This is a genomic window from Ruegeria sp. H9, from assembly GCF_056532915.1.
In genome coordinates, this window is sequence record NZ_JBQFNX010000001.1 from 1,528,937 (window position 1) to 1,583,699 (window position 54,763).

General features: G+C 58.3%; 59 protein-coding genes and 3 tRNA genes (2 of these 62 cut by a window edge). 38 read left to right on the plus strand and 24 right to left on the minus strand.

Annotated elements, in window-relative coordinates; all coding sequences use genetic code 11:
* Together ACR0CZ_RS07340 and ACR0CZ_RS07345 are read left to right on the plus strand one after the other, a co-directional pair.
* Positions 1 to 226, plus strand: the 3' end of a protein-coding gene (locus tag ACR0CZ_RS07340) for an endonuclease/exonuclease/phosphatase family protein (protein ID WP_170392131.1). The gene continues 767 nt to the left of window position 1, outside the view; 226 of the gene's 993 nt are visible here — the last part of the coding sequence; its start codon lies beyond the left edge, outside the window; its stop codon occupies positions 224 to 226.
* A gap of 37 nt (positions 227 to 263) precedes the next feature.
* Positions 264 to 635, plus strand: coding sequence for a hypothetical protein (locus ACR0CZ_RS07345; RefSeq protein ID WP_170392129.1), 372 nt, complete (start codon positions 264 to 266; stop codon positions 633 to 635).
* Here ACR0CZ_RS07345 and ACR0CZ_RS07350 read toward each other — a convergent pair whose 3' ends face one another.
* From ACR0CZ_RS07350 to ACR0CZ_RS07370, 5 genes are all read right to left on the minus strand, one after another.
* On the minus strand, positions 636 to 2,180 hold the full coding sequence (locus ACR0CZ_RS07350; RefSeq protein WP_170392127.1) for a Ppx/GppA family phosphatase: 1,545 nt from the start codon (positions 2,178 to 2,180) through the stop codon (positions 636 to 638). It abuts the gene before it with no gap.
* A 50-nt stretch (positions 2,181 to 2,230) separates the two neighbouring features.
* Positions 2,231 to 2,920: an HdaA/DnaA family protein gene (locus tag ACR0CZ_RS07355; RefSeq protein ID WP_170392125.1), complete on the minus strand. Its 690-nt coding sequence runs from the start codon at positions 2,918 to 2,920 to the stop codon at positions 2,231 to 2,233.
* Positions 2,921 to 3,994 carry an AI-2E family transporter gene (locus tag ACR0CZ_RS07360; RefSeq protein ID WP_170392915.1) on the minus strand — a complete coding sequence of 358 codons (1,074 nt, stop codon included), beginning with the start codon at positions 3,992 to 3,994 and terminating at the stop codon, positions 2,921 to 2,923.
* A gap of 90 nt (positions 3,995 to 4,084) precedes the next feature.
* Positions 4,085 to 5,059: an isopenicillin N synthase family dioxygenase gene (locus ACR0CZ_RS07365; protein ID WP_480537013.1), complete on the minus strand. Its 975-nt coding sequence runs from the start codon at positions 5,057 to 5,059 to the stop codon at positions 4,085 to 4,087.
* On the minus strand, positions 5,059 to 6,456 hold the full coding sequence (locus tag ACR0CZ_RS07370) for an FAD-dependent oxidoreductase (protein WP_170392914.1): 1,398 nt from the start codon (positions 6,454 to 6,456) through the stop codon (positions 5,059 to 5,061). Before ACR0CZ_RS07370 ends, ACR0CZ_RS07365 begins: the two co-directional genes overlap by 1 nt.
* Before the next feature lie 132 nt (positions 6,457 to 6,588).
* Here ACR0CZ_RS07370 and proS point away from each other — a divergent pair, with 132 nt between their 5' ends.
* A complete protein-coding gene (proS, locus tag ACR0CZ_RS07375; protein WP_170392121.1) occupies positions 6,589 to 7,929 on the plus strand; it encodes a proline--tRNA ligase in 1,341 nt (446 codons plus the stop codon).
* 30 nt (positions 7,930 to 7,959) lie between these two features.
* On the opposite strand, the gene ACR0CZ_RS07380 is transcribed toward proS, so the two are convergent.
* On the minus strand, positions 7,960 to 8,316 hold the full coding sequence (locus ACR0CZ_RS07380; protein ID WP_170392119.1) for a hypothetical protein: 357 nt from the start codon (positions 8,314 to 8,316) through the stop codon (positions 7,960 to 7,962).
* Between the two features lie 392 nt (positions 8,317 to 8,708).
* Between ACR0CZ_RS07380 and ACR0CZ_RS07385 the strand changes: the two genes are divergently transcribed.
* On the plus strand, positions 8,709 to 9,995 hold the full coding sequence (locus tag ACR0CZ_RS07385) for a lipoprotein-releasing ABC transporter permease subunit (protein ID WP_170392118.1): 1,287 nt from the start codon (positions 8,709 to 8,711) through the stop codon (positions 9,993 to 9,995).
* On the plus strand, positions 9,988 to 10,674 hold the full coding sequence (locus ACR0CZ_RS07390; protein ID WP_170392116.1) for an ABC transporter ATP-binding protein: 687 nt from the start codon (positions 9,988 to 9,990) through the stop codon (positions 10,672 to 10,674). Before ACR0CZ_RS07385 ends, ACR0CZ_RS07390 begins: the two co-directional genes overlap by 8 nt.
* Here ACR0CZ_RS07390 and ACR0CZ_RS07395 read toward each other — a convergent pair.
* Positions 10,658 to 11,095, minus strand: coding sequence for a DMT family transporter (locus ACR0CZ_RS07395; protein WP_170392114.1), 438 nt, complete (start codon positions 11,093 to 11,095; stop codon positions 10,658 to 10,660). The genes ACR0CZ_RS07390 and ACR0CZ_RS07395 overlap by 17 nt on opposite strands.
* A 97-nt stretch (positions 11,096 to 11,192) precedes the next feature.
* Between ACR0CZ_RS07395 and ACR0CZ_RS07400 the strand changes: the two genes are divergently transcribed.
* Positions 11,193 to 11,600, plus strand: coding sequence for a c-type cytochrome (locus tag ACR0CZ_RS07400; protein WP_170392112.1), 408 nt, complete (start codon positions 11,193 to 11,195; stop codon positions 11,598 to 11,600).
* A gap of 5 nt (positions 11,601 to 11,605) precedes the next feature.
* On the opposite strand, the gene ACR0CZ_RS07405 is transcribed toward ACR0CZ_RS07400, so the two are convergent.
* Together ACR0CZ_RS07405 and ACR0CZ_RS07410 are read right to left on the minus strand one after the other, a co-directional pair.
* Complete coding sequence (locus ACR0CZ_RS07405; RefSeq protein WP_170392110.1) at positions 11,606 to 12,292, minus strand: hypothetical protein; 687 nt, start codon at positions 12,290 to 12,292, stop codon at positions 11,606 to 11,608.
* A gap of 42 nt (positions 12,293 to 12,334) precedes the next feature.
* Positions 12,335 to 12,997: a DNA-3-methyladenine glycosylase I gene (locus tag ACR0CZ_RS07410; RefSeq protein ID WP_170392108.1), complete on the minus strand. Its 663-nt coding sequence runs from the start codon at positions 12,995 to 12,997 to the stop codon at positions 12,335 to 12,337.
* Positions 12,998 to 13,331: 334 nt separating this feature from the next.
* On the opposite strand from ACR0CZ_RS07410, the gene ACR0CZ_RS07415 reads away from it, so the two are divergent.
* From ACR0CZ_RS07415 to ACR0CZ_RS07440, 6 genes are all read left to right on the plus strand, one after another.
* A complete protein-coding gene (locus ACR0CZ_RS07415) occupies positions 13,332 to 14,282 on the plus strand; it encodes an ABC transporter substrate-binding protein (protein ID WP_170392106.1) in 951 nt (316 codons plus the stop codon).
* A gap of 10 nt (positions 14,283 to 14,292) precedes the next feature.
* Complete coding sequence (locus tag ACR0CZ_RS07420; RefSeq protein ID WP_170392104.1) at positions 14,293 to 15,342, plus strand: betaine/proline/choline family ABC transporter ATP-binding protein; 1,050 nt, start codon at positions 14,293 to 14,295, stop codon at positions 15,340 to 15,342.
* Positions 15,339 to 17,402 (plus strand): ABC transporter permease subunit, encoded by a 2,064-nt coding sequence (locus ACR0CZ_RS07425; protein ID WP_170392102.1) that lies wholly within the window; start codon positions 15,339 to 15,341, stop codon positions 17,400 to 17,402. Before ACR0CZ_RS07420 ends, ACR0CZ_RS07425 begins: the two co-directional genes overlap by 4 nt.
* Positions 17,403 to 17,507: 105 nt before the next feature.
* Positions 17,508 to 18,173, plus strand: coding sequence for an NnrU family protein (locus ACR0CZ_RS07430; protein WP_170392099.1), 666 nt, complete (start codon positions 17,508 to 17,510; stop codon positions 18,171 to 18,173).
* 73 nt (positions 18,174 to 18,246) lie between these two features.
* Positions 18,247 to 18,783 (plus strand): DUF2478 domain-containing protein, encoded by a 537-nt coding sequence (locus ACR0CZ_RS07435; protein ID WP_170392097.1) that lies wholly within the window; start codon positions 18,247 to 18,249, stop codon positions 18,781 to 18,783.
* A gap of 160 nt (positions 18,784 to 18,943) precedes the next feature.
* A complete protein-coding gene (locus ACR0CZ_RS07440; protein ID WP_170465084.1) occupies positions 18,944 to 20,416 on the plus strand; it encodes a glycosyltransferase family 39 protein in 1,473 nt (490 codons plus the stop codon).
* An 86-nt stretch (positions 20,417 to 20,502) separates the two neighbouring features.
* Here the strand turns inward: ACR0CZ_RS07440 and ACR0CZ_RS07445 are convergent.
* Positions 20,503 to 20,586, minus strand: a tRNA-Tyr gene (locus ACR0CZ_RS07445).
* A 116-nt stretch (positions 20,587 to 20,702) separates the two neighbouring features.
* Between ACR0CZ_RS07445 and rlmB the strand changes: the two genes are divergently transcribed.
* The 5 genes from rlmB (at position 20,703) to ACR0CZ_RS07470 (ending at position 23,610) form a co-directional block, all read left to right on the plus strand.
* Complete coding sequence (gene rlmB, locus ACR0CZ_RS07450) at positions 20,703 to 21,476, plus strand: 23S rRNA (guanosine(2251)-2'-O)-methyltransferase RlmB (protein ID WP_170392093.1); 774 nt, start codon at positions 20,703 to 20,705, stop codon at positions 21,474 to 21,476.
* Positions 21,477 to 21,488: 12 nt separating this feature from the next.
* Positions 21,489 to 21,764: a hypothetical protein gene (locus tag ACR0CZ_RS07455; RefSeq protein ID WP_255612144.1), complete on the plus strand. Its 276-nt coding sequence runs from the start codon at positions 21,489 to 21,491 to the stop codon at positions 21,762 to 21,764.
* Positions 21,765 to 21,939: 175 nt separating this feature from the next.
* Positions 21,940 to 22,311 carry a YHS domain-containing (seleno)protein gene (locus ACR0CZ_RS07460; RefSeq protein WP_255611718.1) on the plus strand — a complete coding sequence of 124 codons (372 nt, stop codon included), beginning with the start codon at positions 21,940 to 21,942 and terminating at the stop codon, positions 22,309 to 22,311.
* A 291-nt stretch (positions 22,312 to 22,602) separates the two neighbouring features.
* Positions 22,603 to 23,073, plus strand: a complete 471-nt coding sequence (locus tag ACR0CZ_RS07465; protein ID WP_170392089.1) for a CoA-binding protein — start codon at positions 22,603 to 22,605, stop codon at positions 23,071 to 23,073.
* A gap of 120 nt (positions 23,074 to 23,193) precedes the next feature.
* Positions 23,194 to 23,610, plus strand: coding sequence for a VOC family protein (locus ACR0CZ_RS07470; RefSeq protein ID WP_170392087.1), 417 nt, complete (start codon positions 23,194 to 23,196; stop codon positions 23,608 to 23,610).
* 53 nt (positions 23,611 to 23,663) lie between these two features.
* Here ACR0CZ_RS07470 and ACR0CZ_RS07475 read toward each other — a convergent pair whose 3' ends face one another.
* The 3 genes from ACR0CZ_RS07475 to hisF form a co-directional block, all read right to left on the minus strand.
* Positions 23,664 to 24,212: a hypothetical protein gene (locus tag ACR0CZ_RS07475; RefSeq protein WP_170392085.1), complete on the minus strand. Its 549-nt coding sequence runs from the start codon at positions 24,210 to 24,212 to the stop codon at positions 23,664 to 23,666.
* Between the two features lie 69 nt (positions 24,213 to 24,281).
* A complete protein-coding gene (locus tag ACR0CZ_RS07480; RefSeq protein ID WP_170392083.1) occupies positions 24,282 to 24,599 on the minus strand; it encodes a phosphoribosyl-ATP diphosphatase in 318 nt (105 codons plus the stop codon).
* The gene (gene hisF / locus ACR0CZ_RS07485) at positions 24,596 to 25,357 is read right to left on the minus strand and encodes an imidazole glycerol phosphate synthase subunit HisF (protein ID WP_170392081.1); all 762 of its coding nucleotides are present in this window, start codon (positions 25,355 to 25,357) and stop codon (positions 24,596 to 24,598) included. Before hisF ends, ACR0CZ_RS07480 begins: the two co-directional genes overlap by 4 nt.
* A 120-nt stretch (positions 25,358 to 25,477) precedes the next feature.
* Between hisF and ACR0CZ_RS07490 the strand changes: the two genes are divergently transcribed.
* Entirely contained in the window at positions 25,478 to 25,924 is a 447-nt protein-coding gene (locus tag ACR0CZ_RS07490; RefSeq protein WP_255611717.1) for a DUF302 domain-containing protein, read from the plus strand.
* A 1-nt stretch (position 25,925) separates the two neighbouring features.
* Here the strand turns inward: ACR0CZ_RS07490 and hisA are convergent, their stop codons facing one another.
* Positions 25,926 to 26,645 (minus strand): 1-(5-phosphoribosyl)-5-[(5-phosphoribosylamino)methylideneamino]imidazole-4-carboxamide isomerase, encoded by a 720-nt coding sequence (gene hisA, locus ACR0CZ_RS07495; protein ID WP_170392079.1) that lies wholly within the window; start codon positions 26,643 to 26,645, stop codon positions 25,926 to 25,928.
* Between the two features lie 134 nt (positions 26,646 to 26,779).
* On the opposite strand from hisA, the gene ACR0CZ_RS07500 reads away from it, so the two are divergent.
* Complete coding sequence (locus ACR0CZ_RS07500; protein ID WP_170392077.1) at positions 26,780 to 27,181, plus strand: DUF2147 domain-containing protein; 402 nt, start codon at positions 26,780 to 26,782, stop codon at positions 27,179 to 27,181.
* A 3-nt stretch (positions 27,182 to 27,184) separates the two neighbouring features.
* Here ACR0CZ_RS07500 and hisH read toward each other — a convergent pair whose 3' ends face one another.
* Positions 27,185 to 27,823, minus strand: coding sequence for an imidazole glycerol phosphate synthase subunit HisH (gene hisH / locus ACR0CZ_RS07505; protein WP_170392075.1), 639 nt, complete (start codon positions 27,821 to 27,823; stop codon positions 27,185 to 27,187).
* Entirely contained in the window at positions 27,824 to 28,411 is a 588-nt protein-coding gene (hisB, locus tag ACR0CZ_RS07510) for an imidazoleglycerol-phosphate dehydratase HisB (protein ID WP_480537012.1), read from the minus strand.
* 154 nt (positions 28,412 to 28,565) lie between these two features.
* Between hisB and ACR0CZ_RS07515 the strand changes: the two genes are divergently transcribed.
* A complete protein-coding gene (locus ACR0CZ_RS07515) occupies positions 28,566 to 28,805 on the plus strand; it encodes an Lrp/AsnC family transcriptional regulator (RefSeq protein ID WP_170325761.1) in 240 nt (79 codons plus the stop codon).
* Here ACR0CZ_RS07515 and ACR0CZ_RS07520 read toward each other — a convergent pair.
* From ACR0CZ_RS07520 to ACR0CZ_RS07530, 3 genes are all read right to left on the minus strand, one after another.
* Entirely contained in the window at positions 28,802 to 29,668 is an 867-nt protein-coding gene (locus tag ACR0CZ_RS07520) for a GNAT family N-acetyltransferase (RefSeq protein ID WP_170392073.1), read from the minus strand. The two genes, ACR0CZ_RS07515 and ACR0CZ_RS07520, sit on opposite strands and share 4 nt — an antisense overlap.
* Positions 29,669 to 29,753: 85 nt before the next feature.
* Positions 29,754 to 29,828 (minus strand) — tRNA-Gly (locus ACR0CZ_RS07525).
* Positions 29,829 to 29,861: 33 nt separating this feature from the next.
* A tRNA-Gly gene (locus ACR0CZ_RS07530) sits at positions 29,862 to 29,936 on the minus strand.
* A 119-nt stretch (positions 29,937 to 30,055) separates the two neighbouring features.
* On the opposite strand from ACR0CZ_RS07530, the gene ACR0CZ_RS07535 reads away from it, so the two are divergent.
* The gene (locus tag ACR0CZ_RS07535; RefSeq protein ID WP_170465082.1) at positions 30,056 to 30,238 is read left to right on the plus strand and encodes a hypothetical protein; all 183 of its coding nucleotides are present in this window, start codon (positions 30,056 to 30,058) and stop codon (positions 30,236 to 30,238) included.
* A gap of 6 nt (positions 30,239 to 30,244) precedes the next feature.
* On the opposite strand, the gene ACR0CZ_RS07540 is transcribed toward ACR0CZ_RS07535, so the two are convergent.
* Both ACR0CZ_RS07540 and ACR0CZ_RS07545 read right to left on the minus strand, forming a co-directional pair.
* Positions 30,245 to 30,628, minus strand: a complete 384-nt coding sequence (locus ACR0CZ_RS07540; RefSeq protein ID WP_170392069.1) for an MAPEG family protein — start codon at positions 30,626 to 30,628, stop codon at positions 30,245 to 30,247.
* A gap of 71 nt (positions 30,629 to 30,699) precedes the next feature.
* Complete coding sequence (locus tag ACR0CZ_RS07545; protein WP_170392067.1) at positions 30,700 to 34,137, minus strand: pyruvate carboxylase; 3,438 nt, start codon at positions 34,135 to 34,137, stop codon at positions 30,700 to 30,702.
* Between the two features lie 293 nt (positions 34,138 to 34,430).
* On the opposite strand from ACR0CZ_RS07545, the gene ACR0CZ_RS07550 reads away from it, so the two are divergent.
* Positions 34,431 to 36,827: a UvrD-helicase domain-containing protein gene (locus tag ACR0CZ_RS07550; RefSeq protein WP_170392065.1), complete on the plus strand. Its 2,397-nt coding sequence runs from the start codon at positions 34,431 to 34,433 to the stop codon at positions 36,825 to 36,827.
* A gap of 3 nt (positions 36,828 to 36,830) precedes the next feature.
* Here the strand turns inward: ACR0CZ_RS07550 and ACR0CZ_RS07555 are convergent, their stop codons facing one another.
* The gene (locus ACR0CZ_RS07555; RefSeq protein WP_170392063.1) at positions 36,831 to 37,121 is read right to left on the minus strand and encodes a DUF1330 domain-containing protein; all 291 of its coding nucleotides are present in this window, start codon (positions 37,119 to 37,121) and stop codon (positions 36,831 to 36,833) included.
* 374 nt (positions 37,122 to 37,495) lie between these two features.
* Positions 37,496 to 37,720: a DUF1127 domain-containing protein gene (locus ACR0CZ_RS07560; protein WP_170392061.1), complete on the minus strand. Its 225-nt coding sequence runs from the start codon at positions 37,718 to 37,720 to the stop codon at positions 37,496 to 37,498.
* A 936-nt stretch (positions 37,721 to 38,656) separates the two neighbouring features.
* Here ACR0CZ_RS07560 and mraZ point away from each other — a divergent pair.
* From mraZ to ACR0CZ_RS07610, 10 genes are all read left to right on the plus strand, one after another.
* Positions 38,657 to 39,124: a division/cell wall cluster transcriptional repressor MraZ gene (gene mraZ, locus ACR0CZ_RS07565; RefSeq protein ID WP_480537011.1), complete on the plus strand. Its 468-nt coding sequence runs from the start codon at positions 38,657 to 38,659 to the stop codon at positions 39,122 to 39,124.
* 4 nt (positions 39,125 to 39,128) lie between these two features.
* Complete coding sequence (gene rsmH / locus ACR0CZ_RS07570; protein ID WP_170392912.1) at positions 39,129 to 40,121, plus strand: 16S rRNA (cytosine(1402)-N(4))-methyltransferase RsmH; 993 nt, start codon at positions 39,129 to 39,131, stop codon at positions 40,119 to 40,121.
* Entirely contained in the window at positions 40,118 to 40,486 is a 369-nt protein-coding gene (gene ftsL, locus ACR0CZ_RS07575; protein WP_170392057.1) for a cell division protein FtsL, read from the plus strand. The genes rsmH and ftsL overlap by 4 nt, the downstream gene beginning before the upstream one ends.
* Positions 40,483 to 42,270, plus strand: a complete 1,788-nt coding sequence (locus ACR0CZ_RS07580; RefSeq protein WP_170392055.1) for a peptidoglycan D,D-transpeptidase FtsI family protein — start codon at positions 40,483 to 40,485, stop codon at positions 42,268 to 42,270. Before ftsL ends, ACR0CZ_RS07580 begins: the two co-directional genes overlap by 4 nt.
* A gap of 22 nt (positions 42,271 to 42,292) precedes the next feature.
* Positions 42,293 to 43,774: a UDP-N-acetylmuramoyl-L-alanyl-D-glutamate--2,6-diaminopimelate ligase gene (locus tag ACR0CZ_RS07585; protein WP_170392053.1), complete on the plus strand. Its 1,482-nt coding sequence runs from the start codon at positions 42,293 to 42,295 to the stop codon at positions 43,772 to 43,774.
* Positions 43,771 to 45,189 carry a UDP-N-acetylmuramoyl-tripeptide--D-alanyl-D-alanine ligase gene (locus tag ACR0CZ_RS07590; protein ID WP_170392051.1) on the plus strand — a complete coding sequence of 473 codons (1,419 nt, stop codon included), beginning with the start codon at positions 43,771 to 43,773 and terminating at the stop codon, positions 45,187 to 45,189. Before ACR0CZ_RS07585 ends, ACR0CZ_RS07590 begins: the two co-directional genes overlap by 4 nt.
* Positions 45,189 to 46,271 (plus strand): phospho-N-acetylmuramoyl-pentapeptide-transferase, encoded by a 1,083-nt coding sequence (mraY, locus tag ACR0CZ_RS07595; protein WP_170392049.1) that lies wholly within the window; start codon positions 45,189 to 45,191, stop codon positions 46,269 to 46,271. Before ACR0CZ_RS07590 ends, mraY begins: the two co-directional genes overlap by 1 nt.
* Entirely contained in the window at positions 46,268 to 46,798 is a 531-nt protein-coding gene (locus ACR0CZ_RS07600) for an AAA family ATPase (protein ID WP_170392047.1), read from the plus strand. Before mraY ends, ACR0CZ_RS07600 begins: the two co-directional genes overlap by 4 nt.
* A gap of 13 nt (positions 46,799 to 46,811) precedes the next feature.
* Positions 46,812 to 48,206, plus strand: coding sequence for a UDP-N-acetylmuramoyl-L-alanine--D-glutamate ligase (murD, locus tag ACR0CZ_RS07605; protein ID WP_170392911.1), 1,395 nt, complete (start codon positions 46,812 to 46,814; stop codon positions 48,204 to 48,206).
* Between the two features lie 106 nt (positions 48,207 to 48,312).
* The gene (locus tag ACR0CZ_RS07610; RefSeq protein WP_170392045.1) at positions 48,313 to 48,693 is read left to right on the plus strand and encodes a glycine zipper family protein; all 381 of its coding nucleotides are present in this window, start codon (positions 48,313 to 48,315) and stop codon (positions 48,691 to 48,693) included.
* Here the strand turns inward: ACR0CZ_RS07610 and ACR0CZ_RS07615 are convergent.
* The gene (locus ACR0CZ_RS07615; protein ID WP_170392043.1) at positions 48,690 to 49,868 is read right to left on the minus strand and encodes a BaiN/RdsA family NAD(P)/FAD-dependent oxidoreductase; all 1,179 of its coding nucleotides are present in this window, start codon (positions 49,866 to 49,868) and stop codon (positions 48,690 to 48,692) included. The two genes, ACR0CZ_RS07610 and ACR0CZ_RS07615, sit on opposite strands and share 4 nt — an antisense overlap.
* A 194-nt stretch (positions 49,869 to 50,062) precedes the next feature.
* On the opposite strand from ACR0CZ_RS07615, the gene ACR0CZ_RS07620 reads away from it, so the two are divergent.
* From ACR0CZ_RS07620 to ACR0CZ_RS07645, 6 genes are all read left to right on the plus strand, one after another.
* Complete coding sequence (locus ACR0CZ_RS07620) at positions 50,063 to 50,398, plus strand: cupin domain-containing protein (RefSeq protein ID WP_170392042.1); 336 nt, start codon at positions 50,063 to 50,065, stop codon at positions 50,396 to 50,398.
* Between the two features lie 252 nt (positions 50,399 to 50,650).
* Positions 50,651 to 51,814 (plus strand): putative lipid II flippase FtsW, encoded by a 1,164-nt coding sequence (ftsW, locus tag ACR0CZ_RS07625; RefSeq protein ID WP_170392040.1) that lies wholly within the window; start codon positions 50,651 to 50,653, stop codon positions 51,812 to 51,814.
* Positions 51,814 to 52,911 (plus strand): UDP-N-acetylglucosamine--N-acetylmuramyl-(pentapeptide) pyrophosphoryl-undecaprenol N-acetylglucosamine transferase, encoded by a 1,098-nt coding sequence (locus ACR0CZ_RS07630; protein WP_170392038.1) that lies wholly within the window; start codon positions 51,814 to 51,816, stop codon positions 52,909 to 52,911. The genes ftsW and ACR0CZ_RS07630 overlap by 1 nt, the downstream gene beginning before the upstream one ends.
* Positions 52,908 to 54,314: a UDP-N-acetylmuramate--L-alanine ligase gene (murC, locus tag ACR0CZ_RS07635; RefSeq protein ID WP_170392036.1), complete on the plus strand. Its 1,407-nt coding sequence runs from the start codon at positions 52,908 to 52,910 to the stop codon at positions 54,312 to 54,314. The genes ACR0CZ_RS07630 and murC overlap by 4 nt, the downstream gene beginning before the upstream one ends.
* 4 nt (positions 54,315 to 54,318) lie before the next feature.
* Positions 54,319 to 54,567: a DUF2484 family protein gene (locus ACR0CZ_RS07640; protein WP_170420832.1), complete on the plus strand. Its 249-nt coding sequence runs from the start codon at positions 54,319 to 54,321 to the stop codon at positions 54,565 to 54,567.
* Positions 54,564 to 54,763, plus strand: partial view of a DUF2484 family protein gene (locus ACR0CZ_RS07645; protein WP_170392032.1) — the 5' portion only. 67 nt of this gene lie beyond the right edge of the window; only the first 200 of its 267 coding nucleotides appear in the window; its start codon is at positions 54,564 to 54,566; its stop codon lies off the right edge, out of view. Before ACR0CZ_RS07640 ends, ACR0CZ_RS07645 begins: the two co-directional genes overlap by 4 nt.

Consider the following 54,763-nt stretch of genomic DNA (forward strand, 5'->3'; position numbering starts at 1 on the left):
CGGTTCCGTCCCAGCAACTGCACGATTTGCGCGGCCGAATGAGGGACGGTATCTTGAGGCGTTGTTGGACTACATCATGATTAGCGAGGATTTGCGCGCCCACCGCCCGAACTGGCGCATCTGGCATCCGTTTCGCGATGCCGCCTGCTGGGGCAACCCCGAGCTGAGGGATGCCTTGCTAACCGCATCCGACCACTTCCCGGTGACGTTGGATATCGACCTCTGACCTTTCAACACTCGGCACGCTCGCTTATATTCAAGCTATGCTACGTCTCATGCTGATCAGCGCTGTTTGTACCGCCTTGGCCCTGCCTGCCCAGGCACAGGACGCTTCAGGTAAGTCGCTGATGGAGCGGGGTGCCGAGTTGTTTCTGGAAGGCTTGCGGCAGGAGATGGAGCCAACGATCGAAGACCTGCGTGGATTTGCGGACCAATTTGGTCCGGCTTTACAGTCTTTCATGCGGGAAATGGGTCCAGCGCTGGCTGATTTGGCTGCTCAGGTGCAGGATTGGAGCGCGTATGAAGCGCCCGAGATGTTACCAAACGGCGACATTATCATCCGCAAGAAGCCCAAAGATCAGCCCGAAGAAGTTGTGCCGGAAGAAGAGACTTCTAACGGTTATACCGATATCTGATTATCCCCGAATGATCACTTTGGGTTCTGATTTCAGCGCGCCGGCCAACGAGTTAAAACGGGCCTCGGCGACTTCGTTGAACAATGCGCCTGCCGATTTGGGCAGACGCAGTTCGAGCTTTTGTTTTTTGGGATAGTAACGCATCTTGCCCATGGCTGCGTCGTGCTGCATCCAAAGCATCGCTCCGAACCGTAGTGCTTTGCCCAGGATTTCGGCTTGTTCCTGGCCGCGTTCGTCGAGCAGTTCGTAAAGCTCGGTAAAGCGGCTCCCTTCACGTTTGTTGCGATATCGGTGTTGCAAAGCGAGCCCGATAAAGATCCGCTCGGAATGTTTGATCCCGCTCATGTTGGCGCGGGTGACATTTTCGAAACAGGCCTCGGCCCGGTAATCTGGATGCGCACGCCAACTGACGTCGTGCAGCAGACAAGCTGCCTTGATCAGGCGCAGCATCGGTTCCGGCGCCGAACGGAACAAGGGCATGACAAAATCGAACAGGTGTTTGCCGAAACCGGGCAAGCGCGCGTCTTTCGCTTCGGCAAACCGGCAAGCTTCGATCAACGGATCCCGGTCGCGAAGGCGTTGTGGCATCTGTTCATACAGCAATCCTTCGCGGATGCCGTAGCTTGAAATCGCGATGTCCTTGGGTTTGAACGTGCGGATCAGGCGGGAAAGCACATCCATTGCATAGGGGATCAATGCCATACGCGAGCCCGACACACCGGCCAATGCGCGCAATTCATCAGGATCATTCTGTTCGATGAACTTGATGGTCTCGCGTACCTGACTTTGTGTCATGCGGTATTCGTGCAGTACGTTCAATGGATAGCCTCGGCGCAACATGTCCAGACGTGCGAAGGCGCGCCAGCTGCCGCCGACCAGAAACAGCCGATCACGTTGAGGGCCCATCCGGTCGCGCATCTCTTCCAGCGTCTTCTTGATATGCTCCTTACGCGCCCGGCGACCGCCTTTGATATCGCGCAGCTTGAGCGGCCCCAGGGGCGAAGTCATGCGACGTCCGACCTTGCCGCCTCCGATCTCAGCGAGTTCGACGGACGAGCCACCGATGTCGCAGATCAGCCCATAAGCTCCGGGCCAACCCAGCAGCACGCCCTGAGCTGAGAGCCGTGCTTCTTCCTCGCCATCGACAACGTTGATGATCAGGCCGGTTTCGGCTTTTGCCTGCGCGCAGAAATCCGGTCCATCGCTGGCCTCGCGCACCGCAGCGGTGGCGACCGCGTGCAGGGCGGGCAGGCCGAGGTCTCTGGCAAGATGCTGAAACCTGTGCAAGGCAGCCAGCGCCCGTTTGCGACCTTCAGGGTTCAGTCGGCCGGTCTCTGACAGGCCGGCGCCCAGTTCGCACATCACCTTTTCATTGTAGAAATAGGCCGGTGAGCGCGCCGCACCGTCAAAAATCACCATCCGGACCGAGTTCGATCCGATATCGACAACCCCGACCCGGGAAAGTGCACGGGCGCCCGGATCTTCGAACAGCGGCCTTCCGAACAGCCCGTGATCCGGGAAATCAGTCTCGGCAATCTTGGTCATGGTGTCCCCAGGTCTTTTGCGCGACAGGATGCGAGATCACCCTTGTCCGGTCAATTGCAGGCATCCGATTGTTCGGCTTCTGTGTTCAATAGACGCACCGCCAGCGCACGGGTGATGTCGCGTTTTTCGGTCAGCGCAATTTCGTCCAGCTGTTCGACGACGCGGGCGGCGGTTTCAAAGCTGCGATTCATGTGCTTGACCAGATAGGCTATGACATCAGGCCCCGGATTGAGCTGCCGGTCGGTGAATAGCTTCGCCAGCACTGCGCCCAGCAACGCATCGTCCGGCCCTTCAAGCGACACATGATGCGCACCTTCGGCCCGGCTTTGCAGATCGGCCAGCGGCAGATGCCACAGTTTCGGCGTCGTGCGCCCGGTCATCAGCAAGGCGTGGCCCTCGGCCAGAACCAGATTGTGCAAATGGAACAGAGTTTTCTGCTGCTCGACGTCCGCCGCGATTACTGGCACATCTTCGACCGCCACCGGACCGCGCGCCAGGTCCGGCACGTCGTCATATCGAAGCGCGGCGGCTTGTACGATTCGACCGCCGGTCTCGCCGGCCCAGACATGCGCCAGATGGGTCTTGCCCGATCCTGCAGGGCCGCTCAGCACCAGTTTGTTGCCAGGCCATGAGGTGGCAGAGATCATCGCAACAGCTAGCGCATTAGCAGGCGAGACGAAAAAGTCTTCGCGGCCCAAGGCAGTCTTGGACGGCAGATCAAAGCTGAGCTGCATGGCCATTTATTCGTCTTCCTGATTGAGCCCTTCAAGCCCGGTATATAGGCGGCTGTGCAGATACTGCTCGGTCGCAAACCGTGCCAGCACGCCCAAGGCAGCCGCTACAGGTACTGCGATCAGCATTCCAACAAAGCCGAACAGCGCGCCGAAGACCGACAAGGCCAGCAGCAGCCAGACCGGGTGCAGGCCCACCGAACTACCGACGAGTTTGGGCGTCAGGAAGTTGCCCTCGGTCACCTGTCCGATAGCAAAAATACCGGCGACCAAACCGATATGTGCCCAATCCCCCCAGAACTGAAACAGGGCCAGGCCTATGGCTAGGGTGCCTCCGATCAGGGCGCCCAAATAAGGGATGAAGGTTACCAGTCCTGCAATGAAGCCGACGATCAGGCCGAATTGCAGACCGACCAGCATCAATGCGACAGCATAGTAGGTGCCGAGGATCAGGCAGACGGTACCCATTCCACGCACGAATGAGGCAAGAACGGCGTCGATTTCACCAGCAAGTCGTTTGATCGTGGGGGCGTGATCACGCGGCAAGAGCTCTCCGATCCGGGTGATCATGCGATCCCAATCCATCAGCAGATAAACCGCGACAACCGGTACGATAACCAGCAGGACGACGACATTTATTGCTGAACCCAATGAGGCCAGAACGGTTTGCAGCACATCGCCGGTTTTTGATTTCAGCGTCTCGCCAAATGACACCAGCATCTGGTGGGTATTTGATTCGCGATCGAGCAAAGCCGGGAATTGTTTCTCAATAAAGGCGCGCAGTTCTTTAAAAAGGCTTGGCAAAACATCAATCAGATCCAGTAGCTGTGTGATCAACGCGGGCACAACCATAAGAATCATCAAAACAAAACCAAACACGCCGACAACGGTAATGATCCCGGTCGCAGCCATGCGCGAAAGGCCGAGTGTTTCCAGGCGGTCCGCAACGGGATCAAGGAAATATGCAATCGCACCACCGATCACAAAGGGCAGCAAGACATCGCCCAACAGGTACAAAAGCAGCACGAAAACAGCGGCGGCAATGCCCCAGTATCTAAGCTGATCCTTCACCGGCAAGGCCATGGCGCAATCCCTCGTTTGCACAGCATTGCCGTGTTCTTGGCCCATGACGCCCGGCGATGCAAGCGGTTCATGGCGCGCGATTTTTATACCCTAGTCTGTCAGAGTACCCAGTTCCGGTGTCTCACCTGTGGCCATTTCATCAGGCCAGTTGGTGCGCCAGATTTCCGCCGACCAGTGTCCGCAATGTACCTTCGGGCGATCAAAGCCGGGCAGGGCAGGCAGCAGTGGCGCAACCACCACATCGTGGCGCGGAACGGCGAAATAAGGGAAGGAATAGCGTTCACGCCCGGATCGATTAACCACGCGATGCGGGGTCGATTTCAACCGCCCGCCCGACCACAGTTCCAGCATGTCGCCGATATTGACCACGAAGCCGCCGGGCGGGCAGTCCGGTGTGATCCAGCCGCCGGTGCGGGTCTGCACCTCAAGTCCTCCGACCGGATCGGGAGCGATTATTGTCAGCGCGTCGGTGTCCTTATGCGGATGAATTCCATAGCCAAGCTCATCCGGGGATTGTGGCGGATAGTGTAGCAGGGTCATGTTGGTCATCGGGTCGCGGAAGGCGTCGCATAGTATGTTGGGCGGGATTTTTAACCCCACTTCCAATGCACCCAGCAAAAGATCTGTCACGCCATCAAGCTGTAGCCAGTAATCCAGTATTACCGCGCGGGCCTGGGGCACTTCTCGGGGCCAGATATTCGGGCCGTAAAGTGCGCATTCAACCCGGATCGGCGCATCTTCGGCTGCTTCGAAATGCAGCTTGTACCCTTCGTACTTATCCGCCGCGCCCGAGCCGTCATTGGGCGTGAAGAACCCCATCGGAATGTACCCACGATAGTTTTCGCGGGTGATGGCCTGATCCCATTTTCGGGCCTCGTCGATATCAAAGATCGCACTGACACACTCGCGCACCTGCTCGATGTGCTCAGGCGCGATGCCTGTTCCTGTGATCGACAGAAACCCGATACTGGTGCAGGCATCCATGATCTGCGCGACCGTTGCTTGATACAGCGGACTAGAAGGATCAGTCAGCGGGCTGATATCTATGGTCGGAATATGCTCCATTAGGTAATTCTCACGCCTTGCCGTTCCAGTTCCTTATGCACAGGAGCAAGGTTCATACTGTCGAGCTCCTGATTGCTTTTCAGCGATAAGGCCGCCGCGATCCCTGCGCCCTGACCCATCACCGCGCAGCAGGACATGTTGCGCGTCGCGGCGTGAGCGACCCGATCCGCGCCATGGGACCGGCCCGCAACCAACAGGCCCTTGATCCCTTTGGGAAGCATCGAGCGATACGGAATCTGCATATATCGCCCCGTGGTCGGCAAGATCAGAATGCCGTAGCCATCGATGAATTCAGGGTAGATACCGATGGAATCCTCGAACTGGCCCTGATGTCGGGCATCGGTTTCGGTCATGTTGTAGACGGCATCGATCTTGCGCGTATCCCGAATGCCGATGGTCATTCCGAAATTGCGTAGACGTGCGTTTTCGCACCCCGGCATGAAACGGCGGAGGGCATCAATGGCCAGCATCGCCTGTCGGCGGCCTTCGATTTCACCAAAGGTCAGGCTTTCGGGGTCGGTTCCATCGATCTGGTCCATATGAATCAGGTTCATATAGGTCAGTTCTCCGGTATCGTGCATCGCCCCCCAGGTCCCCGCGATCGTGTTCAAATGAGCCGGTATCAGGCCCTCATCAATCGCCTGCTGGAAGGGTTTCTTGACGAAGGGCGAGAACATGTCGTCCTCTTTGCCCGAGGTTTCGATATTCCATTCGCCTCCGCCACCCCAGTCTTTATAGGTCTGCGGGTCGGCTTTGACACCTTCAATAAAGGCCCGTTTGTCGACACCGGCCAGATGGAACATCACTGAGGCCGCCATCATGTCCTCGCGTGGCGTCTTGTGCGTCGGGGCGCCCGCGCGATGCGCTACATCTGCATCCCCTGTGGCGTCGATAACAACCTTGGCCAAGATCGCCTCACGCCCCGCTTTGGATTCGGTAATCACCCCAGTGATGCGATCCCCCTCCATGATCGGGGCGACGAATTGCCGGTGCAACATCGGATGGACGCCAGCCTCTTCAACCAGCTTGTCGGCCACCAGCTTGAAGCCCTCGCTGTCCAGTTCGTAGCTGAGCGATTGGCTTTCAGGCACTGCTGCACCCATCTCTTTGGCGCGGGTTTCGAACTCCATGCCGATGCCTCCGGCCTCGACAGTTTGTTCGTGGCGATACCAGGCAAAACCTTCGACGCCGACTGCCGTAATATTCCCACCCATGCAACCGAATCTATCCATCAAGGAAACTTCGGCCCCAGCGCGTGCGGCAGCCAGCGCTGCTGACAATCCAGCGGGGCCCGAGCCCACAACCAATACGTCTGTCTGATGAACAACGGGGATCTGGCGGGCGGGTTCGGTGATTGTTTGCATTGCTGCCTCGCGGTTGAACGTTTGCGCCAACATTGAAAACCCCGGCGGTGCGGTCAATCAAAAAACCGACTGCGCATGGGTCGCAAAACACCGATGTGCGATTGCCCCCGGCTAGGCTTTGGAATAATCACCTTGCAGCGAAATTCTCACCCGTAAGGTTACGTTATGCGCCTCAGCCGTTACTTTCTGCCCGTTCTCAAGGAAAACCCCTCGGAGGCTCAGATCGTCAGCCACCGGCTGATGCTGCGTGCCGGGATGATCAAACAGGCCGCCGCCGGGATTTATTCCTGGTTGCCATTGGGCTTCAAAGTTCTGCGCAAGCTGGAGAACATTGTGCATGAAGAGCAGGCGCGGGCTGGGCACATCGCGATCCAGATGCCGATTCTGCAATCAGCCGACCTTTGGCGCGAATCCGGTCGTTATGACGATTATGGCCAGGAAATGCTGCGCATGCAGGACCGCCACGGTCGCGATATGCTGTACACGCCGACCGCCGAGGAACTGGTGACCGACATCTTCCGCGGCCACGTGAGCAGCTACAAAGACCTGCCGCTGACGCTCTATCAGATTCAGTGGAAGTTCCGCGATGAAATCCGCCCACGTTTCGGCGTGATGCGGGGGCGCGAGTTCTACATGAAGGACGGATACAATTTCGATCTGACCAAAGAAGACGCGCTGCACGCCTATAACCGCCACTTGGTCAGCTATCTGCGCACTTATGAGCGGATGGGTCTGCAAGCCATCCCAATGCGCGCTGATTCTGGACCTATCGGCGGTGACTACACGCATGAGTTCCTGGTTCTGGCCGATACTGGTGAATCCGAGGTCTTTTATGACAGCGCGGTAACCGATCTGACCTTCGGCGATCGTGAGATCGACTATGATAGCCGCAAACAGTGTCAGGCGATCCTCGAAGAGTTCACTTCTAAATACGCCCGCACGGACGAAACCCACGACGAAGCCCTGTTCAACCAAATCCCCGAAAACCGCCGCCGCGTGGCGCGTGGTATCGAAGTGGGGCAGATCTTTTATTTTGGCACCCAGTATTCCGAAGCTCTTGGAGCGACTGTGCAAGGCCCGGATGGCAAGCCGGTTCCGGTGCATATGGGCAGCCACGGCATCGGCGTTAGCCGCCTGATCGGTGCGATCATCGAAGCCAGCCATGACGACAAGGGCATTATCTGGCCCGAAGGCGTGACTCCATTCCATTGCGGCATCGTGAACTTGAAGCAAGGCGATGAAGAGGCGGACGCGGCGTGCGATAAACTCTACAGCGCGTTGACCGCACTGGGGCTTGAGCCGCTTTATGATGATCGGAATGAACGGGCAGGGGGCAAGTTTGCCACCATGGACCTGATCGGTCTGCCGTGGCGCATCACTGTGGGTCCGCGTGGATTGAAGAATGGTGTTGTCGAACTCACCAGCCGCCGTACCGGCGAAAGTGAGGAGCTCAGCCCCGATGCGGCCGTCACCAAGATCGCAGAAATCTATGAGGGCATCGCCTGAACAAGGCGGTGCAACCTTCGGCGGTTTAGCTCAGGAAGCTGAGGTCGGACGTGCGGTCAGGAAATCGCCGTCCGCTTCGCTGCCGCGTGCGACCACGATCGGGCGACCAAAGCGGCGTACAAGTTCCGCCAGTTCGAAGCCCAGAAACCGCAATCCACAGACGCGTTCGTCAGTGGCGCGATCCGTGATGCACAGCCGCCCCTGCCGGAAAGCAAGGCGATAGCCTTTGTCCCGCAGTATGTCGGCCAAACCGGCCCAGCTTGCTGCGCTTGTGAAAACTGGCCTGATCGCTGCCCGCAACAATACGGCGCTTTCGCAATCCAGTTCTGTTGCTGCTGAACGGGCAGTAATCGGGCCCGTACCTTCCATATGTTCTTGAATACCCATGAGCGTGCCTCCGCCCTTAAACTCTTAAAATGTGTCCCCCACACAAATAGGGTGACAAAGTTTCTCACACTAATCAATTTGTGAAACAATATTTCGCACCTGAATGTTGCGATTGTGACTCAGTCGGGTGCTGATATCTCACATTGACTTCATAACTGAAACAATAAGCCCTTGTCTGTGAAGGGGTTCACAACCATTGGTATAATTTGCGGCCAGTGATTTCTCGCGCTGCCGCTGATGAGTTGGCGCTTGGGGCAAATGATTCGTTTCAAACTGTTCTTTTCGCCCCTTTATCGGGCGCAGTAACGCCGAACCGGTGTCCGCACGATAACTGGCTTGACCATCCGGCGAAATGTCGAAAGGGTCGCGAAAAATCTGAACCCGAGGCAGGAATGGCCAAATCTCCCCCGCCCTTTGCCCCTTTCGAATGGAAAATCGCCTGGCGATACCTCCGTGCCCGTAGGGCCGAAGGGGGCGTTAGCGTGATGACCTGGATCTCGCTGATCGGGATTACGCTCGCTGTGTTCGCTCTGATCGCGACGCTGGCTGTTCGGTCCGGATTCCGGTCAGAATTCGTGGGCACTATTCTTGGGGCCAACGCACATGTCACGGTGTATTCCGCCGGAGAAATCGATGCGCAGGGGCGGCTAGACCGCACCATCACGGATTTCGATGGAATGGCCGAGCGGATCGCGCAGGTGCCGGGGGTCGAACGGGCAGCACCGCTTGTCAAAGGGCAGGTGCTGATCACCAATGCGGACCGCAGTTCAGGCGTGCAGGTCTTTGGCATTCGTCCCGACGATCTGGCCGAGTTGCCCGGTATTGCAGAAAGCGAAGAGGCCTATGGTGACCTGTCCCGGTTCCCGGACGGCATCGCCATCGGCTCGGGCGTGGCGCGGGCCATCGGGGCGACGGTGGGAGATCGGGTCAAGCTGACCTCGCCCAACGGTGTCAAAACCGCATTTGGCACATCTCCCCGCGTGAACGCTTATGAGGTGGTCTATGTCTTTTCTGCCGGGCGCTATGACATCGACCGCACGCGCGTCTACATGCCGTTTGCCGAGGCGCAAAGCTTCTTCAACCGTGAAGGCGTGGCGGACGAGATCGAAGTGATGGTCGAGCGCCCCGAAGAGCTGACCCCGATCCTGATTCCGATCCTTGAGGCCGCAGGTGAGCGCAGCCAGATATGGACTTGGCAGGATGTCTCAGGAGGATTCCTGCGAGCGCTGGAGGTCGAAGACAATGTGATGTTCATCATCCTGTCGATCCTCGTGCTGATTGCAGCAATGAACATCGTCTCGGGGTTGATTATGCTGGTGAAGAACAAAGGGCGCGACATCGGTATCTTACGCACCATCGGGCTCAGCGAAGGATCAGTGCTGCGGGTGTTCTTCATTTGCGGGGCCTTTACGGGAATCATCGGAACAGCGATGGGCGTCGTACTGGGCTGCCTCTTCGCTATCTATATCGATCCGATTTTTTCCTTCGTGAACTACGTCATGGGTGGCGGCGTCTGGGACCCGTCCATTCGCGGCATCTACGCATTGCCCGCCGAATTGCACCTGTCTGACGTCATGAAAGCGATAGGGCTGTCACTTGGCCTGTCTTTCCTTGTCACCTATTTCCCGGCTCGTCGCGCAGCGCGGCTGAACCCGGTTGAGGCGCTGCGCTATGAGTGATGTGACTTTAAGGCTCAGCGGTCTGACCAAGACCTATCTGCAAGGCACCCCGGGAGAGGTGCAGGTTCTGCGCGGTGCCGATCTGGAGCTGCGCGCGGGTGAGGCTGTGGCATTGGTTGCGCCATCCGGGGCGGGCAAGTCGACCCTGCTGCATATCGCGGGCCTGCTGGATATCCCGGATACCGGCGAAGTCGAAGTCGCAGGGCAGGGCGCGACGGGCAAAGGGGATCGCACGCGCACAGCGATCCGTCGGCGCGATGTTGGCTTCGTCTATCAGTTCCACCATCTGTTGCCTGAGTTTACGGCGCTGGAGAACATCGTGTTGCCGCAACTGGCAAACGGTGCTTCCGAGAAAGCAGCGCAAGCCCGTGCGATGCAGTTACTTGATCGCGTTGGCGTCGCTCCGCGCGCAGATCACCGGCCAGCAGCCTTGTCGGGCGGAGAACAACAGCGCGTGGCCTTCTGCCGGGCACTGGCAAATCAGCCACGTGTGCTGCTGGCGGATGAGCCAACCGGCAATCTGGACCCCGATACCTCGGATCAGGTGTTTGCGGCCCTTATGGCGCTGGTCCGGGATGAGGGGCTTTCGGCGCTGATCGCGACGCATAACCTTGATCTGGCGGCGCGGATGGACCGGATGTTGCGGCTGGAGGGTGGCGTGCTCAGGCCAGCTGAGTGATTGCGACCCCGATTGCCATCACCGTAATGCCTCCTGCCCGCATGAATGTCAGCGGCGTAACCTGAGCGCCGAACAGACCGAAATGGTCAATCGCAGCTGTGCTGATCAACTGGCCGAGCAAGACGAAAAACACCGCATTGCCCACGCCAAAATGTGGGGCCACATGGGTGATTGATAGCACATAGAAGGCGATTAATACGCCGCCCAGCAGCAGATGTTTGGGGGCTTGGGTGAGTTTGGCAAAGGCATCGGATCCACCGAGTACCAACAGCGCCAGCGCTGAAGCGACAAACGCGATCGCGAACAGGATGACGGCGGCCGCATTGGGTGAGCCGATCAACTTGCCTAATGCGGCGTTCAGCGCGGCGAGGATGGGAACGCCGATCCCGGCGGCCAGCATGATGGCTGCGTATTGTGTCATTGCCTTTTGTCCCTGCGCCTATTTCGTTGATCTGGATCATTGCGTCAGCGCGACCTCCCGGCAAGTCTCGAATTGCAAGGCAGGAGGGAGAAAAGTGATGATCCGATCAATACTTGGCGCAGGCGCGCTGACTGTACTTACCATGATACCACAGGCCTCTTCAGCTCAGGACGTGGAGACCGGGGCCGAGCTGTATCAGCACTATTGCGCTACCTGTCATGGGCTGGATGCAACCGGGCATGGGCCAATGGCCGGGGTGCTGGTGATCCAGCCAACAAACCTGAGAACGCTGGCCGATGCAAATGGTGTATTTCCGACAGCGCGCGTCGTGGCGCGGATTGACGGGCGCGAACCGTTGGTCAGCCATGGCAGCCCGATGCCGGTTTATGGCCCCTATTTCGAAGGTAACGACACCGCGATCAAAACGCCGGAAGGGCAGCCAATCCTGACCAGCAAGCCAATCGTGGATCTAGTGGCTTACCTGAAGACCCTGCAAGTAAACTAACAAGCTCAGCGACAGATGCCATTAATCTCTGCGCCCGCCCAGGGTATCAGGACGGAGCTTTCACGCCTGTTACCGGGCAATTTCGAGACTTCGAATTGCGCGCTTAGCATATCGTGCAGGCGCTTGGTTCGAGGTGCGTCGGGGTCGAGCGCCCGGCAGCAAACATATTCCTCGACGATGGCGCCCTGCTGTTCGTAGCCATAGGCCAGAAAATCGGGCGAAGTATCAAGGTCGAACAGGTAAGGATCGTCCTTCCGGCCATGCTCTGCCGCAGCGCGGAACGGGTGATAACCAGTTGTCTTGCGATTTTGCCACTGCCAGACATGGGTTAATTCATGCGCAAGCAACATTGCCCCGATCAGGTTCACCTGATCGGGGTACTGGCTCATGTAGTCGTCCAGATACCAGTCCTTCGTGAAGTATACATGATTGAACAGCGCAACGCCCGCGGGTTTGCCGGTCACGGTTTCCTCTTTGACAGGTGGTAAGATCCGTTCACGGCAGGCAACCCGAGGGCGGGCTTTGCGGGTAAATGTAACCGCTGCGACGGGGGCACCCTCTACCAATCGCACACGATCCAGATTCAATGTGTCTCCGTGGATTTTACTGACAAACGCGCGCTCGTGATCGGTTAGAGGTCGACCACAGGCTACACATAGAAACAGCAATGAAATCAACAGGGGGCGGATCATGGCATTAAGCCTAATGCGGCAGCTCGGCGCTGCAAGTCGTTTTCAAAGGCTCATCGCTAGAACCCGGCTGATTTCCGTCAGCGATCGCCCGGATTGTTCCATCCATATATTGAACGCGGCCTGCACCGCGGCCATTGCTTTTTTGGAGGTTGCAGGTTTGTCGATAACGCCCTCAGCGATCAGACGAGCTGTTACATCTTGGGACAGAATAAAGCTGTCCCGACCGGCAAATCGCATAGCATACTGCGCCGAAGCACCGCCAAGCCGCGATCCGCGCTTGGCGAGCATCTGTAGCAAGCCGACATAATCCTGTGATGGCCACCCGCCCAGAATTTGCCCGACGCCACCTTCCGCGCGGAGTTCCAGCAGAAACGCGGCATTGTCGCGCACTGTGGCAATCTTAGTTCCGTTGCGGACAATGCGGGTGTCCTGCAGCAGTGCGTCGAATTTCTCGTCATCCATGAATGCGCAGCGTCCAATGTCGAAGCCGTCAAATGCCGTTTCGAATCCGTCCCACTTCGATTCGATCACTTTCCAGTTAAACCCTGCCTGGAACACGGTTTTCGTAATAATCGATAACCAGCGATCATCTGACATCGCCACCAATTCGGCGATTGGTTTAGGCTTGCTTAGCTTGCTTTCCAGTTCGGCGGGGCCGCCGTGGCGATCAGCCGATATCTGGTAGATCTTTTCAAAGTGACGCATCTCCCAGACCCTCCCTTATCCAGATGCTGCCTTATTAAGAAGATTTGACAAGGCAAATCAGATCTTGAGTTGAAGCGCGTGTTTTATATTGACTAGTCAATCAATATCTTTGACGGTTCCGAACTGACGGTGTTAAGTGTGTGTATTGCCGAGTGGAGCAGCAGGGATGGGTCGTGTTTTCACGCTTGATGAAGCGCGTCGGACCTGGAACAACTGTTCCCTTTCCTTTTTCGGCTAAACTTGTGCATGTTGCGAAATGTGCTGTGACCACAAATGATCCTGGGCGGGCTCGATATCGCCATGGGGCAAACGTAAAAAACAGGGAGTTGTTGTTATGAAAAAGCTAAGCGTAAGCTTTTTGGCTATCGCAGTGGCCGGGGCGGCCCATGCCGCAGATATGGGCGCGGTCGATGAACCGATCAAGCTGGCGATCAACGAATGGACCGGTCAACATGTGACCACCCATGTGGCAGGTGAGATGCTGAAGGCCGCCGGTTATAACGTAGAATACGTGACCGCCGGGATGATGAATCAGTTCCAGGCGTTGGCCGATGGGGACATTGACGCGACATTGGAAATCTGGTCGTCCAACGTGTCCGACGAATATGCCAAGAAGATCGACGAAGGCACCGTTGTTGAAATCGGCGATCTAGGGCTTGATGCCAAGGAAGGCATTGCCTACCCGGCACATGTAGCGGAGCTGTGCCCGGGCCTGCCTGCGTGGGAAGCGCTGAAAGAGTGTGCGCAAGTTTTTGCTACGGCTGAAACTCTGCCCGGTGGCCGTCTGGTCGATTACCCAGCGGATTGGGGTACGCCCGGCGCGGATCGTATGACCGGTCTTGAATTGCCGTTCAAAGCGGTCCCCGCGGGTTCCGAGGGCGCTTTGATCGCCGAATTGCGCGCCTCGACCGAGCGCAAGTCGCCGTTGCTGATCACCTTCTGGCAGCCACATTGGGCGATGTCGGCATATGACGTACAGTTTGTCGAACTGCCTGCAGGCGAAGAGGCGTGCTTTAACGATCCGTCTTGGGGCCCGAACCCCAACGCAGTGAATGATTGCGATTTCTCGCCGTCACGTATCTTCAAGGCCGGTTGGAGCGGCATGGCAGACAAGTGGCCCGCTGCCTATGAAATCCTGACTAACTATCAGCTTTCGGTCGAAGACCAGCAGCCAATGATGGGGGCGATCGACGTAGATGGTGGCGCGGTCGAAGAAGTCGTCGCGGCATGGATGGCCGAGAATGAAGACAAATGGCGCCCCGTCGTTGACGCGGCAACGCAGTGAGTCCGCTTAAGTGACTGAAGCGAATACGCCAGCCATCGCCTGCCAGAATCTCTGGCAGGTGTTTGGCCAAGGTGCCGACAAAGCTCTGACCGACGCGCTGTCTCGGTCAGGGAGTGACGCAGACAAAGCCGCCGCCGATTTGCGCGAACAGGGGTTTATCCCTGCTGTTCAGGATGCCAATTTCGAGGTCAAAGAAGGCGAGCTTTTTGTCATCATGGGCCTGTCCGGCTCGGGCAAATCGACGCTGATTCGTTGCATTTCGCAACTTCTGCCCGGTACGGGCGGCGAGATCCGTGTGGATGGCGAGAATGTCATCGGTGCATCGAAGAAGACCCTGACTGAACTAAGGCGCAAGAAGCTGGGCATGGTTTTCCAGCATTTTGGCCTGTTCCCTCATATGACCGTGGCCGAAAACGTGGCTTATCCGCTGCGTGTGCAAGGCGTCGGTAAAAAGGAACGTTTGGCGCGTGCGCAGGAAGTAATCTCGCTGGTCGGCTTGGAAGGCCGCGAAGATAGCTTTCCCCGGCAGCTTTCGGGTGGTCAACGCCAACGCGTAGGGATCGCGCGCAGCCTTGCGGTGAATCCCGATATCTGGTTTCTGGACGAGCCGTTCTCGGCCCTTGATCCTTTGATCCGCCGCCAGCTGCAGGATGAATTCCTACGCATCCAGGCGACGTTGAAGAAATCCATCGTCTTTATCACTCACGACATTCAAGAGGCGCTGAAACTGGCCGACCGCATCGCAATTATGCGCGATGGCAAAATCGTTCAGATCGGCACGCCGACGGATATCGTGCTGCGTCCGGTAGACGACTACGTGCGCGAATTTTCTAAGGACGTGGCCAAAGGCCAGCATGCCAAGGTTGCTTCGGTCATGCGTGATGATGCTGAGCGTGGGCCGGATGATCCGGGCTTGACCACATCCATGACGCTCGACGCGGCGCTCGCACATTGCATGGAGCTGTATGAACCCGTGCCCGTCCGCGATGCAGACGGCAATATTGTCGGTACGGTTCATCCGTCCGATCTCGCCGCAGCTTTGCAGGTGGATGAAGCATGACCGCTGTGACGGATATCCCCGCGCGGCAGGCCCGCCTGACGGCTGGGACGCAGGCCGCGCTGATTACCCTTGTCGTTGGCGCGGTTTGCCTTGCGCTGGAAGGCGTCGCCCCATGGCTGGTCACATGGCCCAAAGAATGGGAACTGCCTGCAACGCAATGGGTTGGTGCGTTTCTCGACTGGTTTCTGAATGGCATTAAACCGGCGATGCGGTTGTTTTCGGACCTGATGACTTATCCGATGAATGCTGCAAACTACGTGCTTGGCAGCACGCCCTGGCCGATCTTGATTGGGGTCGTCACTGCGCTGGGTTGGTATCTGGGCGGTCTGCCGATGGCGGCGCTGGGGTTCTTTGGCCTCAGCTTCGTTCTGGCTTCAGGCTATTGGGCCGAGAGCATGAATACGCTGGCGCTTGTCGCCGTGTCTGTCCCCGTGGCGCTGATTATGGGCGGGGCTATCGGTATTCTTGCCAATGAAGTGCCACGCGTGAAGGCCTTCGTTCAGGCCGTACTGGACGTCATGCAAACGGTGCCGACTTTTGCCTATCTGACGCCGCTGTTGCTTCTGTTTGGCTTTGGGCCGGTGGTCGGCCTGATCGCTTCGGCCATCTACGCCGCGCCACCTATGGCTCGCAACGTTATGCTGGGGCTGGAACGGGTAGAGCCCGAAATCAAAGAGGCTGCGATCATGTCCGGCGGGACGCGCTGGCAGCAGCTCTTTCAGGTCGAAATTCCTGCTGCCACGACGCAGATCATGGTTGGTGTGAACCAATGCCTGATGGCCGCCCTGTCGATGGTGATCATCGCGGCGGTCATCGGCGGCTTCAACGACATCGGCTGGGAAGTCCTTTTGACCATGCGCAAGGCGCAGTTCGGTGAATCCCTCATGGCCGGTCTGGTCATCGTTGTCTTCGCAGTGATCATCGACAGGATGAGCGGCACTTTGGCGACCGAGCGCAAGCGATATGACAGCCGCGTTGTCTGGGCGATGCTGGGCTTTGCAGTGCTATTTACCGCTGCCTTCTGGTCCCGGTTGCCGAACCCGTCTGGCCTTACAGTTCTGGACCCGATGGCCGAGGCGATTGACACCGGCCTGACCTCATTTACGCAGGCTAACGGGCCTTGGCTGGACGCACTCAAGAACAACTCTCTGTTCTATGTGTTGTTGCCCTTGCGGATCGGTCTGGACCAGGCTGTACTACCGTTCACCTGGGGGTTCCAGTGGACCCCGAGCATGAGCTGGGGTCTGTTCGCCGCCGGTGCGGCTATCGCTCTGCTGATGGCATGGCGCGGGCATCTGACCGGCGGTCTGATCGTTCTTATCCTGATCGGCATGCTGGAAACCGGCATATCAAACCTGCCTTGGCCGTTTGTCCTGACCGGCGCGGCTGCGCTGGGTTGGGTCGCGGGTGGCTGGCGTCTTGCGGCGCTGTCGGTTGGGCTGCTGTGTACCATCCTCGTTTCAGGCCTTTGGGAGCGGGCACTCCTGTCGCTCTACCTCAGCGGTGCCGCAGTGTTTTCCTGCGCAGTGGTCGGAGGGCTGATCGGTCTTGCCAGCGCCGTTTGGGGGCCGGTCTGGAAAGTGGTTCGCCCGATCTGTGATATGCTGCAGACGATCCCACTGTTTGTGTTTCTGATCCCAGTTCTGATGGTGTTTCAGATCGGTGAGTTCTCGGCCTTCCTGGCGATCTGCGCCTACGCCATCGTCCCGATGATCCGCTACACGCGACACGGGCTGGTCAACACACCCGAGGAAATGATGGAAGCCGCAATCTCCAGCGGCGCGACCGAGTGGCAGATCATGCGCGACGTCCGCGCGCCCTATGCCGCACCGACCATCCTACTGGGGCTGAACCAGACCATCCTCTATGCCTTCGCCATGCTGGTGATAGCGGCACTGATCGGGACAACCGGTCTGGGCCAGTCGATTTATCTGGCGCTGGGGCAGGCGGATGTCGGGCTTGGCATCTCGGCCGGGGCCGCCATGGCCATTCTTGCCCTGATCGCCGACCGTATGGTGCAGGGCTTTGCCGAGGAACGCCGCAAGGCGCTGGGCCTATAAAACAGGGCAGGGGCGGGCAACCGCCCCTTCACCCTCACTTGATTTCGGACAAAGACCAGCGCGCTGTTACGGCCTAAACCGGGCGCAACACGTTCGGAGACTACGATGACCGGTTGGGGCCTTTTCCTTGCTGCACTTGCCACATTCCTTCTTAGCCACATGATTCCAGCGCGGCCCGCAGTGCGCAGCTGGCTGATCGATACGATGGGACAACGCGCATACTTCGCCAGCTATTCGATGATTTCTCTGGCCGTTTTGGCTTGGTTGATCATCGCCGCCGCAAATGCACCTTATGTCGAAGTGATCCCGCCGCTTCCAATCTTTCGGTGGGTGCCTTTGCTGGTCATGCCAATTGTTTGCTGGTTGGCAATTGCGGGCCTATCGATCCGGAACCCGTTCTCGTTCGGAGGGCTGGGGCACCGCCCGTTCGATCCCGAAAACCCTGGAGTCCTGCGCACGACGCGTCATCCGATACTAGTGGCGTTGATGCTATGGGCTTTGGCACATCTGTTGGCCAATGGAAGCCTGTCGCATGTCATCTTGTTCGGCTTGTTTGCTGGCTTTGCGGTGATGGGCATGGCGCTCATTGATCACCGCAGCGCGCGGAATTTGGGGACGGAATGGGTACGCCTTTCCCGCAATACCGCGCGCCTGTCACTCAGCGCGCCCCGCCCTTGGCCCAGCCTTTGGGTCTGGTTGATTGCTTTGGCTTCTTACGCGGTTCTCCTCCACCTGCACGCATCGGTGATCGGGCTTTCACCGTTGCCTTAATGGATGAAGGTGGTCGGACAAGCCGACGCGTGCTATCTGAAACGTCATCGACTGAAATCTGAGGTCCAAAAAAATGCATCTGGCCTATGTAACGACAACCGATCGCGGTGCGACTGACCGCCTGCTTAGCGAATTTGCGGATGGTCTTGTGCTGGCCGGAACACCGATTGCCGGGGTTGTGCAGACCAACACCGAATGTGCCGACGGATATAAATGCGATATGGATCTGAAAGTCTTGCCGACCGGGGAAACCATTCGCATCTCACAATCCCTTGGCAAGAACGCTCGGGGTTGCCGTCTGGATCCGGCTGAATTGGAACGGGCCGTCGGCCTCGTGACGCGGTCGCTTGAGGATGGCCCTCAATTGCTGATCATCAACAAGTTCGGAAAGCACGAGGCGGACGGGCGGGGTTTTCGCCCAATTATCGCCGACGCACTAGAGCGTGAGATTCCCGTCTTGGTGGGCGTCAATAAATTGAACATTGAAAAGTTTCAGGAATTCGCCGGCGGCATAGCCGAGGCGCTTGGCCCCGATGTCAGCAGCCTGACTGAGTGGTTTGACAAAATATCCCAAACTGACGTTCAACCCGCCGCGGCATCTGGCGGCTGAAGCCCAGGCATCCATCTGCTGAGCTGCGCGCATTGTTTCTCGCGCGCCCAACTGCCGCAAAAATGGTGGACTTGAGCCCACACATCGGGTCTAGCTTCGGTCAAAGTTGCAATCCGGCGGCCAGATATCCTGGGCGAGTGCCGACGAAATGGGCTTATCCATGATCGAAGATCAGTGCGTCTCAGATGAGCGATCTCTGGAAGCCGCTTGCGGGGTCGATGACCCGGCAGCGAAGCAATCCCGTCTCGATGGGTTGATGTCGACAGATCGCTTCTGGTTAAGCATAGTCACGGCTTACTTTCTGCTTCATGTCGTATTGCGAGTTGCAACCGGCGGCGCGCTTGGTCTGGATGAGGCTGAGATACTTCTTGATGCGCGCCGCTTGGAATGGGGCTACGGCCCGCAACTGCCACTTTACGCCTGGCTGCAATGGGGCATCTTTCAGATAACCGGTCCCGGCATATTAGGGCTGTCACTGCTGAAGAACGGGATGCTGCTGGCGACGGTTGTCACGCTGTACCTGACCATACGAACCCGTCATGCGCCACTGTGGGCAGGGCTGTCGGTCCTGTCACTTCTGATGCTCTATCAGTTTAGTTGGGAGGCGCAACGCGCGCTGACGCATACCGTTCTGGCCAATCTCTGCTCGGTTCTGACCTTCGCGGTGATTTGGGGGCTAATTCGCAAACCGACGACTTGGGGATTCGTCTTGCTGGGCGTAGTCGTGGCAATGGGAAGTTTGTCAAAATACAACTATGCGATCGCGCTGCTGGCCATGTTGCTGGCGGCTTTCAGTGCATCTGAGACGCGCAAGCCTCTCTGGTCGCCTCGACTGCTGCTTTCGTTGGGTGTCGCCGCATTGCTTGTCACACCACCGGTGCTATGGGTTCTGAACAATCCCGAACACGCATTTGCAAGCGCGCGCAAGTTGGACATGAGCAGCGATGGCCCAACCACATTGATCGCGCTGCAAGGCTTGGTTGAGTTGGCCTTGGCGTCGGCTGGGTTTGTATCGCTCTTGCTGATCGTACTGGGCGTCCTTTGGTCGATCTATCTCAGGCAAGGGGTGGCCGCCAAAGGTGATGATCTGAGGCGATTGATGACGCGTACTCTGGTCTGGGCGTTGTTACTTATGGCGGCTGTAGTGCTTGTGAGCGGAAGCACCAACGTAAAGGATCGCTGGCTGCAACCGATATTGATTTATGCCGGTCCCGTACTGTGTTTGTGGCTACTACCCAGAACAGGTCGTAAAGGCGTAAGGCGATTTGCCCAGGTCAGCGCCGTTCTGGCGGTGTTTATTGGACTGGCGATGCTGCATCACAATCTGGCAGGGGATGCCAAACGCGCGGCCCCTTTCGCTACTTTGACCTCTGAGATAATCGCGCAAACAACGCCCGAAAGTGCAATTGTTGCTGACAATTGGATTTCCGGAAACATGGCCTATTTTGCGCCCGATCATCCTGTTTACAGCGATCGGGACCCGCGCGCGCCAAATGCTGCTCTTCGGGTTTGGGAATCGGCTCGAAATGTCCCGAAGGACGTCGACCCAGCACAGGTGAAAATCTTGGTTGCGCCATACCGCTTTGACAACAACGAAGAGATGACGCTGTCATTTGGACCTGTGTCGCAATAGCGCGGGGACCATGGAAGTTGACATCGAACGTTGCTATCACCCAGATATCGGCCTGAACGAATGGCTCAATTTTTTCGGTGAGTAAGTGGTGGGCGACCCTGGAATCGAACCAGGCGTGCGTCTCCGCGAGGGAGTTACAGTCCCCTGCCACACCTTGCGGCCTGTCGCCCACTGTCAGGCGTTGCACCTGACGTGGAGGCGTGATTACTAGCGCGTCTAAAGGGCGTCAACAGGAAAATACCGCTTTGACGCAGGAAACCGAATTCCCGGCCCGGAGGCCCGTATCATGAAGAAACCAAAGTGGGTCGTTGAGAAGGAACAGGCGCGCAAAGCGGCTGCGGCAGAAACCGTCTGGCTGTTCGGTTTACACGCCGTACGCGACGCGCTGATGAACCCGAAACGGCAGAAGCTGCGCCTGATTGTGACGCGCAATGCCCGCGACAAACTGCTGGAAGCTATTGAATTTGCGGAGATTGTACCCGAGATGGTTGATCCGCGAAAATTCACCGCACCGATTGATCCGGGATCGGTTCATCAGGGCGCGGCACTTGAGGTCAAGCCGCTGGAATGGGGTGGGCTTGCCGAGAATTGTATTGGGCAGGAAAACCCACGTGTGCTGCTGCTGGACCGGGTGACAGACCCACATAACGTCGGGGCGATTCTACGCTCGGCAGAAGTGCTGGGCGCCAGCGCCGTCATTGGCACCCGCCACCATTCAGCGCCCGAGACCGGCGCTTTGGCAAAAACTGCCAGCGGCGCGTTGGAACGACAACCCTATCTACGCGTGCGCAATTTGGCCGATACGATCATCGAGTTGCAGAACATGGGGTATTTAGTCCTGGGTCTGGATGGTGAGGCCGAACAGACGATAGAAGCCACGCTGGGCGACAAGCGTGATCGCCCGGTGGCGCTGGTGCTTGGGGCCGAGGGGCCTGGGTTGCGGCAGAAAACCAAAGAAACCGTCGATCAATTGGTAAAAATTGACGCGGCGGGGGGATTTGGTTCTCTAAACGTCTCAAATGCCGCGGCTATCGCACTATATGCATCCAAACCCAGATAACAGGAGGCCCCCATATCCACTCCACATAAAATTGCCACCTGCTGCTATTGCGGTACCCGTGCCGCATTGGTTCTTCGGGGAAAGCAACAGCACGAGCTGAGTTGCGCAAGCTGCGGCGCACCCCTGCATAATCTCAAGATGGTGCCAAAAGCCAAACTGGCAGATCGGCCGATCAAAAGTTACCAGCCGGCACAGAAGCACAAAAAATACAAAAAGAAGAAAAAGCGGGGTCTGTTCTCAAAGGTGTTGGACGAAGCCTGGGACGTGATCGAAGACGTTTTCGATTAACAACCGCACGCCCGTTCACATCGGCGTCATGGGGGTTTCAGATACGGTTTGAAATATGCATCTTGAAGCCCTCTAACCGCAATCCAGTGAATCACCTATGTTGTCTCGACGTTCCTTCTTGATCAGTCTCTCTTGTACCCCGTTTGCCTCTGTCGTCGGTGCGCAGGAAATGCCCATGTTCTACGTGGACGATGGGATGGCGGTCTCAGGCTATGATGCGGTTTCTTATTTCAAGGCTGGAGCACCAGAGTTGGGTCAGCCCGACATAGCGCTGATGTGGAAGGGTGCGATTTGGCGGTTTGCGTCAGAGGAAAATCGCGATCGATTTGAACGCAATCCGCGCGCCTATGCCCCGCAGTTTGGTGGTTACTGCGCCTATGCGATGGCGAAAGGTCTGCTAAGCAGTACCGATCCCATGGCATGGCAGATTGTGGATGGGCGGTTATATCTGACCCACTCGGAAGCGATCGAACGTATCTGGGAACGCGATGTCACCAATTACATCCGCGAGGCCGAGGGGCATTGGCCTGCGGTTCTTTACCAATAAAGCCTATTGCTCTTGGCTTAAGATCGGCGCGCGGCTTATGTAACGAGCCGTTCTGACCATGATCGCCGAAGGAAATGCGCACGGTTTCATTCGGCGGCATTCCGCCTTTTGTGATGTGTCATCACAAAAATGCGCGCGACCTCTTTTTTTTAGAAAACTCATGCTTAAATGTCACAGTGACCGCGGAATGGAACTGCCGCGGGTCATTTCACTGTCCCTCGTTCCAACAACTGGCGCTCAGGAGTTTCCTGGGCGCTTTTTTCTTTGCATGCGCTTGCTTATGGTGTGCTCATGAATGACTACTCCGACGATGTTCTGACCCAAATCCTTAGGCGCACCAAAGTGGTTGCGGTGGTTGGGGTTTCTATGAACCCGGTGCGGCCCAGCTACTACGTCGCGCGTTATCTGTCGCTCAAGGGATATCGGGTGATACCGGTCAATCCGGGCCATGCAGGCAAGATGCTGTTTGGCCAGACGGTGCAGGCTTCGCTGTCCGACATTCCCGAGCCCGTCGATATGGTTGACATCTTTCGCCGCTCCGAGGCCGTGCCACCCATTGTCGACGAGGCGCTGGATGCGTTTCCCGACTTGCGCACCATCTGGATGCAGATCGGAGTTGAACATGCCGAGGCCGCTGCCAAAGCGCAGGCCCGCGATATCGACGTAGTCATGAACCGCTGCCCCAAGATCGAATATCAGCGCCTGTTTGGCGAACTGCGTATGGGTGGGTTTGCGACTGGAGTGATTTCGTCCAAGCTGTGACGGCCCTGACGTTTGTGTCTACGCCCCGGCCTGAATTGAACAGAAATGGTGCATTTGTTGAGGGCGAGGTCCAATTGACCTATACCCATTCAGCAAACCAATAAGACAGGACCATGCGGAATGATTGCTTATGTGACCGTTGGTGTTGACGATATCACGCGCGCTGAGCGGTTTTATTCGGCGTTCCTGCCCGCCCTTGGTTATGCGTTGGAGCGGTATCACGGAGACTTGAGCTATGCGCTGCCAGTGCCGCCGGGGCAATCCCCGGTTCAGCCCGAGTTCTATGTAAAATCACCCTTTGATGGAGGCGCGGCTTCGGCTGGCAACGGGTCCATGGTGGCGTTTGAGGCGCGCACCCAACAGCAGGTTCGCGACCTTCACGCCGCTGCGCTTGCCGCAGGCGGCTCTGACGAAGGCCAGCCGGGCTTTCGCGCCTCGTATGGTCCGAATTTCTATGTCGGCTATCTGCGCGATCCTCAGGGCAACAAAATCGCGCTGTTTTCCAGCAATCCAAACGAGCCGGGGCGCGACGGGTAACGCTTTCGTCGGGTCGCTATGGCGCTTCGATCACTGCCCGCAGAAGCTCAGTCTCACGGGCTGGATGCTTGTTCCTGTCGCCGCTTTTCCAGAACCACTTCGCGTGGAACCCACTCGTAACGGGTGTCCTCAACCAGGGGCGACCAGAATAGAACTCCGCCATAGCGCCAGGGATCCAAGACAACGCCTTCGTACATGCTCTCTCCCTTGCGGCTGATAATGGCAGTGCTGTGGTCGATGCGGAACGGGTTATCCGCGTTGGCGATGGCGCGGTGCATATCCAGAGTGCGGAACTGCTCCTGATCCAGTCGCCGCTCAATATCTTCAGCCCAGTGCCAGCACAGACCACGCGGACGCAGACCCTTGTTGACCTTGGCGTTATGGATAAGCGGAGGGTCGGTGATCTCGTATTCCTGCGCCAGTTGCGCAGTATAGGCATAGGCGATGCGGGCGGCGCGGGTGGCCTCTTCCGGGTCGATATCGGGGCCGAGGCTTTGAATTTCAGCCGCCAGCCGTTGGACCTCATCTCCGGAAGACGGGGGAGGGGTGGCACAGGCGGCGAGGGTGGCAAGTACCGCTGCAAACACCAAAGCTCTGATCATCTGCGCGCCCTTTGCCTCAATGCACCCGAACCCGGAGTATAGCGAGCCGGGTATCCGCGCGAAACCCGCTTAGTCTTTTGGTCGGGATGCCTTTTCCGTGATGCCGCTGGTGCCCTGTCGACGGGCCAGTTCGCCCAGCACATCATCCAGCGCAACATCGCGCGCAGCCAGCATCACTAGCAGGTGATAAAGCACATCAGCCGCCTCGGAGGTCAGTTTTCCCCTGTCCCCTTTGGCGGCTTCGATGATTGCTTCAATGGCTTCTTCGCCGAATTTCTCGGCACATTTCTCGGGACCTTTGGCCAACAGCTTGGCGGTCCAGCTGCTGTCTGGGTCTGCCCCTTTACGGGCTTCAATCGTAGCCGCCAGATCGTGCAGAATGCTCATGTCAGCCTCATCGGAATGCCAGCGGCGGCCATATGCTCTTTGGCCTCGTGGATGGTGTATTCGCCGAAATGGAAGATCGAGGCGGCAAGCACCGCGCTGGCCCCACCTTTAGTCACACCTTCGACAAGATGGTCCAGATTGCCCACGCCCCCGCTGGCGATCACCGGCACTTCCACCGCGTCACTGATCGCGCGGGTCAGAGGCAGGTTGAACCCGGCCTTGGTACCATCGCGATCCATCGAGGTTAGCAGGATTTCCCCCGCGCCCTTGGCGACAACGGTTTTGGCAAATTCAACCGCGTCGATGCCTGTTGGCTTGCGCCCGCCATGGGTGAAAATCTCCCACTTGCCGGGGCTGACGGTCTTGGCGTCAATGGCGCAGACAATGCATTGGCTGCCGAACTGATCCGCTGCTTCGGCGATGACGTCCGGATTCGCGACGGCGGCCGAGTTAAAGCTGACCTTATCAGCCCCCGCCAGCAACAGGGCCCGCACGTCATCTTTGGTGCGCACGCCACCACCTACAGTCAGAGGCACAAAGCACTGCTCTGCCGTGCGTTGGACCACATCGAACATCGTGCCGCGGTTCTCATGCGTCGCATGAATGTCCAGAAAGCAGATCTCATCCGCTCCGGCGGCGTCGTATGCCTTGGCCGATTCCACGGGGTCACCGGCATCGCGCAGGCCAACGAAATTCACACCTTTGACCACACGGCCATCGGCGACATCCAAACAGGGAATGATGCGGGTTTTCAGCATGGGCTTTCCTTTGCTCGGGGCACCTGTACCGGCAAAGCCCCGCCGATGCCAGACTTGTGATTGTGATCTGTCGCGAAGCCATGGAAATTAGGGGTGAAATTTATGAAAAGGATTACCCAGATGCGACAACTTCTTTTGGCTTCAATTCTCACATTCGGAGGCGCCCTGTCCGCCATGGCTGACGACATCATCAAAGTGGAAACCAACAAATCCGTGGCCGAGGCGCTGGACGCGCTGGAAGCCGCCGTGGGTAATGCGGGCGCCACCGTGTTTGCCCGCGTGGATCACGCGGCGGGGGCGGAAAAGGTCGGAACGCCAATCCCGGCCAATCAGGTGCTGATTTTCGGCAACCCTGCTCTGGGCACTCCCGCCATGCAGATCGACCCGCGCGCGGGGCTGTTCTTGCCGCTGAAGGTGCAGGCCTACGAAGACGCAAACGGACAGGTCTGGCTGGCTTATGAAGATCCGAAAGAGACGATGGACGAGCTCGACGAAGTAGAGAAATCCCCCATCATCGAAAAGATGCGCGGCGCTTTGGCGAAACTGACCGCCGCCGCTGCTCAATAACTCAGTTCAGGGCGCGAATGGCCTCTTTTAGGTCAATCGCGCCATCATATAGCGCGCGGCCAGAGATCGCGCCGTTCAACTCGACGCCACAATCACGCAGGGCGATCAGGTCGTCCAGTGAGCTGACGCCGCCCGAGGCAATCACCGGAATCGAAACCGCCTGCGCGAGCGCCGCCGTGGCTTCGATATTCGGACCCTGCATCACACCGTCGCGGTTGATGTCTGTATATATGATCGCTGCCACGCCAGCGTCCTCGAAACTGTGCGCCAGATCGGTGACCTGTACGTCGGTCTCTTCGGCCCAGCCCTTGGTGGCAACCATGCCGTTTCGTGCATCTATACCGACGGCTACCTTGCCCGGGAAGGCTTTGGCAGCTTCGCGCACCAGATCTGGGTTTTCGACTGCAACGGTGCCCAGAATCACCCGCGCCAGACCTTTTTCGATCCAGGTCTCGATTGTGGCCATGTCCCGGATACCACCACCCAGCTGAGCGGGCACATCACAGGCTTTCAGAATTGCCTCAACGGGTGCCGCATTAACAGGCTCCCCGGCAAAAGCACCGTTCAGATCAACCAGATGCAGCCACTCGCAACCAGCCTCGACAAAGGCGCGGGCCTGCGCAGCAGGGTCTTCGTTAAAGACCGTCGCCTTATCCATTTCACCACGCAGCAGGCGCACGGCGTTGCCGTCTTTCAGATCGATGGCGGGGTAGAGGATCATGTCGGGCGGCCCTATATCACTGTTACACGCGCGGGATATCGCACAGGCAGGGCAGGGGCGCAACGCGACGCTAAGTCATTCTTGCCCGGTGCCGAACGGCAGGTCAGACTGACCGGAAAGACAGGGAGATAACCATGAAGACATATTCTCTTGCAGCGGTCTTCGCTGCGATGGCCACCACCGCCTTTGCTGCCGATCCGGTAGACGGGCTGTGGAAGACCGCTCCGGGCGATACGGGCGGCTATTTGCATGTGTCGATTTCGGAATGTGGCAGCGCCATCTGCGGAACTATCGACAGCGCATTTGATGCCCAAGGCAACCAACAGCTGGAGTACGAAAACCTTGGCAAGCAAATCATCTGGGACATGATCCCCGAGGGTGACGGCAGCTATGACGACGGCAAAATCTGGGCCCCGGATCGCGATAAAACCTATAGTTCGAAAATGACACTGGACAGCCAGAACAAACTGACCGTTAAGGGATGTGCCGTTGGGGGTCTGGTCTGCCGGGGTCAGGTCTGGACACGGGTTCAGTAAATCTCAGGGCTTCCAGGTCAGGAAATTGCCGATCATCCGCAGGCCAACGTCTTGGCTTTTCTCAGGGTGAAACTGCATCCCAACCATAGTGTCGCGGCCAATCACGGCCGTGACCTCTTGCCCGTAGCCCACATAGGCCAACCGTTGCGCCGGATCCGTCACCCGGAAGTGGTAGGAGTGCACAAAATAGGCATGATCGCCTGATTTTATCCCGTCAAAGACCGGATGGTCGCTTTCCAGAATCAGATCGTTCCAGCCCATATGTGGTACCTTGAGCGCGCTGTCCGAGGGTTCAATCTTCACAACATCACCGGCAACCCAGCCGAGACCATCGGTCGCGGAGTATTCATGACCCTTGGTCGCCATCAGCTGCATTCCGACGCAGATGCCCAGAAACGGGCGGCCTTTCTGCTCAACGGCTTCAACCATAGAGTCATAGATGCCTTTGTGGCCGCGCAACTCGGCGGCGCATGCCGGGAAAGCGCCATCACCGGGCAGAACCAATCGATCAGCCCGCGCGACAACATCTGCATCCGATGTCACGACGACCTCGCCCGCATCCAGTTCGCGGGCCATCCGTTGAAACGCCTTCTCCGCCGAGTGCAGGTTACCGCTCTCGTAGTCAATGATGGCTGTCAGCATCTACAGCGCGCCCTTAGTCGAGGGAATCGCATCCGCCTTGCGTGGGTCGGTTTCGACCGCATCGCGCAAAGCACGGGCAACGGCCTTGAAGGCGGCCTCGGCAATGTGGTGGCTGTTGAAGCCATGCAACTGATCAATATGCAGGGTGATCCCGCCATGGGTGCTGAGCGCCTGAAAGAACTCGCGCACCAGCTCGGTGTCGAACGTGCCGATCTTTTGCGTCGGCAGGTCCACATTCCAGATCAGGAACGGGCGGCCCGACAGATCCAGCGCACAGCGCACCTGTGCGTCATCCATGGGCAGATGGCATTCGCCATAGCGACGAATACCCTTCTTATCCCCTAGCGCCTGCGTCAGTGCCTGACCCAGCGCAATCCCGGTGTCTTCGACCGTGTGGTGGTCGTCGATGTGGTAATCACCCTTGGCACGGATCGTCATGTTGATCAGCGAATGCCGCGCCAATTGATCCAGCATGTGGTCAAAGAACCCGACGCCGGTCTGGTTGTCATACTGGCCGGTGCCGTCCAGATTGACCTCGACCGAAATCTCGGTTTCGGCGGTCTGACGGCTGATCTTAGCGCTGCGCATGGGCGAATTCCTTTTGCTACAGGCGCGCTTATAGACCCGGATGGGCGACCTATCCAGACCGCTTTAAGCCTTCGTCGCAAACTGTTGCAGGGGATTGCACCCGGACGCGGCCCGTGCCAGCCTGCGGGCAACACGAACCAACAAGGCCCGGCCCATGTCCACCTGCGTTTTCATTCAGATCCGTTGCAAACCCGGTACCACTTACAAAGTCGCCGAAGAGATCGCGCTGCGTGAAATCCATTCCGAACTTTATTCCACGAGCGGCGAATACGACCTGCTGCTGAAGCTCTACATCCCCGAAACCGAGGATGTGGGCCACTTCATCAACGAAAACCTGCTGGTGATTCCCAATATCGAACGCTCGCTGACCACGATGACGTTCAAGGCATTCTAGCCGAGTTCGAATGTCGTGATGCCATATATCCGGTCAAGGTCGATGTCCGGCGCGTGACTGGAATACATGCGCCCCGTTTCAAATACCTTGGTCAGCCCCAACTGTTTGGCCAATTCCATGGCTTGTGCGTTTGGATTAGGCTTGTCGATGAATACCTCGGCCTTTGCCTGATCGGCGGGTAGCGTCGTCAGAAGGGAAACCAAAAGCGCCTGCGCGATTTGTGGATTGTCGGCAAACAGAGGCCCGACCTTGTACCCGCTCAGGCAGCGCCGCAATGTTGCATAGCCTTTGATCCGCCCATTTTCCTCAAACACCCGCGATACGTGGCTGGGTGCCTCCAACCAGCCGCGCAAGAACGTGTCGCGCGCGGCGGGGAACAGGCCTCGGTCATACGACTTTAGATCATCGGTTAGTGTGTTGATTGGACGAACCCGAGTGTCCTCCACGCGACCCAGGGCATCCAGGATGCCGCCGACGGTGCCCGCGAATCGATAATTGTCATACGCCAGTTCAAAACCGAATTTCCGATAGTTGTCCTGCTGTTCGACCACACCATCCATGCCCATGTTACGATCCTGGCAATGTGCCTTGACCGCTTCGGCGACCTGCAATCCGTATCCCGAGCCGCGAAACTCGGGACGCACGATGTAGAAGCCAAGAAATGCGTAGGCATCATCGTAGTTCACGGCGGATGCGGACGCGATCATCTGGCCGTCCAGGAAACCGCCCTTGAACCCTTCGGGGTCCGAACTGCGAAAACAGACCGCGTCGTGCAGCCCGGGGTTCCAGCCTTCCTGTCCCGCCCAATCTACAGCGGTTTGAAGTTCGTCTGCTGTTAAGGCGCGAATGACGTAATCGGACATACCCGCATCTCCGTCGTAATTTCATGTGCAGCAAAGATGCCGCAGCAATCGCGAAAGAACCAGCATGTTCGGAGAGTTTGGTATCTGGAGCGGGCGAGGCGATTCGAACGCCCGACCCTAACCTTGGCAAGGTTATGCTCTACCCCTGAGCTACGCCCGCATCAGATACTTATATGGTCCGTAGACCTCTCAATGGAGCGGGCGAGGCGATTCGAACGCCCGACCCTAACCTTGGCAAGGTTATGCTCTACCCCTGAGCTACGCCCGCGCCGTTGAGTGAGGAGGGATGTATAAATTCCCACACGAGGCTGCAAGCGGAAAAACACAAAAAACAGCAAAAAATCTTTCGACGGAAATTCGGGGCTGCGGTGTTCAAGAGATATAGCAATGAACGAAATAAGGGATTGGGCAGAGGAAATGAAAGATATTGCAGACATTAAAATGGCGGCATTGGCGGCGCTGATTGTTCTTACCACCGTGATCTACAGTCAGATCGATGAAACACTGGCAGAGGCGCAGCCTAGCCTCCCGCATGCTCCTTTGATCGAGACGCAGGTTTTGACGGGCTAAACGTTCTCATACAGCCAGAACAAGATTCGCCATGGCCGCCAGCAATATGGCCGTAAAGGTCAGACCCATTCCGATCTGGCGCAGGATGATGATCTGTGGGGTCTTGCCAAAACCATAAGCGTGCAGAAGCCTGCCCGCCAAAAGTAACATCCCCAACAGGTTCACAAGCCAGCCGCCAGCATCTTGCAGTTCGACCATGGCGATAAGCAGCAAAGCAAAGGGAGCGTATTCGGCGCAGTTCGCATGCGTTCGCATTGCCTTGATCATGGCCTTGTCGCCATGATCCCCGACCGATATTTTGCCCGCCCGGCGTTGCCGGATGACATTCACGCTGAGTGCGACGTACAGAAATGCGATCAACGCGGCGTAGATCGGGGTGATGGTCAGCATGCGGCCTCCTGATGTTGAAAGGGCCGCCCGGTTCCCCGAACGGCCCTTATTAGCTTAGAAGGCTAAACCGGTTATTCCAGTTCGACCAGCAGATCCTTGGCATCAATCTGGCCACCCGGCTGGACGTGGACGGCCTTGACCACCGCGTCGCGCTCGGCGTGGATACCTGTTTCCATCTTCATCGCTTCGATGGTCAACAGCAGATCGCCTTCTTTGACTTCTTGACCTGAGACAGCGGCCACAGTCGCCACAACCCCCGGCATTGGTGCGCCGATATGGTTGGGGTTACCAACTTCGGCCTTTGGCCGCTGAGCGGTTGATGCTTTCACCAAACGGTTCGGCACGCGGATCACGCGGGGCTGACCGTTGAGTTCGAAGAACACGCGAACCTCGCCATTCTCGTCCGTCTCGCCGATGGCCTGACAGCGAATCTCCAGCGTCTTGCCGGGATCGATCTCGGCGGTGATCTCCTCGCCCGGCTCCATGCCGTAAAAGAAGGTACGCGTGGGGAGAGTACGGACCGGGCCATAAGTGCGGTGACGGCCCATATAGTCGAGGAACACCTTGGGATACATCAGATATCCATTCAGGTCCTCGTCATCGATCTCTTTGCCCTCAAGCTGTTTGGACAAATCGGCGCGGGTGGCCTCGAGATCGACCGCTTCGACATGCTTGCCGGGGCGTTCGGTGTTGGGGGCCTCGTCCTTCAGGACCTTCTGGATGATGGTATCGGGGAACCCGCCCGGAGGCTGACCCAGATTGCCGCGCATCATGTCCACCACCGAGTCGGGGAAGGCGACATCAGTGTTCGGGTCTTCGACCTGCGCGCGGGTCATGTTCTGGCTGACCATCATCAGCGCCATGTCACCGACCACCTTGGACGACGGCGTCACCTTGACGATATCGCCGAACATCTGGTTCACGTCCGCATACATCTGAGCAACCTCGTGCCAGCGTTCTTCGAGTCCAAGCGAACGCGCCTGTGCCTTGAGGTTGGTAAACTGACCACCAGGCATTTCGTGCAGATATACCTCGGAGGCCGGGGCCTGCAGGCTGGACTCGAAGGCCGCGTATTGGCCACGCACTGCCTCGAAATAGTCGCTGATCTCACGGATGGCCTTGATGTCCAGCCCGGTGTCTCGCTCGGTATGGCGCAACGCCTCGACCACGGTGCCGAGCGTTGCCTGAGAGGTGTTGCCGCTGAAACTGTCCATCGCGCAATCCACCGCGTCCACACCGGCCTCGGAGGCGGCCAGAATGGTGGCGCTTGCAATGCCTGCGGTGTCATGGGTGTGGAAGTGGATCGGCAGCCCGACCTCTTCCTTCAGCGCCCGGATCAGGATCTTGGCGGAGGCCGGTTTCAGCAGTCCGGCCATATCCTTCAGGCCCAGCACATGTGCGCCAGCGTCACGCAGTTCCTTGGCCATTCCGACATAGTATTTGAGGTCATACTTAGCACGGTCCGGGTCCAGAATATCGCCGGTATAGCAAACGGTGCCTTCACAGATCTTGTTGTTTTCGATCACCGCGTCCATGGCGACGCGCATGTTCTCGACCCAGTTCAGCGAGTCGAACACGCGGAACACGTCGACACCCTTGGCCGCCTGACGCACAAACTCCTGCACCACGTTATCGGGATAGTTGGTATAGCCAACCCCGTTCGCCCCGCGCAGCAGCATCTGGGTCATCAGGTTTGGCATCGCCTCACGCAGATCACGCAGGCGCTGCCAAGGGCATTCCTGCAGGAAGCGATAGGCGACATCGAAGGTTGCACCGCCCCAGCATTCGACGCTGAATAGCTGCGGCAAGTTCGCAGCATAGCTAGGTGCTACTTTGATCATATCGATCGAGCGCATCCGGGTTGCCAGCAGCGACTGGTGCCCGTCGCGCATGGTGGTGTCGGTGATCAGCAGCTGACGCTGCGCCTTCATCCAGTCAGCCACCGCCTGCGGGCCTTTTTGCTCCAGCAGGTTGCGGGTGCCCATCTGCGGTTCGGCCTTGGGCGCGGGGGGCCTGGCCTCTTTCAGGTCGGGGCGCGGCATCGGGCGATCCTTGGTTTCGGGATGCCCGTTCACAGTGATGTCGGCGATATAGTTCAGAACCTTGGTGCCCCGGTCGCGGCGTTTCTTGAACTGGAACAGGTCCGGTGTCTCATCGATGAATTTGGTGGTGTATTCATTCGACAGGAAAGTCGGGTGCTTTAGCAGGTTTTCGACAAATGCGATGTTGGTGGAAACACCGCGCACACGGAATTCCCGCAGCGCACGGTCCATCCGCGCAATCGCCTTTTCTGGCGTTGGGGCCCAAGCGGTCACCTTGGTCAGCAGCGAATCGTAATACCGCGTGATCACACCGCCTGCATAAGCGGTGCCGCCATCCAGACGGATGCCCATGCCGGTGGCCGAGCGATAGGCGGTGATGCGGCCATAATCGGGGATGAAGTTGTTCAGCGGGTCCTCGGTTGTCACGCGGGTCTGCAACGCGTGGCCGTTCAGGCGGATATCGTCCTGGCTGGCTTTGCCGGTGGCCTCGGCCAGCGTCTTGCCCTCGGCAATCAGGATCTGAGCCTGCACGATGTCGATGCCGGTGACTTCCTCGGTAACGGTGTGTTCCACCTGCACGCGCGGGTTCACTTCGATGAAATAGAACTTGCCGGTGTTCATATCCATCAGGAACTCGACTGTGCCCGCGCATTCATAGTTCACATGGGCGCAGATACGGCGGCCCAGCTCGCAGATTTCGGCGCGCTGTTCTTCGGTCAGGTACGGGGCAGGCGCGCGTTCCACGACCTTCTGGTTGCGGCGCTGGACCGAACAATCGCGTTCATAGAGGTGGTATATCTCACCGTGCTTATCACCGAGAATCTGCACCTCAACATGGCGGGCACGGGTGATCATCTTTTCCAGATAGCCCTCACCGTTGCCAAAGGCGGCCTCGGCTTCGCGGCGGCCTTCCAGCACTTTCTCTTCCAGTTCATCCTCGGACAGGATCGGGCGCATCCCGCGTCCGCCACCGCCCCAAGACGCTTTCAGCATCAGCGGATAGCCGATCTCGGCTGCCTCGGCCTTGATGGCTACCATGTCGTCGCCCAACACCTCGGTCGCCGGGATAACCGGAACGTCGGCGGCAATCGCCACTTTCCGAGCGCTGGCCTTGTCGCCAAGCGCGCGCATGGTCTCGGCCTTGGGTCCGATGAAGGTGATGCCGTTCTGAACACAGGCATCCACGAAATCCGGGTTTTCGGACAGCAAACCGTAACCGGGGTGGATCGCATCTGCGCCGCTTTCTTTGGCCACCCGGATGATCTCGTCAATCGACAGATACGCCGCAACCGGTCCCAGATCTGCGCCAATGCGATAGGCCTCATCCGCCTTGAACCGGTGCAGGCCCAACTTGTCCTCCTCGGCGAAGACCGCGACGGTGCGCTTGCCCATCTCGTTGGCTGCCCGCATCACACGGATGGCAATCTCGCCGCGATTGGCAATCAGGATTTTCTTGAAGTCTGTCATTTCAGGTCCCGGTCTTAATGGCTGTGGCCTTGTGCATAGGCGGACAATACGGCCACGTACATATGTAGTTCTGGGTAGAACCGGCATGTTAACGCTCGCAAACGCCGCCCTTTTGCGCAAACTTATTGCACATGCTGCATTGCGGCATCAATCCCTCGTAGAAAAGAGCAGATTATGCCCGTTTCCCCGAAAATCTTCGCTGCGCCCTTTGGAGGGATGATTCTATTTGATTTGAGCGAACAAGCCGTGAACAAACCCTTTCCCTCCGCGCCCATCCGGCGTAGTTTACCGGCATGAGCAGTTTTGACGAAATGGACGCCTTCGAAGGCGCATCGCTGTCGGCGCGGGCGATGCCTGCGACCTCGGCTGAGTACCTCAACGATCTCAACCCGGCGCAGCGCGAAGCGGTTGAGCGGCTGGATGGTCCGGTGCTGATGTTGGCTGGTGCGGGCACGGGCAAAACAAAAGCTCTGACCGCTCGGATCACCCATCTTCTAAGAACCCATCGGGTGCGCGAGAATGAGATTCTGGCGGTGACCTTCACCAACAAGGCCGCGCGCGAGATGAAACAGCGCGTAGGGCGCATGCTGGGTCGACCCGCTGAGGGCATGCCATGGCTGGGCACGTTCCACGCAATCTGCGTCAAGCTTTTGCGTCGCCACGCGGAATTGGTCGGGCTGAAGTCGAATTTCACCATTCTGGACAGCGATGATCAGAAACGGCTGCTGAAACAGCTTACTCAAGCCGCCAATATCGACGATAAGCGCTGGCCCGCACGGATGCTGGCAGGGATCATCGATGACTGGAAAAACCGAGCCCTGACGCCCGATAAGGTGCCTGCCGCAGATGCCGGGGCCTATAATCATAAGGGCATCGAACTCTATGCCCAATACCAGACCCGCTTACGCGAGCTGAACGCGGTGGATTTCGGTGATCTTCTGCTGCACATGGTCACGATTTTTAAGACCCATCCGGACGTTCTGGAGCAATACCAGCGCTGGTTCCGCTACATCCTCGTGGACGAGTATCAGGATACCAACGTCGCCCAATACCTCTGGCTTCGCCTGCTTGCCGGGGGCCACAAGAACATCTGTTGCGTCGGCGATGACGATCAGTCGATCTATGGCTGGCGCGGGGCCGAGGTGGGCAACATCCTGCGGTTCGAAAAGGACTTCCCCGGCGCCTTCGTGGTCCGGCTGGAACAGAACTACCGCTCGACCCCGCATATTCTGGCCGCTGCGTCCAACGTAATTCGTGGCAATGAAAGCCGCTTGGGCAAAGAGCTTTGGACCGACCGCGAAGAGGGTGAAAAGGTCCGTCTGATCGGCCATTGGGATGGCGAGGAAGAAGCACGTTGGATCGGGGAAGAGATCGACGCGATGCAAGGTGGCACGCGCGGTGTGCGGCCGATGAACCTTGATGAGATGGCGATCCTCGTGCGCGCCTCGCACCAGATGCGGGCGTTTGAGGATCGGTTTTTGACCATCGGTCTGCCTTACAAAGTGATCGGCGGCCCTCGGTTCTATGAGCGGATGGAGATTCGCGATGCCATGGCCTATTTCCGGCTTGTGGTCAGCCCCGAGGATGATCTGGCCTTCGAGCGGATCGTGAACACACCCAAACGCGGCCTCGGCGACAAGGCGCAGCAAACGATTCAGGTGGTGGCGCGCGAGAATGGCGTGTCTCTGGTCGAAGGGGCGCGGATCGCGGTCGATAACAGCCTGATCAAGGGCAAGGGTGGCAAGGCGCTGCGCGAACTGATCGACGGGTTGGCGCGGTGGAATGCAATGACGCGTGGGCCTCGGATTGAGGTGGACGATGATACGGTGATTGATGACGGTGTTTCACCGATCCGATACGGCGCGCCCGAGCATTCGCATATCGAGCTGGCGCAGATCGTCTTGGACGAATCCGGCTATACCGCGCATTGGCAGAACGAAAAGACGCCCGAGGCGCCGGGGCGGCTGGAAAACCTTAAGGAACTGGTCAACCAGCTGGACAATTTCGAGAACCTGCAGGGGTTTCTGGAGCATGTCAGTCTGGTGATGGATAACGAGCAGGACAGCGACGGGGCCAAAGTCTCGATCATGACGCTGCACGCGGCCAAGGGGCTGGAGTTTCCCGCGGTTTTCCTTCCGGGGTGGGAGGATGGATTGTTCCCCTCTCAGCGTTCGATGGACGAATCCGGTCTCAAAGGCCTCGAAGAAGAACGAAGGCTGGCCTATGTCGGTATTACCCGCGCAGAAGAAGTCTGTACGATTTCCTTTGCAGCCAACCGACGGGTGTTTGGACAATGGCAGAATTCGATGCCGTCCCGGTTCATTGATGAGTTGCCCGAAGATCACGTGGAAGTGCTGACACCTCCGGGGCTCTATGGTGGTGGTCAGCAGGCAGCTGGGATCGAAACCCGCGCAGCCGAGGCGAATGTCTATAACTCTCCGGGCTGGAAGCGGATGCAGGCGCGGCAGGGGCAATATGGCATGTCTCAGCCAAAGGAAAGCCGGAATACTGTGATTGATGCGACAGCCGTGGCCAGCTTTACGCTGGGCGAGCGAGTGTTTCACCAGAAATTCGGCTATGGCGCAGTGATCGGCATCGAAGGTGATAAAGTCGAGGTCGATTTTGACAAGGCGGGGAAGAAGAAAGTGGTCTCGCGCTTTCTGACCAACAAGGATGACGTGCCGTTCTGACGCTCACAACCCTTCGACCAGCACAAGATTCGCCCTCGCCGTTTTTTGCCTGATCTTGGCTAATTCGACATAGTCCGGATCGTCCTTCCACGCGTTTGCGGCAGCCATATCCGGAAACTCCATCAGGACGATACCATCTTCTTCCCAACTGCCTTCGATCACTTCAACGGGTTTTGAGGATACGGTCAGAAGCCTTCCGCCATGCCGGTCAAAGATCGGCATGAATCCTTCGAGGTATTTCTGGTACCCATCCGGGTCATGAATGGAAATCTGGGCGATGAAATAAGCGGCCATGGGAGACTCCTGACAAAGCGTTCACGACCCCAGCCTACATCTTGTGCGCAAAAAACGAAAAACGGCGGTTCCCAGGGAGGAGGAGGGGAACCGCCGTTCTTTTCTACATCAGGGCAGGGAGGAGGAAGCCCCGATGTATCCGAACCCGGGTTTGATCCCGGTATGAGGAAGACGCGGCGACGTCAGGGAGGAGGAAGACGTCGCCGCGCGCTTTCAACATCGAAGCAGGGAGGAGGAGAGCCCCGATGTATCAGGTTCCGGCGGTCAGGGCCGGTATTAGGTGCGGCAACGTCAGGGAGGAGGAGAGACGCTGCCGCTGAAATACAGGTCCGAAAGGGAGGAAGACGGACCTGATCTCGGTGTTCTTGTTGCGCTTACCGCGCGATCTGCTCTTCGGTGGCCTGTTGGGCCAGCCGGCGGATCATCGAGCGGTGCAAGCCCAGATCAGCCAATTCCCGATCTGACAGTCCCGACAATTCGTTGACTGTCTGACGGTACAGGCGATAACGAGCAACCCGGGTTTTCACGGTCTCAACCAGCGTTGAGATTCCATTTGCCGGTGTGCCTTTCAGAGCCGTTTGTGTGCTTGCGACTGCCATCTTCATGATCCGTTCATTCTTACTGTTGCCGGCATCGTCCGGCGTTTGCTTGAGACTGAAGATAGGCAAATGCTGCGATTGCACAATAGTTCGCGTCGTCAATGCTGCTATGCAGCAAATGCATGGATTGGCAGGATAATCCGGTACGCCCCAATAATCGCCTTTAAAATACTGGTTTTCACGTGTGGTTGACGTTTCGTGTGTCCAGACCCTGTGATGGTGACCGCTTATCTATTGAGCGGAATTGGTGTTTGTTTGGGCATGTTGTGTCAACTCAAGAGGGGCAAATCTTCTCACGGCAGGTCCGGCGCCTGGGGTGATGGTGCTATGGGAAAGCATGGGGCGACTATGGGAAAGGCCCTGTAAAGGGACCGCGATTCGTCCTCTTCGGCTGTCATTCATGAGTGTCTGCGCCAAATAATCCATAATTCTGAAAATTATTGGGAATTCATGGGAGGAATAATTTAGGCGCCAATTCTTACATATTTAGTGTTGGTGAGCATCAAGGGCACAATTTGTGGCATATTTGATCCAAGTTTCGATTGTATTAGTCTTGATCTGAAGCCTGCATCAGGCCTCCATATGCAAATTTCCTATTGATTTCCATGAATTCCCATGGCATCCCTTGTGTACCCGATGAGGGCGAGGACAGTTAAGGGGCGCCAAACGACCCCGAACCAAAAATACAAAAACAGGTTTCATACAGGCATCTCGCTTTCATCACTTAACAGATCCGGCGCGCGGGCGAGCAGACATCCCCCCAGGTGGCGCGCGCAGCTGGACATCCCGCAAAGCGGGTCAATGCGGCGGGTTGATCAGTGGCAGCAGATCAACCCGCCGTTTTACTTCCGGGGGGAACGTGAATTTTGAGGTGGGGCGCAAGCGAAAGGGACAGTCGTCTTGGCGCGTAGGTTTAGAGGCGAAAGCCAGCATAAGGTGGACACGAAGGGCAGGGTTTCGATCCCGGCCTCGTTTCGTCGCGTGCTTGAAGCCTCGGATCCCAACTGGCAGCCTGGCGACAATCCTGAACTCGTGATTGTCTATGGCGACCACCGCCGCAAATACCTTGAATGTTACACCATGGAAGCGATCGACGAGGTGGATGCCAAGATCGATGCGCTGCCACGTGGCTCGATGCAGCGTCGGATGCTTCAGCGGATGTTCCACGGTCAGTCCTTCCCGACCAATGTGGACGAAACGGGTCGTTTGGTGCTGCCCGCAAAGCTGCGCAACAAGATCGACCTTGAGAACGAGGCGTTCTTTATCGCTGCCGGTGATACATTCCAGATCTGGAAGCCCGAGACATACGAGGCCGAGGAACTGGCCACGACCGAGGAATGGCTTGACGATCTGCCGGATGATTTCGATCCGATGCAGTATCTCGATGGCATCGGGGATGGGTGACGGCATGGCCGGCGCTCAGACCTCATCGGACAAACCTCATATCCCCGTACTTCTGCGCCCGTTGTTGGCCGCCGTGGCGCCGGTATCCGGTGCCTGGCTGGACGGCACATTCGGCGCAGGCGGCTATACTCGTGCGTTGCTGGAGGCCGGGGCCGAGAAAGTCATTGGCGTCGATCGCGACCCGCTGGCATTTGAAATGGCCGCTAACTGGGCTGGGGAATATGGTTACCGGCTGGTGATGCAGCAGGGCGTGTTCTCTCGCATGGATGAATATGCACAGGATTTGGACGGCGTGGTGCTGGATCTTGGTGTCTCATCCATGCAGTTGGATCGGGCTGAACGCGGTTTTTCCTTCATGAAAGATGGCCCGCTCGACATGCGGATGAGCCAGGATGGTGAAAGCGCAGCTGATCTGGTGAATACGGCAACCGAGACGCAATTGGCCGACATCCTGTTCCATTTCGGGGAGGAACGCGCCAGTCGTCGTATAGCAAAGGCCATCGTCAAGGCGCGGGCCGAAGAACCGATCACAACAACTCTGCGGCTGGTCGAGATTGTCGAATCCTGCCTGCCGCGCCCCAAACCGGGCCAATCGCACCCGGCGACGCGCAGCTTTCAGGGGCTACGGATCGCGGTGAACGCAGAATACGAAGAACTGTTTCAGGGGCTTATGGCCGCCGAGCGCGCTTTGAAGCCGGGGGGGCAACTGGCCGTTGTGACTTTCCATTCCATAGAAGACCGGATGGTGAAGCGGTTCTTCCAATCGCGCGCGGGCAAAACCGGACGCGCCAACCGTTATGCGCCTGAGATGGAGCAGGAGAAGCCGCAATTCACACTCAAGACCCGCAAGGCCGTTGGGCCGGATGAGCAGGAACTTGAAGAAAACCCACGTGCACGCTCGGCAAAATTGCGTGTCGCGATAAGAACGGATGCCCCGGCAGGGGAAATTGAGTCCCGGGCCATCGGCATGCCGCAATTGGGGGGAAGGGCAAGATGAAGAGTATTCTGTATGTGTTGACTGCACTATCCGTGTTCGGGCTGGCGCTTTGGGCTTATCAAGAGAACTACCGCACGCAGCAGGTGCTGAAGGAAACGCAGTCGCTGCAAGGCCAGATCGGTATGGCGCAGGCGCGACTCGCCGTGCTGAATGCCGAATGGGCCTATCTAAACCGGCCTGATCGTTTGCGTGAGCTGGCGGACTTGAATTTCGAACGTCTCAGCTTGCTGCCTCTGCGGGCCGAGCAGTTTGGTCGCGCCGATCAGATTTCCTATGGCGAGGACCCGGATCTGCCCATCGTCGACCCGCTTGAAATACAGGACGTCACTGACATTCAGGCACTGATCGAGGTGCAGGTTCCATGACCCGCACACCACTTCGCCCTCTGGCCCGTATCCTCGACGCCCGTGCAAAGGGTGAAAACCCCAAGGCGATTGAGCGAGAGAACATCCGCAAACGCCACGAAGACATGAAAGACCGCGCCCGTGCGCGCGCCGAGGGCCGCCTGTTGGTGTTGGGTCTTTTCTTCTTTTGCGCCTTTTCGGTCGTAGGCTTTCGTATGGGCGTTCTGGCGACATCCGAGGCGCAAGAACCATTGGCAAGTGCGCCGGGGGCCTCCATCGCCATGCAACGCGCCAATATCGTGGATCGCGAAGGCCGTATTCTGGCGACCAATCTGGACACCTATTCTGTCTATGCGCAGCCTCCGTTGATGATTGACCCGATCGCCGCAGCCGAGCAACTGGTCGCTATTTTCCCTGATCTGGAAAAAGAGCGTTTGGTCAAAGACTTCACCGGTAAGCGAAAATTCCTGTGGATCAAGAAGCGCATCTCGCCCGAGCAGAAGCAGGCGGTGCATGACATCGGAGATCCCGGCATCCTGTTCGGCCCGCGCGAAATGCGGCTATATCCCAATGGCAGACTCGCGGCGCATATTCTGGGCGGCTCGGGCTTTGGCCGCGAAGGTGTCAGCGCAGCTGAGGTGATCGGCGTAGCTGGCGTCGAAAAACAGTTCGACGGCTATCTGCGCGACCCGGCCAACGGCAACAAGCCGCTGCAACTGTCGCTGGATCTGACCGTTCAAGCGGCGGTAGAACAGGTGCTATATGGCGGCATGAAGATCATGAACGCCAAAGGAGCCTCGGCGGTTCTGATGAACGCCCATACGGGCGAGGTCGTCTCGGCCGCGTCGTTGCCGTCTTTTGATCCCAATGACCGTCCGCGCCCGCCGACCTCGGGCTTCGATCCCTCGGACAGCCCTCTGTTCAATCGCTATGTACAGGGTGTCTATGAGCTGGGTTCGGTGTTCAAAATCTTCACCGCCGCACAGGCGGTGCAGCTAGGTCTGGTGAACTCCAACACCATCATTGACACTTCCGGCCCAATGAAAATCGGGCGCTTCCCGATTGGCGAGTTTAACGGCAAGAATTATGGTGAGATCAGTGTCTCGGATGTAATCAAGTACAGCTCGAACCGAGGCACCGGGCGGCTGGCCTTGCAAATCGGGGCCGACCGGCAACAGGATTTTCTGAACGCGCTGGGCATGTTCGACCCAACCCCATTCGAGATTGTCGAGGCCAAGGGCGGGCAACCGCTCAAGCCCAAGAAATGGGGTGAGTTGAGCACCGTGACGATTTCTTATGGCCACGGCCTTTCGACCAGCCCCATGCATCTGGCCGCTGGTTACGCAGCGATTGCCAATGGCGGGTACTATGTCAGCCCCACGATCCTGCGCCGCAATGGCCCGCAATACGGCCCTCGCGTGATGTCCGAAAACACCGCCAAGCAGGCGCAAAATATGCTACGCAAAGTGGTCACGGATGGCACCGCCAGCTTTGGTGATGTCAAAGGGTACGACGTGGCGGGAAAAACCGGTACTGCCGATAAACCCAAGCCGCGTGGCGGGTACTATGAGGACAAGGTGATTGCCACCTTCGCCACCATCTTCCCGGCCTATGATCCGAAATATGTGCTAATCGTCACGCTGGATGAACCGTCCATCGTGGCCTATGGCGAAAAGCGCCGCACGGCGGGTTGGACTGCCGTTCCCGTTGCTGCCGAACTGATTGGACGGGTGGCGCCGCTATTGGGTCTCAGACCCCGGCTTGAGCCTGAGGCGCGCGCTGCTATAACGCTGACCTCAAATTAGGCTGTCCAGCGAAAGGTGGGTCATGGGCAATCGGTCAAAGAAACTCAGCGAACTGGCCCTGACCGCACGGGGAGGGGCCAATCCCGAAATCACCGGTCTGGCTGTCGACAGCCGCGAGGTCAAAGACGGTTTCCTCTTTGCAGCCCTTCCCGGCACCCGAGTCCATGGTGGAGACTTCATCCAATACGCCTTGCGCATGGGGGCCACCGCGATCCTGACGGACGCGAAAGGGGCCGAGATCGCCACCGACGAACTGACCGCATCCGATGCTGCGCTGATCGTCACGGAAGACCCCCGTCAGGCACTGGCAGGGGCCGCCGCCCTATGGTTTGGCGCGCAACCGCAGACCATCGTGGCGGTCACCGGCACCAATGGAAAAACCTCGGTCGCCAGTTTCGTCCGCCAGATCTGGACCGAGCTTGGACTTGCCGCCGTCAACCTGGGCACCACCGGGGTCGAAGGCGCATGGACTGCGCCGCTGGCCCATACCACACCCGAGCCGATCACTCTGCACCGTTGTCTCGCCGAAGCTGCCGAAAATGGCGTGACCCATGCGGCGATGGAGGCCTCCTCGCACGGGCTTGAACAGAGTCGCTTGGACGGGGTGCATCTGACCGCTGCCGGGTTCTCGAATTTCACGCAGGATCATCTGGACTATCACGACACGTTCGAGGCCTATTTCGCAGCCAAGGCGGGTCTGTTTGATCGTGTGCTGCCCGAAGACGGGGTCGCTGTGGTCAACCTTGGTGATCCCAAGGGTGCCGAGATGCGCAAGATCGCCGAGGCACGCGGCCAGAGTATCATCACCGTAGGCCCTGAGGGTTCTGATCTTTGTCTTCTGAATCAACGCTTTGACGCGACCGGGCAGGATTTGCGCTTTTCATGGAAAGGCAAGGCCTATCAAACCCGCCTGAATCTGATCGGCGGCTTTCAGGCCGAGAACGTTTTGCTGGCTTGCGGATTGGTCATCGCGGCGGGCGAGGACCCCGACCGCGTATTTGAAACCTTGCCGCACCTGATCACCGTGCGCGGACGGATGCAGCTGGCTGCAACCCGCGACAACGGCGCGGCGGTGTTTGTCGATTACGCTCATACGCCGGATGCCGTGGCCACTGCACTGAAGGCGATGCGCCCGCATGTCATGGGACGTCTGATCGCCATTGTTGGTGCAGGTGGTGACCGAGACGCCACTAAACGCCCATTGATGGGGCGGGCCGCTGCTGAAAACGCCGATGTGGTCTTTGTTACCGATGACAACCCACGCAGCGAAGACCCGGCCACCATCCGCGGTGCTGTCATGTTGGGCGCACCCGAAGCCACGGAAGTCGGCGACCGGGCCGAGGCCATCCTGCGCGGCATCGACGCGCTGCAACCGGGCGACGCTCTGCTGATTGCGGGCAAGGGACACGAAACCGGCCAGATCGTCGGAGATCAGGTCCTGCCCTTTGACGATGTGGAACAGGCCAGTATCAGCGTTGCCGCGCTGGACGGGAGGGTCGCATGACGCTCTGGACCGCAGCCGAGGCCGCAGAGGCCACCAACGGGCGCGCCACCACCGATTGGCAGGTGAACGGCGTCTCCATCGACACGCGCACCCTGCAGCCGGGTGACCTGTTCGTTGCGTTGAAGGCTGCCCGCGACGGCCATGATTTCGTCGCCCAAGCGCTTGAAAAAGGCGCAGGCGCAGCGCTTGTGTCGCATATTCCCGAAGGCGTGCCCGAAGATGCACCGCTGTTGATCGTCGACGATGTGCAGACGGGTCTAGAGGCGTTGGGGCAGGCGGCTCGCGCCCGGACAGGTGCGCGCGTGGTGGGGGTGACTGGCAGCGTGGGTAAAACCTCGACCAAGGAAATGCTGGCCAGCATTCTGGAGACGCAAGGCAAAACTCATGCCAGCGTCGCCAGCTACAATAACCATTGGGGCGTGCCTTTGACGCTGGCGCGAATGCCGCGCGACACCGAGTTCGCGGTGATCGAGATCGGCATGAATCATCCGGGCGAAATCGCTCCGCTGGCGCGTCAGGTGCAACCGCATGTGGGGCTGGTGACCACAGTAGCCGCCGTCCACCTCGAAGCCTTCGACTCGGTTGCGGGTATTGCTTTTGAAAAGGCTGCGATCTTCGACGGGCTGGCCGAGGGCGGCACCGCTATCGTCAACGCCGATATCGAACACGCGGGCATCTTGCGCGACTGCGCCGCTGCGCATGGTGCAAGGATCGTCGAATTTGGCCACAAGGCGCGGGACTATGCGCTGACCAACGTGCTCCAAGGCCCTGACTCGGTGCGGGGACACGGTATTGTCGGCGGCGCAGACATCACATTCGATGTCCAATCCGCGGGAACTCACTTTGCTATGAATGCGCTGGGCGCTCTGGCGGCCTGTGTCGCGCTGGGGGTCGATCTGGATCAGGCGATTGCCGGTCTGCGCGGCTGGTCTCCGGTCAAAGGGCGCGGTGTGCGCGAGGTGATCGCGCTGCCAGATGGCGGGCAGATTGAACTGCTCGATGACAGCTACAACGCCAATCCAACCTCGATGGAGGCCGCTCTCGACGTGCTGTCTGCGTCGGCGGGCAAACGCAAGATCGCGTTTCTGGGCGACATGAAAGAGCTTGGTGCGCAAGAGCAGGCGATGCACGCCGCCATGGCCGAGGTGCCTGCGATGGCGCATGTCGATCAGGTTCATTGCATCGGCCCGTTGATGCAAGCGCTGCATCAGGCTCTGCCCGAGGGCAAGCGCGGGTTGTGGACGGAAACCAGCGATGAGATGGCCGCCCATCTGCCGGAATTGATCCGTAGCGGCGATGTAGTGATGGCCAAGGGCTCTCTCAGCATGGCTCTGGCGCAGATCGTTGACGGTCTGCGGCAAATGGGGCATGGCAGCGCGCCAGAGAGCCGCCGTATTGTGAGAAAGGTTTTGTAATGCTCTATTGGTTAACCGCCCTGTCGGACGGAGGGGATTTCTGGAACCTCTTCCGCTATATCACCTTCCGGGCAGGGGGCGCCTTTCTGACTGCGCTGATCTTTGGGTTTTTGTTCGGAAAACCCTTGATCAACGTATTGCGCAAACGGCAAGGCAAAGGTCAACCGATCCGCGATGACGGCCCCGAAGCGCATCTGTCCAAGGCTGGAACCCCTACCATGGGCGGGCTGCTGATCGTGGGTGCGCTGGTCACCTCGACCCTGATCTGGGCGCGCTGGGACAATCCATATGTCTGGATGGTACTGTTCGTGACGCTGGCCTATGCGGCCATCGGCTTTGCGGACGATTATGCCAAGGTCTCAAAGCAGAACACCAAGGGCGTTTCCGGTAAAATGCGGTTGGCGCTGGGGATCATCATCGCCGTGCTGGCGTCACTCTGGGCGACGCTGCACCACCCCAGCGATTTGCAAAACCAACTGGCTCTGCCGGTGTTCAAGGATACGCTGATCAATCTTGGCCTTTTCTATATCCCCTTTGCGGTGATCGTCATTGTGGGTGCGGCCAACGCGGTGAACCTGACAGATGGTCTGGACGGGCTGGCGATCATGCCCGCGATGATCGCGGCCTCGACCCTTGGTGTGATTGCCTATGCGGTTGGGCGGGTCGACTTCACCGAGTATCTTGATGTTCACTATGTGCCTGGCACCGGTGAAATCTTCATCTTCACTTCAGCGCTGTTCGGTGCGGGGCTGGGATTCTTGTGGTACAACGCCCCTCCGGCGGCGGTTTTCATGGGTGATACCGGATCACTGGCTCTGGGTGGTGCGCTGGGCGCGATTGCCGTGGCTACCAAACACGAGTTGGTATTGGCAGTCGTGGGCGGGCTGTTCGTGGTTGAAGCTTTAAGTGTGATCATCCAGGTTCTATATTTCAAACGGACCGGAAAGCGCGTGTTCCTGATGGCGCCGATCCATCACCATTATGAGAAAAAGGGTTGGGCTGAACCCACCATCGTGATCCGGTTCTGGATCATTTCACTGATCTTAGCGATGATCGGGCTGGCGACGCTGAAAGTCAGATGAGCCCGCGTTGCATCGTGCTTTCTGGATGCTCCGGTGGTGGCAAATCAACACTGCTGGAGGAGATGGCCCGACGCGGATATTCAACAGTTTCCGAGCCGGGTCGTCGTGTCATTGCCGAGGAAAGACAAGGTGGTGGTCGCGCTCTGCCTTGGGTCAACTCCGAGGTATTCTGCCGCAGGATCATTGAACTTGCGATATCTGACTTCAGCAATGCCAAAGATGATCTTGTGCTATTTGATCGTTCGGCATTGGACGCGCTGATTTGGTTTGATCGAACCGGTACACCGTTGGAGACCAAAGTGCGTGAACAGATACTACACTTGGGCTACGACCCATGCGTGTTTCTCTTTCCTCCTTGGCCTGAGATATTCGAACAGGATGATGACCGGCGGCACAACTTGGCCGCAGCTATTGCGGAATACGATGCATTGTGCGACCGGTTACCAGACTATGGGTTTGTAATAGAAAACGTTCCAAAAGGGCCAGTCGCTTGGCGGGCGGACTGGCTGGAAGAGCGGCTCGGATAGAAGGTGTATGGCAATGATCCCGGTCAAAGGGTTTTCAGGGCAGAAAGTAGCGGTTCTGGGGCTAGGTCGGTCGGGTCTGACCACCGCACGAGCGCTGCGCGCTGGCAGGGCTGAGCCGATCTGCTGGGATGACAACCCCGCCGCGCGTGAAGCGGCAGAGGTCGAGGGATTCTCGTGTGTCGATCTGCGCCGCCACGCGGCGTTTGACGATATTGCCGCACTAATTGTCTCGCCCGGCATCCCTCATCTCTACCCCGCGCCGAACCCGGTTGTGGCCGCTGCGTTGGAAGCCGGAGTTCCGGTCGACAATGATATAGGTCTGTTCTTTCGCTCTTTCGCAGGCCCTGAATGGAACAACTACGACATCCCACCGCGCGTCATCGCGGTGACGGGATCGAATGGCAAATCAACCACCGCTGCGTTGATCCACCATATCCTGACCGAGTCCGGGCGCGACTCGCAACTGGCGGGCAACATTGGGCGCGGCGTGCTGGACATCGACCCAGGTAGCGATGGATCGGTCGTGGTACTGGAGCTATCGAGCTACCAGACCGAACTGGCCCGCGCACTGACGCCGGATGTGGCGGTTTTCACCAATCTTTCACCTGATCACTTGGATCGACATGGTGGAATGGGTGGTTACTTTGCCGCCAAGCGTCGCCTGTTCGCCGAAGGAGGCCCAGACCGCGCCGTGATCGGGATAGATGAGGCCGAGGGCGCGTTTCTAGCCGGGCAACTGGCCGAGGGGCCGTCGGATGACCGGGTGATCCGCGTCTCGGTGGCGCGCAAGCTGACCGGGTCGGGTTGGCAGGTCTTTGCCCGCAAGGGTTTCCTGTCGGAATACCGCAAGGGCCGTCAGGCCGGATCGATCGACCTGCGTGAGATCAAGGGCCTGCCCGGTGCGCATAATCACCAGAACGCCTGCGCCGCCTATGCCGCCTGCCGTTCGCTGGGCCTTGCTCCGCGCGTGATCGAAGACGCGCTGCACAGCTTCCCGGGTCTGCCGCACCGCAGTCAGATCATCGCCGAGGCGGACGGCGTGACCTATGTGAATGACTCGAAAGCCACCAACGTAGATAGCGCCCTCAAAGCCTTGAGCGCGTTCAAGAAGATACGTTGGATCTGTGGCGGGCTTGAGAAAGAAGGCGGGCTTGAGGCGCTGAACGGGGCAGGGGACCACGTAATCAAGGCCTACGTCATCGGGCGTGAGGCGGCGAGCTTTGCAATGCAGTTGCAGGCCGATGCGCAAGTCTGCACCACTATGGAAGCGGCGGTTATGCAGGCCATGGACGATGCGCAGCCCGGTGAAACCGTTCTATTGGCACCTGCTGCGGCCAGTTTCGACCAGTATGACAACTTCGAACAACGTGGCGATGACTTCGTGGTTCAGGTTAAAAAACGCCTCTGAAAGCAATGCGTTTGCAATAGATCGCCGGTTCGGCGAAGCTGTGGGCCTATCTGCTTGACGCACTGCCTGCATTGGTTTTTGCCTTCAGGAAATTCAACACGAGGTCATGAATATGCCAAACCGTAAACTTCTTCTGGTCGTTCCAGCGCTGCTGGCTGCTGCGGCTTGCACCAATACCGGGGCCAACTATCAGCCCGTGATCGATGGCCCTGTAGGCCCGAACTACAACTCGGACCTGTATCAGTGCCAGCAACTTGCAGCCTCGCAGGCCAGCGTTGACGGATCGACCGCAGGTAATGCCGCAATCGGCGCTGCAGGTGCTGCAGCCGTCACCGGCATCGTTCAGGACAGCAGCGACAACCTGGGTCGCGCCGCCGTTGCCGGTGCGTTGGTTGGTGCAGGTGCTGACGTGATCAACAAGAACCAGAACAAGGAAGTCATTGTGCGCAACTGTATGCGCGGACGGGGTTACAACGTCGTAGGCTAACGGCTTGCGATGGCACTTCCGGCGGCGTGGCCCGAGGACCACGCCCATTGGAAGTTGTAACCGCCAAGCCAGCCGGTGACATCCACCGCTTCACCAATGACATAGAGGCCGGGGACATCCCTGGCCTCCATCGTTTTAGACGACAGCCCGTCAGTGTCGATCCCGCCCAGAGTGACCTCGGCGGTGCGATAGCCCTCGGTGCCCGACGGCGTAAGCCGCCAGTTGGACAATGCGGCGATCAGTTCCGACAGCGCCGTGTCGGACTGATCCGCAAGATTGCCCTTCATCGGGATATGGTGTGCGAGGTATTCCACCAGACGCGTGGGCAGGTGGCGTGCCAATTCGGTGGTCAGCGCCTTGCGCCCAAAAGCCTGCCGCTGATCGCGAAGCAGATCGTATAAAAGCAAATCGGGGATCAGGTTGACCCATATTGCCTCACCCTCGCGCCAGTACGAAGACAATTGCAGCACCGAAGGACCGCTCAACCCGCGATGGGTGAACAACAAAGCCTCGTCGAAACTGGTGCGCTCGTTTGATAGTCGAGCGGGCAGGGAGACGCCGGACAAATCCTTGAACCGACCGTCCGAGAAGGTGAACGGCACCAGCGCCGCCCGTGTCTCGGTTATCTGCAGCCCGAATTGCTGCGCGATGTCATAGGCCAACCCCGTTGCGCCCATTTTGGGGATCGATTTGCCACCCGTGGCCAGAACCAGATTGCGACAGGTCAGAGGGATGTGCTTGCCATCGCGTTCGACATCCAAAGCGAAACCGCTTTCGGTTTTGCGCAAGTTGCGCAGCGACGTCTGCACCCAGAGCTCGGCCTCGGCCTTGACCATTTCATTCAGCAGCATCTGGACGATCTGTTTCGAAGACCCGTCGCAGAACAATTGCCCAAGCGTTTTTTCATGCCATGCAATGCCATGGCGATCGACCAGTTCGATGAAGTCCCACTGTGTATAACGCGCCAGCGCTGATTTGCTGAAATGCGGATTCTGAGACAGGAAATTGCCCGGTCCCGCATACATATTGGTGAAATTGCATCGTCCACCACCCGAGATGCGGATCTTTTCTCCGGGAGCTTTTGCATGGTCGATCACCAGCGCCTGGCCACCGCAATGGGCTGCGCACATCATGCCAGCCGCGCCAGCACCGAGGATGATCGTCTCGAAATCCATATGCTGCGCATGGCGTGGATTGTGAGCGATGGCAAGAGCGCAGACCAAAAACGGTGTGGGTTTGGCCCACGGAATTTCTCAGCAGCACTTGGGTTTGTGCCATATGGTATGTGGATTTTTAGTCGTAGTGCATCCTGACATGCTAGGCTCTGTGCTAATGCTTGCCGGTTAGATCCATCTAAAGGGATAAAAATATGCGCTTTCCAAACTTCATTACAGACTTTCCAAGACTAGACGTGCCATTTCCCGAAGACGTCGTGCAGACGGCAGTCATTCGATCTGATGCTGGTTTGGTCGCCTTTTTTACTTTTCTTAAAGAAATGGAACTCCCACTACATTCACATGGTGCCCAATGGGGTACGGTGGTGGAAGGAGAAATTGAACTCACCATTGGCGGAGAGACGAAAGTTTATCTGCCCGGCGACAGCTATTCTATCCCAGCCGGAGTGGAGCATGGCGGGCGCATCAAGGCGGGTTCCCGAGTGATCGATGTGTTTGAAGAGCCTGACAGATACCCCATCAAAGACTGACGATTTACTTTTTGAACAATGACGTTGGGCGCGGTTGATATTTGGATGAACTCAAACCGAGCCTCAACGGGCCGTCGATCAGAACAGGCAGCATGCGCTGCTTGAATGCATGCGCGTTTGTCAACGGCGGCTCATCGTTCCGGAATTCCAGTTCTGCCTGTCATTCTGCTAGCCCAAATGTAAAAATCCCTGTAGACTCTCAATCAGATCCCGAAAACGGGACGTTAACGAGGCAGATAGTGGCGGTATCTCATGACTGAGATGGTGTATGGCGCGGTCCAGGACCAGCGCGGAGAACCGATTCTTCCGAAGTGGTGGCGAACGATTGATCGCTGGACGATGTCCTGCGTTCTGATCCTGTTTGTCATCGGGCTTTTGCTTGGGCTGGCCTCGTCGCCGCCACTGGCGGGGCGCAACGGGTTCGATCCTTTCCACTATGTAGAACGTCAGGCGATTTTTGGCGGGCTGGCGCTGGTTGCGATGCTGCTGACCTCAATGATGTCGCCGACACTGGTGCGGCGGCTGGCGATTCTGGGCTTTCTGGCCTCCTTCGTAGCGCTGGCTTTCCTGCCGGTCTTCGGCACCGATTTCGGCAAAGGCGCGGTACGCTGGTATTCGCTGGGTTTTGCCTCGTTGCAGCCATCCGAGTTTCTCAAGCCCGGTTTTGTCGTGGTGGCCGCATGGCTGCTGGCCGCATCACAGGAAATCAACGGCCCGCCGGGGCGGTTGTGGTCCTTTGCACTGTGTATGTCCATCGTGGCAATGCTGGTGATGCAGCCCGATTTCGGGCAGGCCTGCCTTATCCTTTTTGGTTGGGGTGTGATGTATTTTGTTGCCGGAGCCCCGATGCTATTGCTGGTCGGCATGGCCGGGGCGGTCGTTCTGGGCGGCATGTTTGCCTATTCCAATTCCGAGCACTTTGCCCGTCGTATCGATGGTTTCCTTAATCAGGAACTCGATCCGACCACCCAGCTTGGGTATGCCACCAATGCTATCCGCGAAGGCGGTCTGTTCGGCGTCGGCGTGGGTGAGGGGCAGGTCAAGTGGTCTCTGCCTGATGCTCATACGGATTTCATCATCGCGGTCGCGGCCGAAGAATACGGGCTGATTCTGGTGCTGATCATCATCGCGCTGTACTCGCTGATCGTTGTGCGTTCGCTGCTGCGACTGATGCGCGAACGCGACATGTTCATCCGTCTGGCTGGCACTGGTCTGGCCTGCATGTTTGGCGTGCAGGCTATGATCAACATGGGCGTCGCCGTGCGTCTTCTGCCCGCCAAGGGCATGACGCTGCCGTTTGTCAGTTATGGCGGATCGTCCCTGATTGCAGGCGGCATCGCGGTTGGCATGTTGCTGGCCTTCACCCGAACCCGCCCGCAGGGCGAGCTGGGCGACATTCTGCGCGGACGAGGCTGATGGGCAAACCTTATCTACTAATCGCAGCAGGTGGCACCGGGGGCCACATGTTCCCCGCGCAGGCGTTGGCCGAGGCGATGCTGCAGAAAGGCTGGCGTGTGCGCCTGTCCACCGACCCGCGCGGAGCGCGCTATACCGGCGCGTTCCCTGCAGACGTCGAGATTGTCGAGGCATCCTCGGCCACCTTCGCCCGAGGCGGTTTGGCTGCCAAGATGTTGGTTGGACCCAAGATTGCTGCTGGAGTCACTGGCATGGCTGCGCAGATGATGCGTGACAAGCCGGATGTGGTGGTGGGCTTTGGCGGCTATCCGTCGATACCGGCGCTGGGCGCGGCCATCCTGCTGAAGCTGCCGCGTATGATCCATGAACAAAATGGCGTTCTGGGCCGGGTAAACCAACTGTTTGCCACGCGTGTGGCTCAAGTGGCCTGTGGTGTCTGGCCCACCGATCTGCCTGAAGGGTCCAAGGGCATACACACTGGTAACCCGGTTCGCGCCTCCGTTCTTGAACGCGCTGCTGCCCCCTATATCCCGCCTGGGGAGTACCCGATGTCTGTCCTGGTGATGGGCGGCTCACAGGGCGCACGTATCCTCAGTGATGTGGTGCCGGGGGCCATCGCTGCGCTGCCTGAATATCTGCGCGGGTATATCCGCGTCTCGCATCAGGCCCGCGATGAGGATGGTGAACGGGTCAAGGCCTTTTACGCCGATCACGGCATACGCGCCGATGTACAGCCTTTCTTTGACGACGTACCTCGCCGTATGTCCGACGCGCAGCTGGTTGTCAGCCGGTCAGGTGCCTCCAGTATCGCCGACATTTCCGTGATTGGCCGCCCGTCGATTTTGATCCCGCTTGCCACGGCTGCCGGAGATCATCAAACAGCCAATGCGCGTGGATTGGTTCAGGCAGGCGGTGCGATCATGATCCCCGAAAACGCCCTTGACGTTCCCGCGCTGACACAGCAAATGACCACGGTTCTCACCAACCCCGAAGCCGCACAGCAAATGGCCCATGCCGCGCTATCGGTCGGGGCACCGGACGCCACCGAGCGTCTGGTCGCCCTTGTCGAGCAACTGGCGCAGAAGGAGACCTCATGAATCCAGCAACCAAACTGCCGCAGGACGTTGGACCGATCCACTTCGTGGGCATCGGTGGGATCGGGATGTCGGGTATCGCAGAGGTGCTTTTGAATCTTGGCTACCAGGTACAAGGTTCGGACCTGAAAACCTCGAAGATTACTGACCGGCTGGCTGGGCTGGGTGCTGAGATTTTCGAAGGCCAGCGTGCCGAGAACTTGCAGAATGCCGCCGTGGTCGTGGTATCGACCGCGATCAAACCGGGGAACCCGGAACTGGACGAAGCACGCGCGCAGGGCCTGCCGGTTGTCCGCCGCGCCGATATGCTGGCCGAACTGATGCGGCTGCGCTCGAATATTGCCATCGCCGGAACCCACGGAAAAACGACCACGACCACAATGATGGCCGAACTGATGGTTGCCGGCGATTTCGACCCCACTGTCATCAATGGCGGCATCATCCACGCCTATGGCAGCAACGCCCGCATGGGGCAGGGTGAATGGATGGTGGTCGAGGCAGACGAGAGCGACGGCTCATTCAACCGCCTACCTGCAACCATCGCCATCGTCACTAATATCGACCCCGAGCACATGGAGCATTGGGGTGATTTCGACCAACTGCGCGACGGGTTTTACGAGTTCGTCTCGAACCTGCCGTTTTATGGCTTGGCCGTCTGCTGCACAGATCATGCCGAGGTGCAGGCGCTTGTTGGCCGCATCTCCGATCGCCGCGTGCGCACCTATGGTTTCAACGCACAGGCCGATGTGCGGGCCGAAAACCTGACCTATAAGGGTGGCGTCGCCCATTTCGACATCCACCTACGCCATGAAGACAAGGTGATCGAAGGTTGCACCTTGCCAATGCCCGGCGACCACAATGTCTCTAATGCGCTGAGCGCCGTGGCCGTGGCCCGTCATCTGGGCATGAAGGCCAGTGAAATCCGCGATGCGCTGGCCAATTTCGGCGGCGTCAACCGCCGCTTTACCAAGGTCGGGGAAATTAACGGCGTCACCATCATCGACGATTACGGCCACCACCCGGTCGAAATCGCCGCCGTTCTCAAGGCCGCACGTCAGGCCACCGAGGGCCGCGTCATCGCAGTCCACCAGCCGCACCGCTACTCCCGCCTGTCCGACCTGTTCGACGATTTCTGCACCTGCTTCAACGACGCCGACGTGGTCGCTATTGCGGAGGTCTTTGCTGCAGGCGAAGATCCGATCGAAGGTGCCAGCCGTGACGATCTTGTGCAGGGCCTGATCCGCCACGGCCACCGCCACGCGCGCGCGATCTTGAACGAAGAAGACCTGGCCCGCCTTGTCCGTGAACAGGCCCGCCCGGGCGATATGGTCGTCTGCCTCGGCGCAGGTACGATCAGCACCTGGGCCAACGGTTTGCCTGACCGGTTAATCGCCAAAGCGAGCTAACCTCGTGGCGCTATCGCTCATACTCGCCTGCGTCTGGGTCTTCGCTTCCACCATTGTGGCGATGCTGCCGATGCGCCTGCAATTCCCACCGGGTGTTGTACTGTTTGCCAGCGCGCCTGCTCTGATTCTGTGGCTGAGTTTAGACTATGGCTGGTTCGTCGGAATCCTGGCTGCTGGCGGTTTTGTTTCGATGTACCGCAACCCGATCCGCTACTACTGGCGCAAGTGGACGGGTAAAGAGGTGTCGGAATGAACTGGTCGATTGCGCTTGCCGGTCTGTGGGGTGTTGTCGCCAACGTGTTGGCGATGTTGCCCAGCAAGGACAACCATTGGCGGCGCGCCTATTTCCTGATCGCCGTTGGCGTCCCTATCCTAGGCTATGTCACCTATGAAAATGGTCCATGGATCGGGCTGCTGGTTCTGGCTGCAGGTATGTCAGTTCTGCGTTG

Coding starts and splice junctions, on each gene's coding strand:
- ACR0CZ_RS07345 (WP_170392129.1), top strand. CDS start 264: ATGCTACGTCTCATGCTGATCAGCGCTGTTTGTACCGCCTTGGCCCTG.
- ACR0CZ_RS07350 (WP_170392127.1), bottom strand. CDS start 2,180: ATGACCAAGATTGCCGAGACTGATTTCCCGGATCACGGGCTGTTCGGA.
- ACR0CZ_RS07355 (WP_170392125.1), bottom strand. CDS start 2,920: ATGGCCATGCAGCTCAGCTTTGATCTGCCGTCCAAGACTGCCTTGGGC.
- ACR0CZ_RS07360 (WP_170392915.1), bottom strand. CDS start 3,994: ATGGCCTTGCCGGTGAAGGATCAGCTTAGATACTGGGGCATTGCCGCC.
- ACR0CZ_RS07365 (WP_480537013.1), bottom strand. CDS start 5,059: ATGGAGCATATTCCGACCATAGATATCAGCCCGCTGACTGATCCTTCT.
- ACR0CZ_RS07370 (WP_170392914.1), bottom strand. CDS start 6,456: ATGTTGGCGCAAACGTTCAACCGCGAGGCAGCAATGCAAACAATCACC.
- proS (WP_170392121.1), top strand. CDS start 6,589: ATGCGCCTCAGCCGTTACTTTCTGCCCGTTCTCAAGGAAAACCCCTCG.
- ACR0CZ_RS07380 (WP_170392119.1), bottom strand. CDS start 8,316: ATGGGTATTCAAGAACATATGGAAGGTACGGGCCCGATTACTGCCCGT.
- ACR0CZ_RS07385 (WP_170392118.1), top strand. CDS start 8,709: ATGGCCAAATCTCCCCCGCCCTTTGCCCCTTTCGAATGGAAAATCGCC.
- ACR0CZ_RS07390 (WP_170392116.1), top strand. CDS start 9,988: ATGAGTGATGTGACTTTAAGGCTCAGCGGTCTGACCAAGACCTATCTG.
- ACR0CZ_RS07395 (WP_170392114.1), bottom strand. CDS start 11,095: ATGACACAATACGCAGCCATCATGCTGGCCGCCGGGATCGGCGTTCCC.
- ACR0CZ_RS07400 (WP_170392112.1), top strand. CDS start 11,193: ATGATCCGATCAATACTTGGCGCAGGCGCGCTGACTGTACTTACCATG.
- ACR0CZ_RS07405 (WP_170392110.1), bottom strand. CDS start 12,292: ATGATCCGCCCCCTGTTGATTTCATTGCTGTTTCTATGTGTAGCCTGT.
- ACR0CZ_RS07410 (WP_170392108.1), bottom strand. CDS start 12,997: ATGCGTCACTTTGAAAAGATCTACCAGATATCGGCTGATCGCCACGGC.
- ACR0CZ_RS07415 (WP_170392106.1), top strand. CDS start 13,332: ATGAAAAAGCTAAGCGTAAGCTTTTTGGCTATCGCAGTGGCCGGGGCG.
- ACR0CZ_RS07425 (WP_170392102.1), top strand. CDS start 15,339: ATGACCGCTGTGACGGATATCCCCGCGCGGCAGGCCCGCCTGACGGCT.
- ACR0CZ_RS07430 (WP_170392099.1), top strand. CDS start 17,508: ATGACCGGTTGGGGCCTTTTCCTTGCTGCACTTGCCACATTCCTTCTT.
- ACR0CZ_RS07435 (WP_170392097.1), top strand. CDS start 18,247: ATGCATCTGGCCTATGTAACGACAACCGATCGCGGTGCGACTGACCGC.
- ACR0CZ_RS07440 (WP_170465084.1), top strand. CDS start 18,944: ATGATCGAAGATCAGTGCGTCTCAGATGAGCGATCTCTGGAAGCCGCT.
- rlmB (WP_170392093.1), top strand. CDS start 20,703: ATGAAGAAACCAAAGTGGGTCGTTGAGAAGGAACAGGCGCGCAAAGCG.
- ACR0CZ_RS07460 (WP_255611718.1), top strand. CDS start 21,940: ATGTTCTACGTGGACGATGGGATGGCGGTCTCAGGCTATGATGCGGTT.
- ACR0CZ_RS07465 (WP_170392089.1), top strand. CDS start 22,603: ATGAATGACTACTCCGACGATGTTCTGACCCAAATCCTTAGGCGCACC.
- ACR0CZ_RS07470 (WP_170392087.1), top strand. CDS start 23,194: ATGATTGCTTATGTGACCGTTGGTGTTGACGATATCACGCGCGCTGAG.
- ACR0CZ_RS07475 (WP_170392085.1), bottom strand. CDS start 24,212: ATGATCAGAGCTTTGGTGTTTGCAGCGGTACTTGCCACCCTCGCCGCC.
- ACR0CZ_RS07480 (WP_170392083.1), bottom strand. CDS start 24,599: ATGAGCATTCTGCACGATCTGGCGGCTACGATTGAAGCCCGTAAAGGG.
- hisF (WP_170392081.1), bottom strand. CDS start 25,357: ATGCTGAAAACCCGCATCATTCCCTGTTTGGATGTCGCCGATGGCCGT.
- ACR0CZ_RS07490 (WP_255611717.1), top strand. CDS start 25,478: ATGCGACAACTTCTTTTGGCTTCAATTCTCACATTCGGAGGCGCCCTG.
- hisA (WP_170392079.1), bottom strand. CDS start 26,645: ATGATCCTCTACCCCGCCATCGATCTGAAAGACGGCAACGCCGTGCGC.
- ACR0CZ_RS07500 (WP_170392077.1), top strand. CDS start 26,780: ATGAAGACATATTCTCTTGCAGCGGTCTTCGCTGCGATGGCCACCACC.
- hisH (WP_170392075.1), bottom strand. CDS start 27,823: ATGCTGACAGCCATCATTGACTACGAGAGCGGTAACCTGCACTCGGCG.
- hisB (WP_480537012.1), bottom strand. CDS start 28,411: ATGCGCAGCGCTAAGATCAGCCGTCAGACCGCCGAAACCGAGATTTCG.
- ACR0CZ_RS07515 (WP_170325761.1), top strand. CDS start 28,566: ATGTCCACCTGCGTTTTCATTCAGATCCGTTGCAAACCCGGTACCACT.
- ACR0CZ_RS07520 (WP_170392073.1), bottom strand. CDS start 29,668: ATGTCCGATTACGTCATTCGCGCCTTAACAGCAGACGAACTTCAAACC.
- ACR0CZ_RS07535 (WP_170465082.1), top strand. CDS start 30,056: ATGAACGAAATAAGGGATTGGGCAGAGGAAATGAAAGATATTGCAGAC.
- ACR0CZ_RS07540 (WP_170392069.1), bottom strand. CDS start 30,628: ATGCTGACCATCACCCCGATCTACGCCGCGTTGATCGCATTTCTGTAC.
- ACR0CZ_RS07545 (WP_170392067.1), bottom strand. CDS start 34,137: ATGACAGACTTCAAGAAAATCCTGATTGCCAATCGCGGCGAGATTGCC.
- ACR0CZ_RS07550 (WP_170392065.1), top strand. CDS start 34,431: ATGAGCAGTTTTGACGAAATGGACGCCTTCGAAGGCGCATCGCTGTCG.
- ACR0CZ_RS07555 (WP_170392063.1), bottom strand. CDS start 37,121: ATGGCCGCTTATTTCATCGCCCAGATTTCCATTCATGACCCGGATGGG.
- ACR0CZ_RS07560 (WP_170392061.1), bottom strand. CDS start 37,720: ATGGCAGTCGCAAGCACACAAACGGCTCTGAAAGGCACACCGGCAAAT.
- rsmH (WP_170392912.1), top strand. CDS start 39,129: ATGGCCGGCGCTCAGACCTCATCGGACAAACCTCATATCCCCGTACTT.
- ftsL (WP_170392057.1), top strand. CDS start 40,118: ATGAAGAGTATTCTGTATGTGTTGACTGCACTATCCGTGTTCGGGCTG.
- ACR0CZ_RS07580 (WP_170392055.1), top strand. CDS start 40,483: ATGACCCGCACACCACTTCGCCCTCTGGCCCGTATCCTCGACGCCCGT.
- ACR0CZ_RS07585 (WP_170392053.1), top strand. CDS start 42,293: ATGGGCAATCGGTCAAAGAAACTCAGCGAACTGGCCCTGACCGCACGG.
- ACR0CZ_RS07590 (WP_170392051.1), top strand. CDS start 43,771: ATGACGCTCTGGACCGCAGCCGAGGCCGCAGAGGCCACCAACGGGCGC.
- mraY (WP_170392049.1), top strand. CDS start 45,189: ATGCTCTATTGGTTAACCGCCCTGTCGGACGGAGGGGATTTCTGGAAC.
- ACR0CZ_RS07600 (WP_170392047.1), top strand. CDS start 46,268: ATGAGCCCGCGTTGCATCGTGCTTTCTGGATGCTCCGGTGGTGGCAAA.
- murD (WP_170392911.1), top strand. CDS start 46,812: ATGATCCCGGTCAAAGGGTTTTCAGGGCAGAAAGTAGCGGTTCTGGGG.
- ACR0CZ_RS07610 (WP_170392045.1), top strand. CDS start 48,313: ATGAATATGCCAAACCGTAAACTTCTTCTGGTCGTTCCAGCGCTGCTG.
- ACR0CZ_RS07615 (WP_170392043.1), bottom strand. CDS start 49,868: ATGGATTTCGAGACGATCATCCTCGGTGCTGGCGCGGCTGGCATGATG.
- ACR0CZ_RS07620 (WP_170392042.1), top strand. CDS start 50,063: ATGCGCTTTCCAAACTTCATTACAGACTTTCCAAGACTAGACGTGCCA.
- ftsW (WP_170392040.1), top strand. CDS start 50,651: ATGACTGAGATGGTGTATGGCGCGGTCCAGGACCAGCGCGGAGAACCG.
- ACR0CZ_RS07630 (WP_170392038.1), top strand. CDS start 51,814: ATGGGCAAACCTTATCTACTAATCGCAGCAGGTGGCACCGGGGGCCAC.
- murC (WP_170392036.1), top strand. CDS start 52,908: ATGAATCCAGCAACCAAACTGCCGCAGGACGTTGGACCGATCCACTTC.